Source organism: Flavobacterium aquidurense, assembly GCF_031458035.1.
GTDB lineage: Bacteria > Bacteroidota > Bacteroidia > Flavobacteriales > Flavobacteriaceae > Flavobacterium > Flavobacterium aquidurense_C.
Genome location: NZ_JAVDXR010000012.1, coordinates 1 through 57,671, shown reverse-complemented (window position 1 = coordinate 57,671; position 57,671 = coordinate 1). Strand labels below are relative to the sequence as shown.

The window sequence follows — 57,671 nt, the reverse complement described above, 5'->3', positions numbered from 1 at the left end:
TAAATCGTCTTTTGGCAATCCGCTTAAATCTTGCGCGACACCAAAATGACGAATCATTGGATAATTTGAATCGGCTATTTCTTTCTCGGCGTTCATGGTTTTAAAAACCTGAAATTCCATGTTGGATTGTCCACTGCAAATCCATATTTCGCCCACCAAAACATCTTTAATAATGATTTTATTTTTTCCTGTGATAATTAACTCAAATGGACCGCCGGCTTTTTCGGCTGCCAGTCGAACCGTCCATTTTCCGGTTTTATCAGCCTGAACGGTTTTGGTTTGTTTATTAAAATGAATTTCGACCTTTTCATTGGCGTCTGCCCAGCCCCAAACCGGAATTTCCTTATTGCGCTGCAATACCATCCCGTCCGAGAACAGCAACGGCATTTTGACATTTGCGTTGGCGATTATACCGCACAGCAATAAAAAAAAGGCTATATTTTTTTTCATTTTATTGAATTGTTACCGTGATTTCTTTTTTGATATCTCTTGAAGAATTTCCAAGTTTCAAAGTATATTTTCCTGGTTCTACCGTCCATTTTTTGGTTGCAACATCATAATAAGCCAATTCTTTTACCGGAACTTCAATCGTTACTGTATTTAGATCTCCTGCTTTTACCAATACTTTTTTGAATCCTTTTAATTCTTTTGAAGCACGTGAAATTTTTGAATCCGATTTAGATGCGTACAATTGAACAACCTCTTTTCCGTCTGTTTTTCCAGTATTTTTAACGTCTACAGAAACTGAAATTGTTTCAGAAGGTCCGTAAGATGTTTTATCGCTTTTTGCATTATCGAAAGCAAAAGTCGTGTATGACAATCCGAATCCGAATGGATATAATGGATCGATATTTTTGGTGTCAAACCAGCGGTATCCTACCAAAATTCCTTCTGCGTATTTCACTTCTTTTCCGCCTGGGAAACTGTTTGTGGCATGTGCTGGAGAATCCATTAGTTTTTTAGGCATTGTCCAAGGTAATTTTCCTGACGGATTTACTTTTCCTAACAAGACATCAGCCAAAGCATTTCCACCTTCAGAACCATTGAACCAGCTCCAAACCAAAGCAGAAGTTTTTTTACTTACCGCATCGATATCAAGAGGCGCTCCGGCAATCATAACTACAATTGTTCTTGGGTTAACCGCCAATACTTTCTGAATTAATTCTTCTTGACCGAAAGGTAATTTTAAACTCTGACGATCTGAAGCTTCTGTTTCATAATCGCGGTTCGAACCTGCAAAAATGATCGCAACATCAGACTTTTTAGCTGCTTCAACGGCTTCTAATACTTTTGCAGGATCTAATTTGTCAATAGTTATTGGACCTGTTGCTACAACATTTCCTAAGTTCCCTTTGTTTTTCTCTTCATAACGCTCCAAATATCCTTCGGCATAATTTATTTTGATTGATGAAGGCAGCCTGTTTTGTAAACCTTCTAAAGGCGTAATTTCTCTTTTCGTTTTTACTCCGGCTCCAAATCCGCGCAAAGCATTTTTCTTTGTTGCATTGTTTCCAATTACAGCAATCGATTTAACTCCGTCCAATTTTAAAGGCAATGCATTGTTGTCGTTTTTCAATAAAACTATGGCTTCAGAAGCTATTTTGTAAGCGTCCTGATAATGTGCTTCGGTTGCAATACTTCCTTTTGCACGATCTTTACCGCCCATTGCTTTTACCTGAAATAAAACGTGCAATATTCTTTTAACGTGGATGTCGATTTCTGCTTCTGAAATCTCTTTATTCTTAACTGCGGCAGTTAATTTGTCGGCAAGGAAAAATTCATTGAATGGTTTTGGCGTTCCCATTTCAATATCCAATCCGCTTTTTAACGATTTTACCGTTGAATGTACCGCAGCCCAATCTGAAACTACAACGCCTTTAAATCCCCATTCGTCACGAAGAATTTTATTCAGCATATAATCGTTTTCACATAAATATTCTCCTCTAAATTTATTGTACGCTCCCATTACACTGTAAGCGTGACCTTCTTTTACAGCCGCTTCGAATGCTGGAAGGTAGATTTCACGAAGTGTACGTTCGTCAATTTGAACATCAACAAAATCACGGTTTGTTTCCTGATTATTAGCCGCGAAATGCTTCACACACGCCATCACATCATTATCCTGCAAACCTACAATTAACGGAACTGCAATTTTTTTGTTCAAAAACGGATCTTCACTCATGTACTCATACGTTCTTCCGCCAAGTGGTGATCGAACGATATTGATTGCCGGCGAAAGCAGCATATCTTTATCTCTGGCACGCATTTCCTGTCCTAAACTATTCCCGAATGTATACGCCATATCTCCATTCCACGTTGCAGCAAGTCCACCACCAGCAGGGTAATAAGTTGCAAAATCGTCTGTACGACCCGCCGGAGCCCAGTTGTCACGCGAAATTTCTTCACGAACACCCAAAGGTCCATCAGCCATTTTTAGTTCTGGAATTCCTAAACGTTTTACAGCGCCTGTACTAAACATACTTGTACCGTGTAACATTCCGATTTTTTCCTCAAGTGTCATCTGAGCAACAAGTTTATTAATTTCAGAGTCGAATTCTGAACCTAATGCTTTGCTCTGATGCTCTGTCTGAGCTAAATCTGAACCTTCGCTTTTTGTTTCGTTTTTACAAGAAGTAAATACTACAAAAGCAAATGCTGCCGAGAGAGATATGATTTTGTTTTTCATGGTTTGATAGTTATTAGTTTTTTGTGGTTTTTTAATAGCTTATTGTTTTACGAAATTAAACAGGACAACATCGTTTTCATTTATCTTAAAGTCCCTACTGTAAGTTCCTTTTGAATCAATCGTTACTTTTTCGGTGGCTATGACAGCACCATTATTTTTTTGTTTGATTGCATTTACTTGTTCTCGCGTGAGCTGACTTGGTTTACCCAAAGCCAAATAATCGGCGTAAGCATCATTCACTTTATAGCCAACTTTGTAAATTTCTAAATTGTATTTTCCTTTTTGAAGACCTTCTACTTCAATTTTCACACTTCCTTTAGGTTTAGACGGTAAGTCCTGAATATAATATGCCTGATTATTAACTGAATCTCCGGGATGTGTATTGGTAAAATCCCAAAACAAAACCTGAACATCTCCTTTTGAGTTTTTAGTCGCCCACGACAAAGCATCTTTATTTTGAAGTTCGGTTTCTCCCAATTTATTCATGAAATAATAAGAGAAATAGGCTGGTTTTTTAATTCCCTGCGTATTTAATAATCCGAAACCACCGTGAAAAGGTGTGAATCTTGGACCTGGTTCTTCAAAAATATCCGTAAAAACCCAATACGACATTGAGTTCGCAGCATTGCCAACCTGTTTTATTTTTTGAAGAATATAAGCAGCCGAATGATAACTGTCATGGATTGGATCTGCAGGAGTATATGAGCTGCTCCATTCTGTATAATGCAATTCGAGTTTTGGCTTAGCCGAATTTGAAATCTGTTTGCGGGTATTTATGATCTCACCACTTACACTCCATTCGTCTTTATTCAAAATAGTTCCCGTAGTTCCAAATTCGTCCAAAAAACCTTGTTTTACTCCGTAAGTATGTGTGGAAACAAAATCTAACGGAACATTATTTTTAGCACAAAAATCAATTGTTTCAGGAACCCAACCCGAGCCGGCGGTTGCCGGGCCACCAACTTTATAAGCTGGATTTACGCTTTTTATTCCGCGCGCTGCATATTCATATAATTTGAAATATTCTGCCTGAGTTCCCGTCCAGAAACCTGGGGTTAAATTAGGCTCGTTCCAAACCTCAAAATACCATGTTTTTACTTCTTCAGCACCATAACGCTCTGTAAAATGCTGCGTTAAATTCTGAATTAAATCTTCCCATTTTTTATAATCTTTTGGAGGAGTAACATTTCCTTTCCACCAGAAAATCGTTTCTTTTCCACTGGCTAAAGCCGATGGCATAAATCCTAATTCAACGAATGGTTTCATTTTAATGCTCAATATAAAATCGTACAAAACATCAATATATTGGTAATTGTATTGCGGATTTCCTTTTGAATCTTCTCTGTAAACGCCCATATCATCAGACAATAAACCGTGCATTCTGATGAATTTAAAATCACATTCTTTTTTGGTCATTGCCAGTTGCTGCTGCCAATCGGCGCGTAAACCTTCATTCGCTCTTCCGGCACCTATGCATTCTTTGAACATGTTGTTTAATCCCGAACCTTCGGGACCGGCAGTTTTGTTATAATCGATTTTTATGATTCGTTCTTCAGATTTTACCGCATTTGAATTCTGTCCAAACAAATTAATGTTGATTAGATTGATGAAAATCAGGAATGTTATTAAAATTCTTTTCATATAAAATTTAATTTGGTTTGAATTAAAGATGTAATGTTTATCCTAACAGGTTTTAGAAACCTGTTAGGTATGATGATCCGATCCAATATTCCAAGTTTTAATATCTAATCAGATACCTAACAGGTTTTGGAAACCTGTTAGGATATTTAACTATATTTTTTTGAATCTAATCGCTGTTCCGCCTGCACCGCCTAAATGCAATTTTAATACATCTGAAGCTTTAACGGTTTTCTTAGAAATCGCTACCGATTCCGGATTATGAGTTTCGTCTGTTCCTTCCGCGTCAGCATAAATCTGAGCTTCGTAAGTTGCATTTTTATCTAAGAATGATAAAGAAACATTTACGTCTCTTGCTTTTTCATTGGTAATAGTTCCTAAATACCAATCATTGCTATTTCTGTCTTTACGGGCTGTTGTAATGTATTCTCCAATTTTTCCTTCCAAAACTTTGGTATCTTCCCAATCTGTCGGAACATCTTTTAAGAATTGCAATGCTGGTTTTCCTTCGTAATTTTCAGGAAGGTCGGCCATCATCTGAATTGGAGCATAAATGGTTACATACAAAGCCAATTGCTGCGCTGTTGTTCCATGAACTCTTTTTCCAGGATACCCTTGTTTTACCTCAACATCAAAAATTCCCGGCGTAAAATCCATTGGACCGGAAAGCAGTCTGGTAAAAGGAATAATTGTCAAGTGGTTTGGCGGATTTCCTTCACTCCAGGCGTTGTATTCCTGTCCTCTTGCTGCTTCTCTCGAAATCATGTTTGGATAGGTACGGCGTTCTCCGGTATCTTTTATCGATTCGTGATACAAAACTGCCAAATCATATTGCGCTGCTTTTTCGAGAATGTATCTGAAATAATTCACACCAAATTGTCCGAAGTGATTTTCTTTCATGTTCAATTTTGAGCCTACATGACCAATTTTAACCGTATGAATTCCGAGTTTTTTGTACAAAGCAAAACCTTCATCAACTTCTTTTAAGTAATTGATCAGGTTTGAACCTGTTTCATGATAACCCATAAGTTCCACATTTTTTGCTTTTCCATAAGCTACCACTTTTTCAAGATCGAAATTATCAGCGCTTTTGGTAAAACTAAACATGTGCATGTGATTTTCATACCAAGCCGGCGTCCAGCCTTTATTCCAGCCTTCAATTAATAAATGATGAAATCCTTCTTTGGCTGTAAAATCAATATATTCTTCGGCATGTTTTGTTGTGGCACCTTGTTTGTCGCTTTCCCAAAAAGTATATTTCCCAATGTGCATTCCCCACCAGATTCCGAAATATTTATAAGGTTTGAAGTAGCTTGTGTTTTTTAATTTATTTGGTTCGTTCAGATTTAAAATCAAATAAGAAGTAATTAAATCCGCCGGTTTTTCTCCAATTTGAAGTGTTCTCCATGAAGAAGTAAAACTATCTTTTACACGAACTTTTACGCCATCGGACCACGGCACCAAATCAGATTTCAGTTGTGTTCCCGTTGTATTGACCAAAGTCATACTTGCAAAATCGACCAAATTTGCTTCATGAAAACTTAATGCTAATCCGTTTTTGCTTTCGATCGTTAAAGGCGTCAAAACAGTATCAAGCTTGCTTACCGGCGCATCTTTAAAAAGATATTCGTCACGATTTTCTCTGTTTGCCGGAATCCACCACGCTTTTCCATCTTCTTTTAAGTTAAAAGTCGTTTTTTCATCCATAATGAAAATACTGTCTTTTACATTTTGCTTTGGATACACATATCGAAACGCAACTCCGTCATCAAACGCGCGAAACTGAATCTCCAATTTGCGTTTGTTTCCGCTTTTTTGCTGTAATTCAACGGACAATTGGTTGTAGTGATTTCTAATTTTTTTCTTTTCTCCCCAAACCTGTTCCCAGGTTTCATCAAAAGAAGATTGTTTTACATTTTTGATTTCAAAATCAGTACTTAAATTCTCATTATTTTTTAGTACAAATCCCATATCTGATGGCGTAATCACTTCGGTTTTTCCGTGTGACACAGCATATTTAGGAGCATTTTTTACCAGCTCGAATTTAATTTTATTCTGCCCGTTTGGCGAAGCCAGTTCGTAGGCATTTTTCTGACTGTATCCAATCGTAACTGAAAGTAATAAAGCGGGAAGAATCAGGTTTTTTTTCATGGTATTTTTTCTTAATTCATTTTTATAAATCGGATGAAATTCAAAATCCCATCCGATTTAAAACTAAACTCAAACAAACTTGTTTTTTATGCTCTGTGTGTAATTTTTTCTAACACATAGAAACATAGATTTTGTAAACTTAAATGGGCGTTTCACTTGCATTAAAACATCCCGTCCCGAAGTTTCGGGATCGGGACAATGTGTGAAAAGCAAGCTTTTTTTGTTTACTTTTTGAAGTTCACAAAATCTATGTTTCTATGTGTTTAATTTTTTCTTTCACGCAATTCAACAAATTTTTAATTTTTAATTCTAAATTTTTAATTGTTCGCGATTTGCAACATCTTATTTAACCCACTCTGTTTTAAAAGTGGTTTTTCCGTTTAATGCATTTGGAGCAACTTCAAAATTGTTTCCTTTTTTAGTAACTGTAATTTCCTGAACAGCATCGCCATCTGGTAAAAATACTTTGGCTTTCGCCGAAGTTGTGGCATCGCTTGCATACACTTTTAACGTTAATTTACTCCAATCCATATCTTTGGTTGATTGTGCCAAAGCGATATGAGGCAACGCAGTTCCGTCTTTTACCAAAACCACAATCGGTACTTCGCCCGCTTTGATTTTATGCCAGCCAGACTGGTATACTTTTTTAGTTTGATAGTCAATCCATGTTCCTTCCGGAAGATAAACATCACGTTCTGTCACTTCTTCAAAAAGCGGGGCTACCAGAATACTTGAACCAAATAAATATTCATTATCCACTAACCATGCTCCCGGATCATTTGGAAATTCAACAAACAAAGCGCGCATCATTGGCAATCCTTTTTGCGAACTTTCTTTCGCCTGAGCGTAGATGTATGGCATTAATTCGTAACGCATATTATCGGCTTTTCTAAATCCTGCCAAGAAATCCTTGCTGTATAACCAAGGTTCGCGCGGAGGCTCGCCGTGGCTTCTTACATGCGAAGTGAACATTCCGAAAGGCGCCCATCTTCTGTATAAATTCTCCGGAGATTTCGTTGCAAATCCACCCACGTCATGGCTCCAAAAACTGAAACCGCTTAATCCTAATGAAAGACCGCCTCTTAATTCGGCCGACATTGCACCGTTTGTCGTTTCGGCATCACCACCCCAATGTAAAGGATAACGCTGAGATCCTGCCCACGTACTTCTGGCCCAGATTAAGGTATATCCTTTTTCTTTCTGTGTAATTTCGGCGACAGCCTTATTGTATCTTAACGGATATAAATTGTGCTCGTAGAAACCTGTTCTTCCCGAATGATAAATTCCGTCAGGCGGAGCAGCTTCTCCAAAATCCACTTTGAAAACCGAAACCCCCTGATCGAATAAACGTTTCAGTTTCGCCTGATACCAGGTAACTGTTTCCGGGTTTGAGAAATCTAAAACAGCATCTTCATACGGAAGATTTCCTTTGCGGTCTCTTACCGCCAAATTTTTATCCATGATTTCGTTGAACAACGTGTTTTTTGGAGAGAAATAAGGCAATTGCCACAAACAAACATGAAAACCATCGTCTTTTAAATCAGACATCATCTTTTGAGCGTCCGGAAAACGGTCTTTTGAAAACTCGTAATTATTTCTCCAATCAACATCAAACCAGCCTGTATCAAAGTGAATTACATCTGTCGGAATTTTATATTTACGTAAATCTTTGGCAACATCACGGCCTTCTCTTTCAGAGAAATAAGTGATTCGGCTCATCCAGAAACCAAACGACCAAAGCGGCGGCATGGCAGCTTTTCCGGTTAAATCTGTGTATTGATCTAAAATATCTTTTGGTTCTCCGATGAAAAAGAATAAATCGGCTTCATCATCGCCAATGTACATTTCGTTGGCACTTCCAAAATACCTTCCAAAATCAACCGTAATTGGAGTCGAATGATGCATAAAAACTCCGTAACCGCGGCTGCTCATATAAAACGGAACCGGTTTGTACATCGTTTCGTTCTGAATTCCGTTAGCATCATCAGCCCATAAAACCACTTTTTGTCCACGTTTATTGAATTGCGTGAAAGATTCTCCACAGCCAAATATTTTCTCATCCGGTTCTAAGCTGAAAGCAGCGCCCATACTTCTTGAATAATCACTATTTCTGCGCACGTATGAGAACGGAAGCGTTGGCGTATAGGTATTTTTGAAATCAGTATCGTGAAGTGTACTGGTTAATAATTTTCCGGTTTCATCATAGATTTTCACATGCCATGGTTTAGATAAAATCTCCACAACTCCATGTTTGCTGGTGTATTTATGACCTCCTTCAATTTTAGAATATTTCCACAATTCAGGATGATTTGGCGCAACGCCGTTAATCAGCATTAAAGATTCTTTTTCCGGATGAAATTGCGGTCCTGAAGTCGTTTTGATTCGGATCGTTCGATCGGAGATAAACTGAATCTGGAAAGGCAATTCCGGCGAAGCTTCGTATTCTGTTGTTGGAAATTCGTTTGCTTTCTCGGCATCAGGTTTCATCATCATATTGTTGAAAGCCTGACGTGTTTTGTAGTTGTATCTCAAATATTTTATAGTCCCTTTTCCGGTTGCAGGATCAAAACCTGTTAATTCATCGGCAAAATAAAACGTGTTCAGGTAATTCTGAAAATCTTTGCTAATGTCGATCGGAGCATTCAAAACATCGGCGTTCTGAATTTGTGCCGAAGCTTTTGGCGTCAATAACAATCCCAGGAATAGAGATAAAGAAGCTATTTGTAATTTTTTCATTGGTTAATTTATTGTTAGTTAACCTGCGAGGTTTTCAAAACCTTGTAGGTTTGATGTTGGCTTTTTGAAATGTTATTTATACCTACAAGGTTTTGAAAACCTTGCAGGAATGTTAATTTATTATTCTGCTGTAATGACGATTGTTGATTTTTTCAATCCTTTTGCATTGGCGGTTAATTCCAATCTTCCGGTTTTATTTTCAGACTGAACAACTACAAGGCATTTTCCGTTTAATGCTGTATGTTTTGAACCTTTGTACGGTTCGTGACTTACCGGATCTCCGCTGCAAACCCCTACAATTTTTCCGTTTCCTTTTAATGAAAAACTGATTTCGTTATTTGCTTTTGGAGCCAAAACTCCTTTTTCGTCTAAAATATCAACCGTTACAAATGACAAATCATTTCCATCGGCTTTAATAGTTTCTCTGTCTGCTGTTAATTTTAAACTCGATGGATTTCCGGCTGTTTTGATTTCGGTTTCCAAAACTGTTTTTCCATTTTTACGGGAAATAGCTTTTAAAGTTCCCGGCTGAAAGGGAACTCTCCACATTACATGCAAATCGCCTTCTTTTTTGCTTCTTATTCCAACTGATTTTCCGTTTAGGAATAATTCCACCTCATCGGCATTATTGTAGTAGGCCCAAACATCAACAGTTTGTCCTGCTTTCCAGTTCCAATGCGGAAAAATGTGCAGCACAGTTTTATCTGTCCATTCGCTTTGGTACATATAATAAACATCTTTTGGGAAGCCGGCCAAATCTACAATTCCGAAATACGAACTAACCGAAGGCCATTCGTAAGGCGTTGGTTCTCCGATATAATCAAAACCGGTCCAGATGTACATTCCCGAAAGGAAATCGTGTTTTTTAATCACTTTCCAAGTCGCTTCATGCGTAGAACCCCAAGGCGCCTGTACCTGATCGTAAGCCGAAACGGTGTTCCCAGGATTTCCTTGTGTAAATTTTAAATCCCAACGTACCGGCCATTTTTTAATCGAATCAGAATTGGCGTCATAATAACCACGCGTTTCTAATGCCGAAGTCGTTTCTGTAGCAATGAAAGGTTTATTTGGGAAATTTTTCTGATGATATTCATACGTTTGATGCGCATAATTGTATCCGATAAGATCTAAAACTCCAGAAGCCGCCATTGGATTATAATCAACTTTTGCTTTATCAAACTGCAAATTGATTCCTTCAAGATTCATATTTACCGGCGGATTCATAGCGGCAGTAATCGGTCTGGTTTTATCGTATTGACGAACGATTGCTGATAATTCTTTGGCGATTGTTACACCGCTTTCGTCCCACTGTTGTGGAATTTCATTTCCGATACTCCAAACAAAAATACTTGGATGATTTCGGTCACGAAGCAATTGATCGATTAAATCTTTTTTATGCCATTTATCCCAATCATTTCCGTAATCATATTTGGTTTTGCTTTGTTTCCACATATCAAAAGCTTCATCCATGACAATGAAACCCATTTTATCGCAAAGTTCTAAAAGCTCCGGAGCAGGCGGATTATGTGAAGTTCTGATTCCGTTCACACCCATTCCTTTCAGAATTTCCAATTGGCGTTCGATGGCGCGGGTATTGATCGCAGAACCTAACGGCCCTAAATCATGGTGCATGCAAACGCCTTTGATTTTAACTTGTTTTCCGTTTAAAAGAAATCCTTTGTTCAAATCGAATTTAAAATCCCTGATTCCAAAATTGGTTTTGTATTGATCTACAACTTGGTCATCAACCGAAATCTCGGTAACTGCAGTGTACAATTCTGGTTTTTCAACTGACCACAAAATTGGTGTTTCAATATCGGCTGCTTGTTTAATCGTTTGATTTGCGTTTACTGCAATTGTAATATTTTGAGTAACCGATGTTACTTTGGTACCTTCCTGAAAAATCGTGGTAGTTATAGTTGCTTTTTTTGAAGCCGAATTTTGATTCTGAATCGTAGTTTCAATTTGTAGTGAAGCTTTTTGAGCCGTAACTTTTGGAGTGGTTATGTACGTTCCCCATTGCGCTACATGAAGTTTATCTGTGGTTTCAATCCAGACATTTCTGAAAATTCCTGAGCCGGAATACCAACGCGAATTGGGTTGTTTTGAGTTGTCAACCTTTACAATTATCTCATTTTCTTTGTCTCCATAATTCAAAAACTTCGAAATTTGATATTGAAAACCAATATATCCGTTTGGACGTTTTCCTAAATAATGACCGTTTACCCACACTTCGCTGTTTCTGTAAACGCCGTCAAAAGTGATTGAAGTTATTTTTGTACTGTCTTCAGCAGCCACTTTAAATATTTTTTTATACCAGCCCAAACCTCCGTTAAGTGATCCTCCGCCATATCCGGCCGGACTTTTTTCGTCAAATTTACCTTCGATACTCCAGTCATGAGGAACGTTTAAAGTTTGCCATTTCGTTGCAGTTCCGATGGTGTCTTTATCTGCTAAACTATCATTTAAGTGAAAACTCCAATCCGAATTAAAAGAAACTTTACGGTTACTAAATTTTTCATCATTTGAATTCTTGCATGCCGTCAACAGAAGAAAGCAAACAAAGAGTAATCCTATTTTTTTTAATGAAGATGGCTGAAACATAGTATTATAAATTTTAAATAATCCGAATTAGTTTGCTTATTTACAGATTCTTATTCCATTAAAACCTGTTTCATTCAAACTCTTAAATGGTTGTTCTGAAACTTATTTTCAACTTATGGTAAGTTTGACTACAAGTGTAAAACTTTTTTTCTATATTAGCAAAATATTAAGGGTATTTTTTACCTATTCTGATTTATCCAGTGGTAATTTTATCAATCTAATAAGTATTTACAGTAAATCAGAATAAAAATTACCTAAAAATAAACAAACTATCATTTTGATAATCAAATATTTAAAGAATTTTCATTTTGAACCTTATTTTTCTATCAATTTCAAATTGCTGATTATTAGCTTTTTGTTCTTTTTAAAAAATAATACAGAATCCTAAACGATAGTTATGCACTTAATTTATTTAATTTGTCAAAATTTATTTCATCCATGAATAGTAAAGCAGATGACGGCCCGGTTGAAAAAAATGAACAAAATGCGATGAATGCCATCACGATTGACTGCGTCATTTTTGGTTTTGATAAAGGAAGTCTGGAAGTGCTTTTAATACAGCACGGAGAAGGAATCAGTAAAGGAAAATGGGGTCTTCCGGGAGGATGGATTTTCAAAAAAGAAAGTACAGACGACGCCGCGCATCGCTTATTGAATGAGCTGACAGGTCTTGACAATATTTATTTGGAGCAGTTAAAAGCTTTCGGAGATCCAAATCGTTTTCCGCTTCGACGCGTGATTACGATTGGGTATTATGCACTGGTAAAAAAGGAAGATTACAATATTAAGGCAGGTTTTACAGCTTCTGATGCCAAATGGTACAAAATAAATGCAATTCCGGATTTAATTTACGACCATAACGAAATTCTGGCGTATAGTCTGAAACAGCTTCGAAACAGAGTTCGGCAGGCACCCATTGGATTTAATCTTTTGCCTGAAAAATTCACTTTACTGCAATTGATGCATTTGTATGAAGAAATTTTAGGAGTTGAAATGGACAAATCGAATTTCAGACGAAAAATTCTGCACATGAAATTACTGGTGGCATTGGATGAAAAACAGCAGGATGTATCGCATCGGGCGGCACAATTGTACAAATTTGATCCTGCCATTTATAAAAAACTAACTGAAAAAGGATTTAATTTCGAATTTTAATGAACCACAGATCTTCAAAAAGCAGCATCAAAATAGAGCACGGGTCGGCAGAAAACAATAAAAATGCTGTCGACGGCATCACTATTGACTGCGTTATTTTTTCTTTCGATAAAAAAAACCTTGAAGTGCTTTTAGTGCAGCATGCCGAAGGAGAAAGTGAAGGAAAATGGGGACTTCTTGGCGGCTATCTAAAAAGGGACGAAAGCACTGATGAAGCTGCTCAGCGAATTTTATACGAACTCACAAGTCTGGACAACATTTATCTGGAGCAGTTAAAAGCATTTACAGATCCGGATCGCGTGAGTGATAAACGAGTAATAACGATTGGTTATTATACTTTGGTAAACCGCGAAGATTACAATATTAAAGCAGGTTTCACCTTGAAAGAAGCGAAATGGTACAAAATTGAGGACATTCCGAATTTGATTTTTGACCATAATGAAATACTGGAATTTAGCTTAATGCAACTTCGTAACAGAGTACGTCAGGCGCCGATCGGTTTTAATCTTTTGCCAGAAAAATTCACTTTATTGCAGCTCATGCATTTGTACGAAGAAATATTGGGAATTGAATTGGACAAATCAAATTTCCGAAGAAAAATTCTCCACATGAAATTGCTGGTTGAATTAGATGAAAAACAAAAAGACGTTTCGCACAGAGCGGCCAAATTGTACAAATTTGATGCTGCTATTTACAAGAAACTGACCGAAAAAGGATTTAATTTTGAATTTTAGAGTAGGTTTTGAATTTGAGAATCCAACAATCAGACAACTACATTCCAGAATCCAAAACTTTGCGCTATCTTTGCGCCTTAATATCATGCTCTAAGGCATCTGCCGAAGGGCAAATTTATACCCGAAAATTACTAAAACTCGCATAAGAGAATTGACATAATAACAATGAAGAAGATACGTAACTTTTGCATTATTGCACACATTGACCACGGTAAAAGTACACTGGCAGACCGATTATTAGGCGCTACACAAACCGTTACAGCTCGTGAAGAAAAAGCACAATTGCTTGACAACATGGACCTGGAGCGCGAGCGTGGAATCACCATTAAAAGTCACGCCATTCAAATGGAATACACTTATAAAGGCGAGGAATATATTTTAAATTTAATTGATACTCCCGGTCACGTTGACTTTTCATACGAAGTTTCACGATCTATTGCGGCCTGTGAAGGTGCGCTTTTGATTGTTGATGCTGCACAAAGTATTCAGGCACAAACGATTTCAAACTTATATTTGGCTTTAGAGAATGACCTGGAAATTATTCCGGTTTTGAATAAAGTTGATTTACCAAGTGCTAACCCTGAAGAAGTTAGTGATGATATTATTGATTTATTAGGATGTAAATTAGAAGATATTATTCATGCTTCGGGAAAAACAGGTTTTGGTGTTGAGAATATCTTAGCGGCCATTATCGAAAAAATTCCTGCTCCTAAAGGAAATGTTGATGAACCGTTACAGGCTCTGATTTTTGATTCACATTATAATCCATTTCGTGGAATCGAAGTAATCTTTAGAGTAATGAACGGAGAAATTCGTAAAGGGCAAAAAATTAAATTCATGGCTACCGGCAATGAATATTTTGCTGATGAAGTAGGAACATTGAAATTAAATCAGGTTCCGAAAAACGTGATTTCTACCGGAGATGTTGGGTATTTGATTTCTGGAATTAAAGAAGCGAAAGAAGTAAAAGTTGGTGATACATTGACAGATGCAAAAACGCCAACTACTAATATGATTACTGGTTTTGAGGATGTAAAACCAATGGTATTCGCTGGAATTTATCCTGTTGATACTGAAGATTATGAAGATTTGCGTTCTTCTATGGAAAAACTGCAATTGAATGATGCTTCGTTAGTTTTTACTCCTGAAAGTTCTGCGGCTTTAGGATTTGGTTTCCGTTGTGGATTCTTAGGAATGCTTCACATGGAAATTATTCAGGAGCGTTTAGAGCGCGAGTTCGATATGACTGTAATTACTACAGTTCCTAACGTTTCGTACTTGGCTTATACCAAAAAAGATCCTGAAACTCCATTCGTAGTTAACAATCCTTCTGACTTACCTGAACCATCTCGTTTAGACAGAGTTGAAGAACCATATATTAAAGCAACCATTATTACAAAATCTGATTTCGTAGGAAACGTAATGAGTTTGTGTATCGAAAAACGTGGTCAAATTACCAATCAAACGTACTTGACAACTGAAAGGGTTGAATTGAATTTTGATATGCCTTTGGCGGAAATTGTATTCGATTTTTACGATCGTTTAAAAACAGTTTCTAAAGGTTATGCTTCTTTTGATTATTCTCCAATCGGAATGAGAACTTCGAAATTAGTAAAACTGGATGTTCTTTTGAATGCACAAACGGTTGATGCACTTTCAGCTTTGATTCACGAAGATAACGCGTACAACATCGGTAAAAAAATGACCGAGAAATTACGCGAATTGATTCCGAGACAACAGTTTGATATTCCGATTCAGGCAGCAATTGGGGCAAAAATTATTGCTCGTGAGACTATTAAAGCGCTTCGTAAAGACGTTACTGCAAAATGTTATGGTGGAGATATTTCGCGTAAGCGTAAATTGCTGGAAAAACAGAAAAAAGGTAAAAAACGTATGAGACAAGTTGGAAACGTTGAGATTCCGCAAGAAGCTTTTATGGCGGTATTGAAATTGAATGACTAGTCTTTTTTAGAGGATAGAAGAAAGAAGAAAGAAGAAAGAAGAAAGATTAAAGATTAAAGAATATAGAGAAAACCTGATGATGAAAATTGTCAGGTTTTTTTGTTTTTATGGAAATACATTGCGGAGACGCACTGCTGTGCGCCTCTACGTAAAACTGTACGGATAAACTGTGCGTCTCAATACTAAAATGGGACACAATTAAATTCAAAACCTTTGTATCTTTGAGCCTCTGAACCTTTGAACCTCAAAAGAAAAAAATGCTCGACGAATCTCCAAAACGTTTTGACCGGATTGTGGCAATCCTGATTCAATTACAATCCAAGAAAATTGTAAAAGCGCAGGAATTGGCGAATCGTTTTGAAGTTAGTTTAAGAACGATTTATCGGGACATTCGAACTTTGGAAGCATCCGGAGTTCCCATTTACAGTGAGGCTGGAGTTGGTTATGCTTTGATGGACGGTTACCGATTGCCTCCCGTTATGTTTACGCGCGAAGAGGTTAGCAGTTTTATTGCCGCCGAAAAACTAATGCAGAAATTTACTGATCCGGCTCTTGGAAATCATTATGCTTCGGCGATGTTCAAATTAAAATCGGTGTTACGAAGCACAGATAAAGACTGGCTTTCGAATATTGAATCGAAAGTTGTCATGCAGACTGCCGAACCAATGTTTAATGACAATTCTCCCAACACTTTGGCGGTTCTTTTTGAAAGTATTGCCGAGAAAAAACAAATTCTCCTAACGTACAAAACCATAGAAGCCGAGGAGGCAAGCAACAGAAATATTGAACCCGTTGGTATTTTTCATGACAACAACAATTGGTATTTTTTAGGCTACTGCCATTTGAGAAAAGATTACCGACAATTTAGAACAGACAGGATTCAGGGAATTCAAAAAACGGATTGTGATTTTACGATCGAACATGATTCTTTAGAAACCTATCTCACTAAAACAGAAACAATTCCGACAATAAAAGTCCGAATTTTAATAGAGAAGAAAATCGCAAGATATCTGGAAACAGAGCGAAAATACCACGGCTATATCTCCGAAAAAGAAATCGACGGAAAAATAGAAATGACTTTTATGGCTCGTGATATTGAAAACGGTTTTCCGCGTTGGTTTTTAATGTTTGGTGATTACGCCACCATCTTGGAACCCGAAAAACTTAAAGTCCGTGCTTTGGAATTGCTGGAAATTAATCGAAAAAGACTTTTATAAAGCGTTAGGTAATTATTAAACACATAGAAAACATAGTTTTGATGTTTAAGAAAGTCCTAACAAAGAAATACATTTCTTTCACATAGCAAGCTTTGTGTTTTTAAAAAAGTGAAACGCCTTTTCTAAAAGAACAAAACCTATGTTTCTATGTGTTTAAATAGATTACTATAAAAAACTCCTAAAGAGAAATTCTAATTTTCATCTTTAGGAGTTTTTTAATTAGAGTTTCGTAAATTTTATCTTTCCCAGAAAAAAGGAGGTTCAATTCCTAAGGCTCTTAAATATACGTATCCTTGTCCGCGATGATGTATTTCATTATCAACAAAATATAAGATATTCTGGATAATCGGGAATTCATATTGACCAAAAAGCTTAAAAGTTTCATTAAAATCTTCAATGCTCAATTTTTGCCAATTTTCATTGATTTCTGCTGTTGCCTCATCCCATTTTTCAAGATATTGTGCTTTAAAAATCAATTTTTCAGTTCCTTCCGTGTAAGGTGCACTATCTCTGTTTACAATTCCTTTTAGTGCCGGAGCTCCAATAGCCAAAAGTTCATCGACTAATTTAGAAAAAGGTCGCATTCCTCCTATTGAAAATTCGAAGAAATCTTTCTCAGGAAAAGCTTCAATTACGCGGCGTGTCAAAGCGCGATGACCTTGCCAGTGTTTCAACAAATCTTCAGGAGTAATTACTTGGGCTTCTAGTGTTTTCATAATTTAAAAGTTTTAATTTGTTTAATACTTCAAAATTAAATTGGGTTGGTGACAACAGTTTGTCAACAGGAAAATAAAAATATTTTATTTTTTATTTTCCTGTTGACAAACGTAGAGGCGCACAGCAGTGCGTCTCCCGCATCGTAATCACAATAGTAATCCGTACATAAAAAACCCGACAGGTTTAACACAGATGTAACCACAATAGTAATCGATAACATAACCTGAGACGCACTGCTGTGCGCCTCTACGGATAAAATGTGTGAAAAGATTTTTGGCAATCTTTATTTACTCTTTAACCATTCAAATAAACGGTTCGTATCTTCATATTTAAACAATTGCGTTCCTTCGTTCATTGTTGCAGCAGAACCACAGGCAACACCCCAGCGAATCACTTCTTTGAGGCTTTTGTTTTGGGACAACGCCCAAACCATTCCTCCCACCATGCTGTCTCCGGCTCCAACGGTACTTTTTTTGGCAACATTAGGCGCGGGTACGTACTCAAAATCATCTTTTGTAACCAAAACGGCACCCTGCGGGCCAAGTGAAACTACTACAATTTCTGCTCCACCATTGGAAATTATTTTTTTGGCGGCTTCGTTTACTTCTTCCATTTCCAAACGCTCCACTCCAACAAGTTTTGCCAACTCGCCAACATTTGGTTTAATTAAATAAGTCCCCGTTTCCAGAACTTTCTTTAAAGCGTCACCAGAGGTATCAACGATTAATTTTGAATTGGCTGTTTTAGCGATTTCGGCAACTTTCTGATAAAAATCGGAAGATAAACCTTCGTTTAAACTTCCGCTTGCGACTAAAAATTTGGGTTTTAAACTGGCCACGGCATCAAGCACCGCTTTTTCTTCCTCTTTTGTTATTTCTCCTCCTGTAAAACCAAAACGATATTGTGAATTAGTGTTCTCATCTACCGCTACAAAGCTTTCACGTGTCCAGGTCTGAATTGGAATTGCCTGAAACCCGATTGATTCTTTGGCTACCAATTCTTCCAGCATTTTCCCTAAAGGTCCACCGGACGTAAAAACGGCCAATGAATTTCCTCCTAGTCTTGATATGGCTTTAGAAACATTGATTCCGCCACCGCCGGCATCAAATCTTGGTTCTGAACAACGAATTTTTTGTTCGGCAACCAAACCTTTAAAGTGAGTGCTTTTGTCCAAAGCCGGATTTACTGTGAGTGTAATAATATCTTGTGAATTCATTTTTTTATTTTAAGAATGTTTTTCTACTAAACTGTACCTGCAATTTACTAAAATTAGAATCGATAATTGTTCGCTCACAATAATTAATTTAAAAGAAATAACTTATAAAATACTGAAATTCATTCTGTTAAAAATAAAATCATTCGTACCTTTAAAGACCCAACTAATAAAATCAGAATTATGAGAACCACTCTACTTCTACTTTTATTATTATATTCGACGATTTCTTTGTCTCAGGGAATTACAGTCGACAACACAACCTTGGGCATACCTGAACTGGTTCGCGAAGAGTTAATGCAGAATGCCTGTTCCAATGAAAGTAACTTCAGGTTTTCGTCGCATGAAGGCATTGGAAAATTCACAAGTACCGATCCTAATTTCCCTATTTCAGAAGGAATCATTATTCGAAATGGAAACGCCAAATTTACTGAAGGAGCCTACAGCGGCGCCAACGAAAGCAGCCAACTAAACACCGCTAACGATAGCGACCTCCAAGCTATCAGCGACAGCAACGGACAGGTTGTTCCTATTACGGATGTTAGTTACATTCAGTTTGATTTCACGCCTTTGTCGAGTAATTTTAGTTTTGATTTTCTTTTTGCTTCCAATGAATACGGAGAATATCAGTGCGGTTTCAGCGATGTTTTTGCTTTTATTTTAACTGATTTAACAACAGGAGTTGCCACAAATCTTGCTGTTCTTCCCGGAACAACAACGCCGGTTTCTGTCAAAAATATTAGGGATCAACAATATAATTCTTCTTGTTTATCTGCCAATGCCAATTTATTTGGTCAATATAATGTGTCTAATCCGGGAGAATCGGCAATTAATATGAGAGGGCAAACCAAAGTCTTAACGGCTTCGTCAACTGTGATTCCGAATCGCACCTACAGCATAAAACTGGCCATTGGCGATTACAATGACAGCAGTTATGATTCGGCAGTTTTTATAAAAGGAGGCAGTTTTATGACGACGATGGATTTAGGTCCGGACAGGTCCATTTGCGAAGGTGAAAGAATTATACTTGAGTCTGGACTTGTTGGTAATTATAACTACGTTTGGACGCTCGACGGTAGCATAATTCCCGGACAAAATAGCAGCACTTTGACACTTGACAAAGCAGGAACTTACGGCGTTACGGCGACACTTTCTGGCTGTGTCATAAAAGACGAAGTCGTGATCAGCAATTTGGCCGTTAAACCTCCAAAAAACCTCATCGCTTGCTATAGCGGATTTGCAACATATCAATATGATTTAACACAGAATAATGTAGCGGCATTAAATCTCAATCCGGCAGAATATTCTCTTTGGTATTTTGGTTCTTTGGCAGCAGCCAATGCAAATGGGCCAATCATCCCTGTCAATCAATTGAATTCTTACACCAGTGCCGGAAACCAAACGATATACATAAAAGCGATACATTTTTCCAATTCGAATTCCTTATGCAGTAATTTATTTTCCTTTGATTTGTTGGTAACCCCACCTATCAATGTCGTAAAACCGCCAGATTTAACTTTTTGTGATACTACTTTCGGCAGCGTTTCTGTTGATTTGACAGTTCAGGAAACACCTATACTAAACGGGTTAAATTCTGCAGATTATAAAATCACGTACTATACAAGCCAAATTGACGCAGGCGCCGGAACCAATAGAATCCCGGATCCGACGGCTTATATAATTAGCCTGAATCAATCACCAAAAATGATCTGGGTGCGAATTGAAAACATCCAGGCTTCGGCTTGTTATGCTACTGTGAATTTCAATGTTATTGTGAATTCGCTTCCAACGGTAGACGATATTCCGGATGTTATTGAATGCAACAGTTATACTTTGCCGCCAATAACTTTCGGAAATTATTATACTGGTCCGAATGGAACAGGAACGAGATTGAATGCAGGCGATGTTTTAACCAAAACGGGAGTGTATTATATTTTTAGCGGGCCTACACCGACTAATAATTGTACCAATGAAAATTACTTTAACCTCACCCTTATTTATGAAATTGATTTTCCAAAAGAAGCCTGTGAAAAATGGAGAGTTCCTAAAGTACCCGTGGGCGGTTTTTATACCGCACCTGGTGGAGGCGGAAATTCTATACCCGAAGGAACTATTTTTACCACAGACCAAACGATTTATTATTATGCGGTAGTTAATGGGGTGGTTTGCCGTGACGAAGCCGTATCTTTTGTTATTTATCCTTTGCCTTTGGCAGATGCTCCAGCGAACGTTGTTACTTGCGATTCGTATACGCTGCCACCATTGGCAAATGGAAATTATTATACTATATCCGGAGGTTTAGGAATCGCTTTACATGCTGGAGATAACATCACATCGAGTCAAACACTGTATGTTTTTGCCAATGATGGCAAATGTACCAGTGAACATGCCTTTAAAATTGACATTGTTAATTCGACAAAATATATTCCGATTACCGAATGCGGAAGCTATACTTTACCAGCCATTGAAATTGGCGGTTATTATAGCAGTCCGGGTGGTCAGGGCGCGAATATTCCGGCCGGAGCGGTTATTACCACTTCGCAAACCGTTTATTATTACGCTTCTACCACGACCGCGACGAATTGCACTGATAATTTAAAATACGATATTACCATTAAACCGCGACCGATTGTTGATACTCCCGGCAATAAACTCGAATGCGGAAGCTATACATTGCCGCCTTTGGTGAATGGCAATTATTTTACCGAAACCAATGGTGGAGGAATTCCATTAAAAGCTGGTGACATCATTACAGAAACACAAACAATTTATGTTTTTACTGTTGGAACAGATTGTACTAACGAACATAGTTTTGTGGTCGAAATCAGGCCACTTCCTACGGTTGATAGTTTTACAGATGTTGTCACCTGCGCCAATTTTGTACTGCCGAAATTGAAAACCGGAAAATATTATACTGCGACTGGAGGTCCGCATGGATTGGGAATTCAGCTTGCAGAAGGAACGGTCATCAACACTACTCAAACAATTTACATTTATAACGAATGGCCTGATTTTACAAATTGCAGCAATGAAACTTTCTTTAAAGTGAATATCAACGGACTCGATGTTGGAACTTTTAGCGACATCAACATTTGCGATAGTTATACGCTGCCACCATTAAAAATCGGTAATTATTATACACAGCCAAAAGGAAAAGGCGCAGTAATTCCAGCCGGAACGGTATTGACCACTTCGCAGACTATTTATGTGTATGTCATTACCGGAACCCGATTAACCTGCTCTAGCGAAAAAAGTTTTGTAGTCAACATTTCGACAACGCCCGTGTTAGTCAGCATGCCCGACGTTGCGATTTGTCAAAGCTACACTTTACCCGTTTTACCTACAGGAAATTATTATAGTGGTCCAAATGCTACCGGCACCCAATATTTGGCCGGACAACAAATAAACACCAGCCAAAAAATGTACATCTACGCGCCCGCGGCAACCAATGCCATTTGTGCTTCGCAGGATGATTTTGATATTACGATATATCCTTTAAAAGATTTAGTCATCAATAATGGTGTGATTTGCGTTGATTTCCAGACAGGAACATTGCTCAATCCGGCGCAATTGAATTCAGGATTAAATCCGAATATTTATACGGTCGATTGGTTTTTGGATGGCGCTAAAGTCAGTACAGGCTCAAATTATTCAGCTACGAAAGAAGGAACTTACACTGTTGTTGCCACCAAAAACACGCCAAATATTGGTAACGATTGTGGTTATAATTCGGCTACGGTTATTGTCGGGAAGTCGAGTCCGGCGATTGCGACCGTTACTGTGAGTGATTCTTTTGAAGAAAGTATCGACATTATCGTGACCCTGAATAATGGTTTCGGAATCTATGAATATCAATTGGACGACGGCAATTTTCAAACCAACAATGTTTTTTCTGATGTCGATTCCGGAGAACATGCTATTACGGTAAAAGACCTGAAAGGAAATTGCGACGATCAGATTTTGATTGCCAATGTCCTCAAATACCCAAAATACTTCACACCAAACAACGACGGCTACCACGACACCTGGAACATCACTGATCTTGCTTTTCAGCCTGCCGCAATCATCAATATTTTTGATCGTTATGGGAAATTTCTAAAACGACTAAGTCCTGCCGGTCCCGGCTGGGATGGCAATTACAACGGAAATCCGCTTCCGTCTTCTGATTATTGGTTTCAGGTTTTTTATACTCAAAATGGCGTTGATCAGGTTTTTAAAGCGCATTTTAGCATGAAGCGATGATGGTTTCTTTTTATTAGTTCATCATAATAAAACTATCGAAATTCATTGTGTGTTAGTACGAAAAGTACTTCATAAACAGAAGCCTTTTTAAAGAATTATCTATATATTTGATTTAAATAAAGTACGGCGTTTGTCACACATAATTACCCAAAATTTGGCTGCTTTGTATGATTTTGTCATACATATAGACAAGTTAGTGGCTATCCATTGGAAAATCGTGAACAACAAAACCAATTTATGACACAAAATCCAAAAATTTATAGGATTGACAAAGGAAATCGTCTTTTAAAAAAGTTGAAGACTACGGAATCTATTATCGAAAAAATAATAAACACTTCGGCTATAACAAATTTCAATCCTGAAAGTCTAAAAAAGACAGTAATTGGGAATATAAATTACTTTTTATACATATTTAATATAAATGATTTTGTTTCCGATTGGCAAGAATTTTTACCAACAGAGCTAACCGAAGCCAACGATTTTACACAACAAAAGCTGTCTTTAATTTTATTCATTGAAACTGAATTTGACATATTTTGCATAATTGGTGGAAATGCTTATCAAATCATTCTTCCATATATTGACCAATCTTTTGGTCTTAATGTTTATGCTCGAATAATGAAACCTGAAAACGATGAATTAGCTTCCATTAAATCAAGAGGAATTACAGGATCTATTGTTGGCGAAAATCAACAATTTAGAGGTAAATATAAAATTATAGATTATATTAAGTTTGGTAAAATTCCACAAGAAATACATTTAAAACTGAGTACAGAAATTTCAGATTTACATTTTAATTTCCTAAAAAACAAACCAAATGAGAGAATACAAGTTTTTGTTGGTAAAGCTTTCAAAATAAAAAAAGGAGTTGATTTCGAAAGTCTTCATAAAATAATAAATGAACTTACAATAATAAATGAATTAGTTCCATCAGATTATCTTAGTTCATATCAAGAAATAACCGATCGTGATTTTATAGACAACTTCTGTAAGCCTGAATTAATGAATAGGATTTATAATGACATTGGAAATATTGACAATAAAAATTTAAGTCCTCATAATAAATTTGAACACGAGTTTACAAATCCAAACAACATCGAAAAATTTTACGAAGCTGACTATTATAAATTAAAGGAAAAGGATGAAGAAAAAGGTTATAGTGTTTTCAAAACTGTAAGCGACAGAACAGAAATATATAATCAAGTATTAAAAAGAGCTGTAGAAAGGTTTGGTGATAATGATCCATTTAATTTTAAAGTTTTTTTACAAGGTGTTAGAGTTACTTGTTATCAAAATAACATAAAAAAAAGCACTGTTTCTTCAGGATTTATATTTCATATTTCTACAGAGTTTCCAATACAAGGAAAGCCTATATTTCTTATTGATACTAAATGGTATTTATTAAGAGATTCGTTCATTAATGACTTAAAAATTAATACCGAACATATTTTAAAAACCTATTCGACACCAAGTAATGTTTTAAGTTTAAATTGGAATAAAAATGTAATCAAAACTGAAAAAAAATACAACTTACAATATAATGGAATACCTAATTATATTGTAATTGATACCATAATTGCAGATGGTTTGGAACTTTGCGATATTTTAAAATACGATGATGAAAATCTATATTTAATTCACGTAAAATATGGTTTTAGCTCAAATATGCGTGAATTAACAAATCAAGTAGTTATTTCAGCTAAAAGACTGAAAGAATCTTTAGGAACAGAAGAAAAGACCATTTTAGACAAAGTCTATTCAAGTTTAGTTGCTAAGCAACATAACATTGATAATTTATCTCTTCAAGAATTCAAAAATTTGTTCAATAGAAAAATAAGTTACGTTTTAGCTTTTACATCACATTTAAAAGAAGATGTAAAAGTTGAATCCAATTTAGACAAATTCACTTCAAATATTGCTCGATTTTCATTAATTCAATGTTCTAGTGATATGAGAACAAATTATTATAATTTACTAACATATCAAATTGAACGCGAATGACAGCAATAAAAACCTACTACAACGAATGTGGGCATTTGGCTTCATGGAAAATTTGGTCTTTTATTTGGGATGATTTGTCAAAATCCAAATACTATAGTTAATTTAAGTCAAGACTGAAATTTCCAATCTCGTCTTAAATAGATTTTTTTGCCTAAATTTGTAATATATGGGAATAGTTGATAAAAATATTGAAAGCTTAAGAAACCTTTGTACCATGTACAATGTGGAAAAGATGTATCTATTTGGTTCGGCTTTAAATGCTAATTTTAATAAAGAAAGTGACATTGACTTTCTCGTAAAATTTAAGCGAATTGAGTTATCAGAGTATTTTGACAACTATATTGATTTCAAAGAAAAATTAGAGAACTTATTTGGGCGTGAAGTTGACTTAGTGGAAGAACAGACATTAAGAAACCCAATTTTAATCAACTCCATCAATAAATCAAAAGAGCTTATTTATGGATGAACGAATTCTTAAATGGCTTTTCGATATTAAATTTTGTATTGACGAAATTGATATTTTTTTCAAAAACGAAGAAAAAGACTTTTTCAAATACAAAAACAACGTAATGCTTAAAAGAGCCGTAGAAAGAAATCTAGAGATTGTTGGTGAAGCAGTAAACCGAATAATAACTCGCGACAATTCATTTACTGAAAAAATCACCAATGCAAAAGCAATTAATTGGATTGAGAAATCAGGTTATTCATGCTTATGACAATATTTCTGATGAGAATATTTGGTCAATCCTAACAAACCATCTTCCAAAATTAAAACTTGAAGTAGAGAAATTAATCAAAGAGAACGAAAGTGATTATCTTTAAATATCACATCTTCCCGCTTCAAATTAATAATCCAACTCTCTTTATAGTTATTAAATCATCAACTTCGTATCTTTGCAACCTTGGTAAAAACCAAAAAAAGCAATAAACAGAAAAAATGATCGAAGATAAAAATCCGCAACGTACCAGTATAGCGCAATTAGGCGAGTTTGGTTTAATTGAACACTTAACCAAAAATTTTGATGTTACTCAGGAATCAACTTTAAAAAGTATAGGCGATGACGCTGCTGTTCTTGATTTTAAGGATAAGAAAGTAGTGGTTTCAACCGATTTATTGATCGAAGGCGTGCATTTCGATTTGTCTTATATGCCGCTAAAACATTTAGGATATAAAGCTGTCGTAGTAAATGTATCGGACATTTGCGCGATGAATGCGAAACCAACTCAAATTACGGTTTCGGTGGCGGTTTCTAACCGTTTTCCTTTAGAGGCTTTAGAAGAGCTTTTTGAAGGCATTACACATGCGGCAAAAGAATACAAAGTTGATGTTATTGGCGGAGACACCACCTCATCGCAAAAAGGATTAATCATTAGCATTACTGCAATTGGGGAAGCTAATGAAGACGAAATTGTCTACAGAAACGGCGCAAAACAAACCGATTTACTTGTTGTTACAGGCGATATCGGTGCAGCATATATGGGATTACAGGTTTTAGAACGCGAAAAACAGGTTTTTCAGGTGAATCCAAACAGCCAGCCGGATTTGGATCCGTACACGTATTTGATCGAGCGTCAGTTGAAACCTGAGGCACGAAAAGATGTCCGCACTTTATTGCACGCCCTAGAAATAAAACCAACTTCGATGATTGATATTTCGGACGGATTATCATCTGAAATTATTCATTTGTGCAAACAATCTAAAGTGGGTTGTAATTTGTATGAAGATAAATTGCCGTTAGATCCGCAGTTTATTTCGGCTTGCGAAGAATTTAATATTGACAGCACAACAGTTGCTATCAACGGTGGAGAAGATTATGAATTGTTATTTACGATTGACATCAACGACTTCGACAAAATAAAAGGAAATCCGAACTTTTCGATTATTGGTCACATGGCCGATGAAAGCGAAGGTATTAATTTGGTGACGCGTGCTAATACTCAAATCCCTTTGAAAGCCCGTGGTTGGGATGCTCTAACGTAATAAATTTTAATAAAAAATCAATAAAAAAATTCCAAATTTCAAGTAATGCTAGTCATTTGAATTTGGAATTTTTTATTTTGGAATTTTATTTTAAAAAAGTCCTTTGCTTTTGGCTTCTTTTATCAATTCGTCGTCAGAACCGGATTTTATTTTGAGTAATTCTTTTAAATTGACTTTTCGTTTTTCAATCGCATTCAACGAAATCGGAATGTATTGCGGCATTTCTACAACCGGAGTTTGTTTTGAGATGTGAAAGAGAATCTGCTTATCAAATTCATCAATTTCTATTGAATTATGCGTAGACTGATTCAGCATTTTTACCACAGACTGGCTGTAATACTTATCGTTTTTCATTACTCTGTCAAAAGCAAATAGCAATTCATCAAAAGTAAGATCGTTTTTTATGATCAGACCATTTGGGTTTATGGTTCGGATAATAGTTTTGATTTTTAGCAATTCGGTGTACATCGTAAGTAAAATAATCTTACAATGCGGCATTTTCTTCATGATTAGCTTTGCCAGATCCTCTCCAGAAAAAAGATCTTTTTCTTCATAAGCCGGCATGCTAATATCTAAAAATGCTATTTCAAAAGTTGGGGTCGCCTCACCTTCCAGTAAGTCATACGCCGATCTGCAATCGTATGCCTGCGAAATAGCAAAGTCGTATTCCTTAGGATTATAGCGGGTTATTGCATTTTTATATCCCTCAATTATAAAAGGATGGTCATCTACAATTAAAATATTCCGACTAATTAAAGGCGAAATTGAAGTGGTTAAGTTAAATGTCATTCTTGTGTAGGTTTATTTTTTGATCTATTGGGACTTTAATAATGAGAACGGTTCCTTCTCCTTTGGCAGATTTTATAGTAACTGTACCCTTACATTCTTTTGCTCTGTATTGAATATTATGTAATCCTATTCCGTTTTTGGTTCTTTTGGTATTAAAACCATTTCCGTCATCTGCAATCGACAAAATCAAATAATCAATTTCACTTTTAAATTCCACCGTAATGGTGTCAGCATCTGCATATTTATTACAATTTTGAAGTGCTTCCTGAATAATTCTGTATAAATTAATTTTAACAATATTACTGACTAATTCCCATTTTATATGAGGATCAAAAGATGTAATTAATTTAGAATTATATGTGTTCTTCTGATTATCAAACAATTTCTTTAAAATTGCGATAAAATTATTAATTAATTCTGATTTTTCTCTATTTAAATCATGTGAAATTTCACGGATGTCTTCTTCGATATTTTTAAGCTCGTTTAAATACTTTTTTCGCTTTGGTGCCGCCTGTGCTTCGTCGATTTTATCTAAGCTGTCTAAACTTATTCTCACACCAAACATTCGACCTAAAACACCGTCATGGAGATCCTGTGCAACTTTTTTCTTTTCTTTAATTCGTGTCATCTCAATATCATTTTGCTGAGAAATCATCAAATTATAAATATCTTCATTAGCAATTTGCTGCTGTTGTTTAAAAAGCAATTCCCTGTTTTTTGCCTGCTGTGTTTTGTAAACGTAGAAAAACAAACCAATTAATGTACAAATACTAAAAACATACACTAACGCTCTGTTTTTTTCTTCCAGGTTCGAATTTTGGTCTTTTATTTCATTAGTTTCATATTCAATGCGAGAGAATTTTTCACCCATTTTCCGTTCGGCTTTCAGCATTTTATCATTTAACCGAATATATTCTTCTGAATAAGTCGAGGCGTTTTTAGAATCTACTATCGCTAATTGTTTTAGTGCTTCTAATGTACTTTGCAGTTTTGTTGTAGTCCGGGATAAATTTAAGGCCTGTTTCACAAACTGAACAGCTCTTAAAGTGTCTTTTTTTGAAGCATAATATTCAGACAAATGAATTTTACTGGATACCACTGCAACTTTTAAACCTAAACTATCCCTAATTTTTAATGCTTTAAAAAACAATTCGGGCAGTTGATCTGTTTCGTGCAGTTTAAATTTTGAATATGCCAGATTATCTAACAATATAGCATACAAAAATGTTTTGTCAACAAACAAATTTTTTTGTTCCAAACCTTCTTTAAAAAATTTTTCAGCTTTTCTAAAATCAAGTTTATTCGAATAAATGTATCCAATATTATTTAATGAAGTTGCTCTGCATTGAAATTCAGACGGAATTGATTTATCCTCTAAGACTTTTAGTGCCTTTTCCTGAAATTCCTGAGCCTTAGAATATTCTTCCCTTTCGTTATATAATATTCCTAAAAGATTATAACTATCATAAAATAAGTCATTTACATTTTTTTGTTTTTTTAAACTGCTTAAAGCTTTAAAGACGTTAATTTCACTCTCAAAAAAATCGCCTTCGTTATACTGAAGACTTGCCTTGTTTAAAAATGTTTTGGCGATATTATATTCGTCTTTCAATCGTAAATATAATTTTTCGGCCTTAAAATAACTCATAAAGGCACTATCAGAAATAGATTGTGCTATATAATAATCTCCCAGATAAGAATATGCTTTTGCCATATTCGCGGAGTCATTAGACTTTTTTGACCTTTCTAAAATTAATTTTGTGGTTTCATTGAACGCTTTCCAGTCGCTCATATTATAATAACGATTGGCTATTTTAAAAAGATTTACCCGACTTATTGAATCGTCTTTCTGGTTTAAAATTATTTCTAACGCTTTTTGATTGTAGTTTTGTTTGAAATTTAAAGGGAGATTGTTCTCGTTTGCTAACGAAAGATAGGTAGGTAGACTGTCCTCAGGATGCATAACATCTTGAACAGATTTAGTTTTGTTGGTACAACTCCATAAAACAAGCAATAACAGTGCTATTATACTATATTTTTTTTTCAAAGGCAGTTCGAGTTTTACCAAAAATACTAAAACTATAGACACAAAAAAAAAGCTGTCAAAAAAATTGACAGCTTAACTCTTATTTAGAAATATAAATTTAGTCTATTTTTTTGTTACCACCTACAGATTGGTTAACACTAGATAATTTTAATTGATTATTTTGTAAATCAATATTGCCTCCGTGATAATCTCTCTTTTTCTGAGTACCTCCTGTTGCTCCGTCAATTTCAAGATCAATTTTACTTGCATATGATGGAGAAACTGTTTGTGGTGTAGTAAATGAAGTTGCTATCATTAATGAAGCGAATAATCCGAATGTTAAAGCTGCTTTTTTCATAACTTGAGGTATTTTATTTTGATTGTTTGTTTTTGGATGACTGACTGCTTATTGCGAATCAGTGATGTAAAACTAAGTAGGGAATCAAAAAAAATTTATACGAAAAATAGAGTTTATGGTAAAACATGCCCAATTGATAGTCAATGAACGTTAATTCGGTGTAAATATCTAATTTTTAGATCTCTATGTAATTTCCTCTCGCAAAATCAGCGATAATTAAATCGACATTTGATTTATAAGTTTTAGAAAAAGGTATTTTTTTAGGAGAGTTTTTAATGTAACAAACTGAGTTTCCGTTATGAATTCTTGCAATATAGTTTTGGTTGATTATATAACTATTATGAATTCGCACAAACGGATAGGACAAAATACTCTCAAAATGCTTTAAAGTTTTAAAAGCAGTTATCATTTCGCCAGAATTAAGATAAATGTCCGTCGAGTTATTGTCGGCCTGGAAATAAGCAATATCAGCCGCATTGATGTAACGATAATCACCATACGATTTAATACAGATAACAAGCGGTTTTTCGATAGCCAGAGACGTTTGAACTGTCGGAATTGCCTGAGAGGCTACTTCGCTAACCGTTTCTGCAGTTTTTGTCTCTAAAAGTGTCTTATCGAATTTCAAAACTGTTTTGAGCAAATCGATATGAGTGAGAGGCTTCAGTAAATAATCAAAAACGCCATAGTCAATGGCATCAAATGCCAATGCCTTTTTTGTGGTGGTAATTACTATTTTAGGAATAACAGCTAAAAACCGATGCAGTTCGTTGATGAAGGCCAGCGATAAATTACTGGACAAATCTTCCGGATCGATTTCTAAAAAAATAAAAAAAGGCCTATGTTCCAAAACCAAATTTAAACCAGCCTGATAATTCGTCGCTGACGCTACAAAAGTTAATTCAGAAAAACCTTCAGCAATAGTTCTGGTTTTCAAAATACTTTCATCATCATCATCAATAATAATATACGAATACCTTTTCAAGATTAATTTGTGTGTTTTAGGCCAAATAAAATTAAGCATTTCTGTTTTTCTAAACATTTCATTGTTAACACATTACATTAAAATGTTAATACATAAGGATGAAATGCAAAAAAAACCGATGAAATACACTTTTCAAAATTAAAAAAATCCCAAATTCCTGCTGGGAATTTGGGATTTATATAGTATTAATTAAGAAAATTACATTTTCATTAACCAGTTTTTCATTGAAACTTCGTTTTCAATAATAGCTCTTAATTCGCTAATTTTCACACGGTCTTGTTTCATTGTATCTCTATGACGAATAGTTACTGTTTCATCTTCGATCGTTTGGTGATCTACTGTGATACAAAACGGAGTTCCAAGAGCATCTTGTCTTCTGTAACGACGACCTACAGCATCTTTTTCATCATAAGCCACATTGAAATCCCATTTTAAATCGTCGATGATTTTTTTTGCGATATCCGGCAATCCGTCTTTTTTAACCAATGGTAAAACCGCTGCTTTTGTTGGCGCTAAAACTGCTGGTAATTTTAAAACTGTTCTTGTTGAACCGTCTTCCAAAGCTTCTTCTTGTAATGAAGTTGCAAAAACTGCCAAAAACATACGATCCAAACCAACTGAAGTTTCTACTACATACGGAACGTAGTTTTCATTCAATTCAGGATCAAAATATTGTAATTTTCTACCAGAATATTGTTCGTGTGCTTTTAAATCGAAATCTGTACGAGAGTGAATTCCTTCTAATTCTTTAAATCCGAATGGGAAGTTGAATTCGATATCAGCAGCAGCATTTGCATAGTGCGCTAATTTCTCGTGATCGTGAAAACGGTAGTTTTGTTTTCCTAATCCTAATGATAAATGCCATTTTAAACGGGCTTCTTTCCAGTGGTGGTACCATTTCATTTCTTCACCCGGACGAACGAAAAATTGCATTTCCATTTGTTCGAATTCACGCATACGGAAAATGAATTGTCTTGCAACAATTTCATTTCTGAAAGCTTTACCAGTCTGAGCAATTCCAAACGGAACTTTCATACGACCTGACTTTTGAACATTCAGGAAATTCACAAAAATACCCTGAGCTGTTTCCGGACGCAGGTATAAGTCCATCGCAGAATCTGCAGAAGCACCTAATTTAGTTCCGAACATCAGGTTGAATTGCTTCACATCTGTCCAGTTTCTTGAACCTGTTTCAGGATCAGCAATTTCCAGTTCTTCGATTAAAGCCTTTACATCCTGAAGATCTTCGCTCATTCCTTTTGCCAGTCTTTCCAGAATTTCTTTTTTCTTAGAAAGATATTCAACAACGCGGGCATTAGTCGTAATAAATTCCTGCTCATTGAAAGCATCACCAAAACGGGCTCTTGCTTTTTCAATTTCTTTTTCAGCTTTCTGATTTAGCTTTTCAGCGTAATCTTCCACTAAAGTATCAGCTCTATATCTTTTTTTCGAATCTTTATTATCAATTAACGGATCATTAAAAGCATCAACGTGGCCTGAAGCTTTCCAGGTTGTTGGATGCATCAATATTGCAGCATCTAAACCTACAATATTGTCATTCATCTGAACCATTGATTTCCACCAATATTCACGGATATTCTTTTTTAACTCGACACCATTTTGTGCATAATCATACACTGCACTCAATCCATCGTATACTTCGCTCGACGGAAAAATAAATCCGTACTCTTTTGCGTGCGAAACCACATTCTTAAATAAATCTTCTTGTTTTGCCATAGTGATGCAAAAATATAAAAAGTACTTTTAAAAAAAAGAAAAATAATTAAGATTGAAACAATGATTTGGTTAGTTTTGTAACTAAATTCTTTCTATTTGTGTTTAATTATTTACTTAATCTCTTTTTTCCTAAAGTTTGTGCCGGATGTCATGCACTTTTAATGTCTAATGAAACTGTAATCTGCACGCGTTGTCGTCATGAAATACCTCTCACTCAATACTATTTGGACACTAATAATGAAGCTGTAAAGAAATTCTACGGTAAAATCGAAATTCAACACGCCTCCGCTTTTTTATATTTCAACAAAAAAGGAATTGTTCAGGAACTCATTCATAATCTGAAATATAAAGGACATCAGGAAATTGGGACTGTTTTAGGATATTGGTGTGTAGAAGATTTAAAAGAGTTGAATTTAGAAACTCCTTTTGATGTGATCATTCCGGTTCCGCTTCATAAAAGAAAATTCAGGGAACGTGGCTATAATCAGGTTACTTCTTTCGGAAAAGCTTTGGCTGAAGGATTAAATATCACTTTTGATGATTCGGTTTTGTATCGCAAGAAATATTCTAAAACGCAGTCGAAAAAAAATCTTTTAGGAAGATCTGAAAACATCGAAAATATATTTGACGTCCATTTTTCTGATAAAAATCTAAACAAACACTTCCTAATTGTTGATGATGTACTTACAACAGGAGCGACACTTGAAGCCTGTTCACGGGCTTTACTAAAAATTCCAGGAGCTAAAATTAGTATTGTTTGTATGGCAATGGCGAACTCGTAAAAAAAGAAATTCCAATATTGAAAATTCCAAATTCCAAAAAAAAAATAAATTTTATTTAAACACATAGAAACATAGCTGCCACTTTTAAAAGAAGGCGTTTCACTTTTCAACAAAACACATATTGATGTGAATTTTAAAAAAGTGAAACGCCTTTACATTTTAAAAAAACTATGTATCTATAATATTGATTTCCAATTGGAATTTGGAATTTTCAATATTGGAATTTCTTCCACTAATAAACAATCATTTTCTTAACGGTTCGTTGGTTTCCGTCAATAACGGTTACCAGATAAACTCCGGCTGAAACATTTTGCAATTGAATATTCTGATTGAAGTGCGGCGTGCTGTCAAAAGTTTTTTCATACACTTTCTGACCCAAAATATCATGTACAGAAACCTTAATTGCGGCATAAGATTTACTTTCAAATTGAACTGTAAAACTTCCCTTATTTGGATTTGGATAAATTGCAAAATCACCATTTTCAAAATCAGGCACTCCCAAAGTGAAAGTCTGATCACAAATAGTAATAGTAGCAGAATTTAAAGTTCCAAAAGCTCCTGTCACAGCGTCCCGAATTCCTAATGTCCATGTTCCCTGCGAATTCTGACCATTAAAAGCACCTAAAAAATCAACTGGAACAACAATCTGATCTGTGATTTTTGCACAATCTAAACTAGAACCAGAATCATCAAACTGAAGTCCTAATGTAGAATTCGTCGTAGTACATGCTTTATTAAACAAGCGCACGATAGTTCCTTGCGGATTTACGATTTGAATTTCAAGATCAGAAAAACGGCCGTGGGTTATATTCAACGAAACATTTACATCTGAAATAGTGGTATTTGATGCCGGAACTGTGATCGTTTGTGTAACAAAAGTTGTCGTTTGTGTAATTGGAATAGAGTTTCCAAAACTATATGAATTACAAGTGATTGAAGAAGTATACCCTACTGCAAATGGCTTGCTGTTTACGGCATAATATATATTTCCTGTCGGTTCAATCAAAATTCGGCAGTTTTTAGACGAAGGAACACTTGTTGGAAGTAAAATCGACTCGGAACCATCATTTGGAGTATTCGCTGCCAAAATTATTGGAAAAGTCAAACCGCCATCAGTAGATAATTTAATATTAACGTTTGTCGATCCCTGTAAAGTATTGGTATTATTCACGCTCCATGTTACTGTCTGATTATAACCCTGCCACCAGCTTACATTATCAGCATTATGAGAAGTCACAATCAATGGTCCGGCAGAAGAAACAACATTCACAATCATATCGTCAGTATACGTCTGAGCAGCTCTATCACCTGCGTTATCTCTTCCTGTTAAAGTAAAATGCAGAGTTCTCGGAATAGACGAAACAGATTCCCATTTTGTGGTCAGTCTATTTTGAACAACAAAATTAAGAGCCGGCATATAACGAACTGCGCTGCTGCCTGGAACTACAGATCTAAACAAAGGTCCGTTTGGCTTAGTAGGGTATGCGGTGCTATTATCTCCAAATGTTGTGATCGCATTGTCATTTTCTTCCCAATTATAAGTAATAACATTATTTTCCGGATCAGAACCCGTGCCTGTTAAAACAAAAGCTGTATTAATTGGGATCGTAAAATCCGCACCGGCACTAATAGCTGGCGGATTATTGGCAATAGTTGTGCTAACAGGACATTCTTTTCCAGCCAGATTATTTTGAATTTGCAAAATACTAACATAAGCAAAATAATCATCCGAGTAATCCTGAATATCATACCCTTCAGAAATACCGGCATATCCCATAATTGTTGAACCGCTTCCGGGCTCAACTTGTACAGTACTACCTTCTGTTTTGAATGAAAAAGTGTGGCCTGCACCTAATTGATGTCCCATTTCATGCACTACAAAGTCAATATCAAAACTATCTCCCTGAGGTCTACCATCAGCTGGCGACGTATAAGCGCTTCCTTTTCCGTAAGGATCTCCACTAGTAGGACTTGTACAGACACAACCTATACAACCAGCATCTCCACCACCCCCTGAAGCACCAAATAAATGACCAATATCATAATTAGCCTCTCCAATTACAGCTGTTAAATTATTCTGTAATTCTAAATTCCAAGCACCTTTAGCACCTGTGTTTGCTGGAGAATAAGGGTCTGTATTAGCATTTATATAGATGATGTCTACATTATCGACCATAATTAATTTTACTGCCAAATCTTTATTCAAAACACCGTTCACTCTTGCCATTGTAGCATTCATCCCAGCTAATGCACCACTTACTGTACCACCAAAGTATGTCGTATATTCACCTGTACATGACAAAGCAAGTCGTAAGGTTTTAAAAACTTTATTATTTGAAGTTGTTTTCGCCGTTTTTGCAGAAATACCTTTATCAGCAATTACATCCTCTGTTTCACAATTTAAGCTCATTTTAGATCGTCCTTCAGATGTAAACAAAACATAATCAGTATTATTCTCTTGATTTTTTTCGATGAATTCTGTTGGTTTATCTGCTCGAAGTACCATAGTCTGCATTCCGATTGGTGAAAAACTAAAATGTATTTTTGCTGATTTATCATCTAAACCTTTTCCTTCATAAGCCCTGATTTCAGGAAATTTTGCCTGTAATTCTGGCTCAAAATTAGAAGATTCCCAAACGGTAAATCGCTCTAAAACACCATTTGAGTTTGGAATTGTAATTTGTGAAGTAATACCTTTAGAATCTTTACCAGTTGTAGAAGCCAGTTTACTTTTTAAGAAATCTGTATTTAATTTGTAATGTAACCTTCCTGATTCAGATGAATTTACATTTTTACTTAAAGTCGAAACAGCACTTATCCGTTGCCATAAATCATCATTTTGAGCGTGAATTTCGGCACAACAAAAAATAAAAAATAATAAAAGTAATAGTCGTTTCATTCTAATCAGCATTTGAAAGATCAAAATTAAATGAATTAAATCAAATTCTTACAAATAAATAAGATTTAATCTTTTTTATTTAATGACTGACTCACTTTAAAAAAAAAGATTAAAAATCTCTTCAAAAATCGACTGTTCGTAGTGTAAAATTTCAAATAGATAGTATAAATTTGCACCATCTTAAATTATTTGTTTTGAAGCTCTTTCATTCTATAAACGATTTCCATTCGACCAAGAAAACTATTTTAACTCTTGGCACCTTTGATGGTGTACACATTGGTCATAAAAAAATTCTGGAACGAATTACTCAAAACACTGAAAACGGAAAATATGAGAGTTTAGTTCTTACATTTTTTCCGCATCCGAGAATGGTTTTGCAAGAGAAATCGGAAATTAAACTTTTAAATACGATTTCTGAAAAAACAAAACTTTTAGAAGAAACCGGAATCGAAAACCTTGTGATTCATCCGTTTAACGAAAGCTTCTCGAGATTAACTGCCGAAGAATTTGTGCATTCTATTTTAGTAGATCAATTTCATATTCAGAAAATTATTATTGGTCACGATCATCGTTTTGGAAGAAACAGAACCGCTAACATTGACGATTTAATTGCTTTCGGAGCCGAATATGGTTTTGAAGTGGAGCAAATTTCAGCACAGGAAATTCAGGATGTTTCAGTAAGTTCTACCAAAATCAGAAAAGCCTTAAACGAAGGAAATATGGATTTGGCCAATGACTATTTGGGATACAATTATTTTTTAAGCGGCGAAGTCGTAAAAGGAAAACAATTAGGGAGAACTATTGGTTTTCCAACAGCAAATATTCAAATTGAAGAAGATTACAAACTAATTCCGAAAAATGGCGTTTATGTGGTTAAAGCAAAAATCGATCAGAAAGAAGTTTTTGGTATGATGAATATTGGTTTTAATCCTACCGTAAACGGCGAAAAGCAAACTATTGAGGTGCATCTTTTTGATTTTGATGCCGATATTTATGGTCTAAAAATAGAAATTTCGTTATTAGACTACATTCGTGAAGAACAAAAATTTGGCTCCGTCGATTTGTTGAAAGCGCAATTAAATCAAGATAAAAAAACAGCTCTTGATTTCGTAAGCCAGCTTTAAAAAATTCCCGAAAATTACTTTTTGTTATTTTTAAATCATCGTACTTATTTTTTTAGTAAATTTGATATACAACTCTGTTTGTCAATAACATACTATTAACTTCTTTAAAAATAACCACTATGAAATTACCTAAAGAAATAACCAACGGATTTTTGATTTTCCTCGGAATTGGCATTTATTTTTTATTGATGAATGTATTAGGACTAGCTGATTTGTTTTACCTGCGTACACTCAATGTATTTTTTATATTTTATGGTGTAAACCGAACCATGCAAATGAACCTTCGCGAAGGCGAAACTAACTTTGTATCCAATGCAGTCTCAGCCATGACAACCTCTGTAGTGGGGGTATGCATGAGTGTTTTCGGATTATTGGTATATAGTTATGCACGTGGTGGAGACGCTTACGTACAAACATTATCAGAAACATTTATGTTTGGAGGAAATCCTTCAGTACCAACTTATTGCATTTGTTTGCTTTTTGAAGGTGTTGCCTCATCGGTCATTGTTACGTTAATGATGATGTTATACTGGAATAACAAATATATCGCCGATTAATATTTTTTAAATAAATCAACATTTAAACACTCTAAAATCATAGAATTATACTTTTTCATGATTTTAGAGTGTTTCTTTTTTGAAAATACCTGTCAAATATTCATTTACAGAAATACACATTGGTTGATTAGAACAATTTAACTACTTTTGAAGCATCAAAAAATTGCATCGATGAGCATTACAAAACACAATTGGACAAAAGACGAAATAATCGCCATATATAACAAACCTATGATGGACCTGCTTTATGAGGCAGCAACAATTCATAGAACAAAACACGATCCGAACGTTGTTCAGGTATCGACTTTATTATCTATCAAAACCGGAGGATGCCCTGAGGACTGTGGTTATTGCCCGCAAGCTGCACGTTACAATACAGGTGTTGAGGGAAATGATTTAATGAGTGTTAGCCAGGTAAAAGCTCAGGCTTTGCGTGCAAAATCAAGCGGATCATCTCGTGTTTGCATGGGAGCTGCGTGGAGAAACGTAAAAGATGGTGAAGAATTCGATCAGGTCTTGGAAATGGTTCGTACCATTAATAAATTGGACATGGAAGTTTGTTGTACACTGGGTATGATTACTGAAAACCAGGCACAGCGTTTGGCAGAAGCTGGTTTATATGCTTACAACCATAATTTAGATACTTCTGAAGACTATTATAAAGATGTTATTTCTACACGTGCTTTTGAAGACCGTTTAGAAACTATAGAAAACGTGCGTAAAACAAATGTTACGGTTTGCAGTGGTGGTATTATTGGAATGGGAGAAAGTATTGAAGACAGAGCCGGAATGCTTGTTGCGCTTTCAACTTTAAACCCTCAGCCAGAATCAGTGCCAATTAATGCATTAGTTGCTGTTGAAGGAACTCCAATGGAAGATGAAAAACCGGTAGAAATCTGGGAAATGATTCGTATGGTAGCAACGACAAGAATAGTTATGCCAGACACTCAGGTACGTTTATCGGCTGGAAGAACCAATATGAGCCGTGAAGGACAGGCGATGTGCTTTTTTGCAGGTGCAAACTCAATTTTTGCCGGAGATAAATTGCTGACAACTCCAAACCCGGATGTACACGAAGACATGAAAATGTTCGAAATGTTAGGCTTGATTCCGCAAAAACCATTTGTTAAAGTTTCGCAGCCTCAAACCGTAGAAGCAGCTGATTCTCAATTCGCTCCACTAGGAGAAAAACCAAAGTGGTCACGTCCCGGACATACTATTGAAAGAAACCTTGAGGCTTCGATCAAATCAAAAAATTAAGTAAAAGAATTCATATATCTCGATAAATATTTTTAAATTGCTTTTGACTTAGTGTCAGAAGCAATTTTTTATTTATCAAAGATGAAGTTAAAACAAATCGAAAGGGTAAAAAAAATCTCAAAATCTGATTTTATTTCCCAATACGTTAAAAAACAAATTCCAGTTGTTGTTGAAGAGCTGACCGAAGACTGGCCAGCTTATCATAAATGGAAATTGTCATATATAAAAGATATCGCAGGGGATACTGTCGTTCCATTATACGATGACAGACCCGTAAATCATGAAGATGGTTTTAATGAGGCGCATACTAAAATGCAAATGAGCGATTACATAGATCTTTTACAATCAAAACCTACCAACTATCGCATTTTTCTTTATAATTTAATGAAGGAAGTTCCAACATTAAAAAATGACTTTCTGTGGCCGGATATTGGCTTAAGGTTAGTCAAGCAAATGCCAATGTTGTTTTTTGGCGGAGAAAACTCGCGAGTATTTATGCATTATGACATAGATTATTCGAACATATTGCATTTTCATTTCCATGGCGAAAAACAATGTATGATCTTTCCTCCTGACCAATCAAAATATATGTATAAAGTTCCGCATGCATTGATTTCCAGAGAAGACATTGATTTTGATGATCCGGATTATGAAAAATTTCCTGCTCTAAAAAATGCGGAAGGTTATATTACCAATCTCAAGCATGGCGAAATGCTCTATATGCCGGAAGGTTATTGGCACTATATGAAATATCTGACTCCTGGATTTTCCATGAGTTTGCGTGCTTTTCCTAAAAACATTACTCATTTATCAAAAGCGGTCTATAATGTTTTTATCATGCGACATTTTGATATTATGATGCGAAAAATCAAAGGTCAGAAATGGATTGATTATAAAAACGAAAAAGCAATTCAGAATACAAATGAGAATCTGGCAAAATCAGCCTGACGGAAATAATAAAGCAGCTGTAAAAATAACAGCTGCTTTATTACTGATTTTAATATCAAAATACGATTTTATCACTTGTTGTATGTTTGTTTTCTAAAGTCGTTTTGACAACTAAAACCTGATTTTCTACTTTTAAATTCGGTATCTGCCACTGGTCAGCATTAATTTTATTTTTACTGTAAAGAAGTTTTCCGGTCAAATCAAAAATGGCAACTTCACTTATATTTTCCTTAGTCGATGTCACATTGATAATCTTATCTTTTACAAATACAAAAATAGCTTTGTCAGCATCTTTAAAATCACTTCTTTTTAAAGATTTATCCGTAAAACGAAGTACAAAACGATTGTCAAAAGTTCCTGTGGTTGTTGTAAAATTATAATTACTGGTTTGTAAATTATGAATGGTATTGGTCTTTTTATCTTCCAAAAAAATGGCATGTGTGCTCAGGTCACCATCAGCATGGTCAATCGAAATCGTAAATTCGCCGGCGATTATTGATCTATATCCCAGAGGAATAACATCAGTTTCCAGAAAAGGCACAGCACGCCCCTGAATTACCAACTTATTCAACTCGTTGATACTATAAAAATCCACGTATTTATTTGCATCAAGCGTAAGTGCATCATAAAGATTGTCCCATAAATTGGTTGCTCCCTCTACATATCCAATTAATATTTGTTTAAAAGCACCCTGCGTATTCGTGAAATTGAGCCAAAGTCGGTGTCGATCTAAATTTTCTTTACTTGCATTAGTAGTTTTAAAAAACTGACTATTATTGCCCGGAACGCGCATTGAATTGGTAAAAACGGCATTAAGCGTGGTTTTTGATTTCACAAAAAAAGATTGCCCCGCAGCAATATAACCTAATGGCGGATTCTGATTTCCCGGTGTTGTTGCGCCAGTACCGTCAAGATCTCCAATACTTATATCACCTGTTAAATTATAAATTGCATAATCATCACTGTCATAACGATATTTTCCATCGCCAACCGCACCGCTCGGAAGACTATTATGTGTCCAAAAAAGTAAAGTCCCATATAAATTAGCCGCATTATCAACAATAAACTGATCTGCATATATTGCCGAAGGATATGGATTTCCAATCAGATGAAATTTTTCGGGGGCAGACAATGGGACAGTAATCGGACCATTATTAGGAACTCCGGTAAATTGAGCATGATAAATTGCAGGTATATTAATATCAAAAGTCTGAGGTGCCCTGATCATATAACCATAACCTGGAATCATTGCCTGCGTCCCACCATTATTATACACCCATCCGGTCGATGGATCATAACTAAAATATTTATCAATTAAAGTATCAGGAGACAAATCTTTTAATGTAAAAGGAGGCGTTCGTGTAACTGGCGAAGACCAATAGGTAAAATCATAACGTCTAACTGGGGTTGTATTTCGTTTATAAATAATATTTCCGGTATTAATTGCATCGCTGGTTTGCAGTAAGCCCGCATTATTTTCAAAAGTTAATGTTCCGCCATTATTAGTTACAGAATTTACAATCGTTAAGGTATGATCCGAATTTACCACCACATTTACCCCTGAATTCACGACACAAGAGCAGCCCGTTAAATTTCCAGTTGTTTCATAATTTCCGGCAAATTCAATAATATCTGTCACTATTGGTGCTCTTCCTTTTGACCAGGAAGTCCCATTCCAAATGTTTGTGATTGGAGTATTAATATCAACACTCGCAGTTGCTGATGAAAGGCAGCTGGAATCTTCATGGATTGTAAAAGTATAATTTCCCGGAGCTAAATTAGGCACTGTAAAATTAGTTCCTGACCCTGAATAAGTTTTGGAAAATGTTCCGCTTTGAGTAATTGTCCAATTGGCAGTAGCAATCAGACCATTCAAAACTACACTTCCTGTTGGGTTAACGCAGGTTGGCTGAACGATTTGCCCCAATTGGGGTGCGGATGGTTTTGAAATAACTGTTACTGTTGCAGAATTCCCTGTAAAACCATTGTTTCTTGTACATATGTTTGCATCGGCAACAGAAACCAAGGTATAAATTGTTGAAGTGTTTACTGATGATGTAAAAGGAATAAAAGCTACCCCACTCGTTACGTTTGTTGCCGTACGATCGGCTCCACCATTTTCTTTATAAACGACAACATAAGGCCCAGTACCCGCCGTACCGGTAAAGGTTAATTGCGGAGAACCAGTCGCGCAAAATGGTCCGTTGGCACTTAAACTTCCCTGCGGTAATGGATTTACTGTTACGGTTGTTGGTGTAGAAAAATCTAAACCACAAACTCCGCTTTGAACTACTGCCCTAAATTGAGTAGTTTGCGTTAATGCGCCTGAAGTATAATTTACCGTTGTATTCGGAATATCAACCCAACTGGTAAAAGGACTCACAGCATATTGCCACTTTAAAACTGAACCCGTATGACCTGTCAATAGCAATGCCGCACTTGTTAAACCACTACAAATTGTTGTACCACCACTAACCTCTCCTCCAACGGTAGCTGCTGAAATAGTAATGTTTGCCGTATTATTTGAAGATATATTGCTGACACATACTCCGGATGTTAAATTGGTAATTGTAATTGTTCGCGTTGCTGCAGCGGTAAGTGCATCTGCGAAAAAACTTCCTGTACCTGCAGTGTTAACAGTCATTTGTTTCGTTAATCCTACTACGGCAGGATTACTAAGATTGTAGGTTACCGTATAAACTCCAACTGGTAAAGAAGCCGCACTTGATGTTAAAGTTACTGTTGAACTTCCGGTCGTGGTACAGACATTTGTTGCTGTGATACCTGAAATATTGTATGTTGGACAAGTATAATTAATACTCACCTGACCAGCGGCTCCGGCTCCTCCAAGTTGACCAGCACCTCCAGGTGATTGTACAGCACCACTTCCTCCTCCTCCTGGCGGAGCTCCTGCATTTCCGGGTGCATTTCCTATTAATGCGATGGCGACACCAGAACCTCCAGATCCTCCACTTGGAAGAGCTCCGGACCCCCCGGACCCTGATACAAGTATTGATAATATTGCTGTAACTCCGGGGCCACCATTGCCACCATCAGCCGTTGTAGTACCGGATGAAGCCGAAGCCTTACCACCTGCACCACCTGCAGGAGTTGTTCCACTATTATTTGCATTACCTCCTTCTCCTCCTACAGCTTTTATTACATTTTCAAAACCTGTGATCGTTGAAGTACCCCCAGTAGCACCAACACCTGTAACCACTCCGGCAGCTTGCTTGGCAACAACCACATTTAAAGTTGTTCCCGGCACTACAGTAATTATGGACATAGCATAAGCACCGCCGCCGCCGCCTGCGCCACCACGACCATTTAGAGTAAGAGGTGCAGCTCCTGATGCACCACCACCAGCACCACCACCACCCCATGCCTGAACAGTCATTTGGGTAATTCCGGCAGGGACATATAAAGATCCATCTAAGTTAAACGTATGTGGAGGTTGAGCCCATAGAGAAGTAGAAACCAAAAATAAGAGCAATACTAACTTTATTCTGGAAAAAGAAATTTCTTTTTTATGAAGCGTTATAAGAAAAAAATCGAAAATTGAAAATTGAAATAAAAACAGCAGTGTAGGTAAATAATTTTTCATACGGGAGCATTTTTAATAATTAAAAAATCAGTTTCAAACTCAATGAAAATCATTTCAAAATTTTAAATACCTCATAGTCGAACAGAAATACCAAGAGTACTCTGAGCATGGTAGAAATACAAGAAGAATCGAAAAGTACTTTTTGTTTATTTAATGGGGTATTCAAATTTTACAATCAGTCTTTAGGCAGATAAAACTAAAAGGGTTTACTTTTAGTATTTTTTAAAAAGAAGTTACTTGAGTGTATTACAACGGGCTTTTATGTATGTTTATCGAACGAAAACAACAACAAGGTACGATTTCTTTTACAATACCACCAAAATATTTAACTTAAAAGACTGAACTTTAACATTATAAACGATGAAATGCAACCGTAAAAAAATATTGTAAAAGAGAAATTCTGATAAATTTTATTAAAAGGGCATAAAAAAAATCATTCCGCAAAGCGAAATGGTTTTTCTTTTTCTTAACTGTAAACGCCTAGAAAAGAATTTTTGTGGTTGAAAAACTATTATTATCCAAAGAAACTTTTACTAGCAAAACCTGTTTTTCTGATTGCAAATCTGCTATGTTAAAGCTAGTAGAGCCAACTTGGCTGTTATTATAAAGAAGTTTTCCGGAGAGATCAAAAATTGCAACTTCACTAATGTTTACAATAGTCGACACAACATTGATCACTTTTTCATCGACCGATATCAGGACGGATTGTACAGGTTTTGCAAAATCTACTTTTCTAAGTGCCTTGTTGGTATAACGAAGTATAAAACGATTGGTAAATGTTCCGGCGGTCGTGACAAAAGTGTAATCACCAGCACGCAAATCATGAATAATATTAGTTTTTTTATCTTCCAAATAAATGTCATGTGTGGTCAGATCACCATCAGCGTGATCAATTGAAATTGTCAAATCTCCGTCACTTGCCGATTTATAACCTAAAGGAACAAAGTCAGACTCTGAAAAGGGTAAAGCACGCGCTTGAATAACAAGTTTCTTATCTTCATTTATACTATAAAAATCCAAATATTTATTAGTATCTAAAGTAACTGCATCATAATTAAGATCCCATGAATTAGTTGCTTCTGCTACATAGCCCACTAATATTTGTTTAAAAGCACCTTGCAGATTAGTCAGATTAATCCAAACACGATGACCTTCTTCGTTTTCTATATTACTACTTCCGACAGATGCAGTTTGAGCATAGAAAAAAACAGGCAGGCAAATCGACAAAATGAGTACGTACTTTTTATTCATTTACATAGTATTTAAATTCAACAATCAATAATTTAAATCGCATAGATATCGTACTAAAAATTCTCTTAGTACTTTAATCTGTAGATAAGTTAATTGAAATTTGAAGGCCTCAAATGTAATGCGACAAGGGATTAACAATTTACATAATTTGACACAACTATTTAAAAAACAATCCATTATAATTAAATGAATAAAAACCATTAAGTAATTTCGCATAAATAAATCTTAATAAAGCTGTTCATCATTTAAAATATGTTAATCATCTATCAAAAAAATCAAGATCATTTTAATTTGTTTCAGAATTAAGATGAGTTTTAAAATATTTTACAAACAAACCGAATCAAAAACGTCGTCAAAGCACTTTTTACTAAAAAATTTATTCAAAAAAAATCCATTTATCAATGACAAATGGATTTTAGAATTTCTAAAAAAGACTTTTTTAAAACAGAATTTTTGTAGTGGCTACTTTTCCATTTTCTAATGTTGTTTTTACCAATAAAACCTGATCCTGTAATTTTAAATTTAATATTTGTAATTCGGTATAATCTATTTTCTTTTTATTATAAAGAAGTTTTCCCGAAACATCAAAAACTGAAACTTCATTAATAATTTCTTTTGAGTCAATTTTAATGATTGCATCTTTTACCGAAACTAAAACTTCTTGTTCGGCCTTTTCGAAATCATTAGTTTTCAAAGTATAATCTTTAAATCTAATTACAAAACGATCGTTAAAAATTCCGTTTAGGGCCATAAAAAAATAAGGCCCATTCTTCAAATTATGCATAACTTTAAGATCTTTATCTTCAAGGAAAATATTATTTGAAGTAGCAAACAAACCATCTTTATGGTCGATGCTAATATTAAAATTACCGTTATTATTCGTTGTAAAACCCAGCGGAATAGAATCTTCTTCTTCAAAAGGCATAGCCCTGCTCTGAATTGCAATTTTTTTATCTTCAACAATACTGTAAAAATCCACAAATTGATTTCTGCTAATAGGTTCTGCATCATAATCTTCATCATACAAATTTGTCGCCCCACCAATATATCCAAGCAAAATCTGTTTAAAAACTCCTTCTTCATTTTTTAGATTTAGCCATATACGGTGTTTTTCAATTTCATTTTCCGCCTTGTTATTTGCCTGTTTAAAAAAAATAGTATTTCTTTCAATCATTCGCATACTGTCGTTAAATTCTATGACATCATTTTTTTTACTAACAACAAAAAATGACTGACAGGAGGCAATGGTTTGATCAGGAATAGTTTCATTAACACCGGAAGACAAAGCACCTCTTGTACCTATACCTCCCAATAAATTATAAATTGCATAATCATCACCGTTGTATTTATAATTAGTAACCGGCGTATTATGCGTCCAGAAATAAAGTGTCCCTTTTATTTTAGATCGATTTTTTTCCAGAAAAACATCAGCATTTATAGTTGACGGATAAGGATTTCCGACTAAATTAAATGTTTTTGCATCTCCGCATTCTACTTCGATTTTACCATTATTAGGAATACCTTTAAAAGTTGCTTCGTATTTTGATGGAATTGTTGTCGAAAAATATTGAGGCCCTCTAATCATATAGCCAACTCCCGGAGTCATAGTGTTTAAAAGGTTTTCATACCGCCAGCCTTTTGAAACATAATCATATGAAAAATACTTATCAATCAATGTATCCGGAGAAACATCAACTAATTTCTGATAATCAACAGGTGATGACCAAAAAGTAAAATCGTATTTTAAAATTGGTGAAGAATTTCTTTTTAGATGAATTATTCCGGTATTAATTATCTGGTCATCTGATTGATATAAATTTGCGCCTTCATCCAGAATTAAATTTCCCATGCCAAAATACGAAAATTCAATTTCTAAAGTATTACCACCTAAAAGTGTAACTGTTTTTCCTTCATTAATACTGCAACTGCATACATTTGCCGCTGTCAAAGAAGTATAATCTTCCTTAAAAGATATTTCTTTTCCGCCAGAAGGCAAGCCATTCGACCAGTTTACCCCATCCCAGGTTGTGGCATCTAAACATAGTTTTAACCTTGCTATTCTATGTTTAGATACTCCTGAAACCGAGTTAAAATCTCCCCCAATCATTAATCTTTGATTTGCGGTAAAACTCATCGAATACAGTTTATTGTTAAGATGAGCATCAAAGGAAACATCAAAATCACCAGATTTCAATAGACGAACCAATCGCATTGAAATATTGTTTTTATATGTTCCGGCAAAAGTACCGCCAACTAAAATACGGTCGTCGGGCTGTATTAAAATCGTTCGTACATCGCCCTTGTTAAAACCGGAACCTGATTCAAAAGTGGTGTCCAGACTTCCATCAGAATTTAATCGGGAAATTCGTTTTTGCGAAAATCCGTTGAACATTAAAAAAGATCCTCCCAATATTATTTTTTGATCTGACTGTAAAGCCATAGTGTAAACGTATTTATCAAAACCAGTTCCAATATTAAAATCTGAATCGATGCTTCCATCTGAATTTAACCGAACCAGACGGGGCATTAAATGACCGTCAAAACTGCTAAATCGCCCGGCAATCAAGATTTTTCCATCAGGCTGTATCAAGATTGTTTCAATAATTCCATCAGCTCCAATTCCAACATTAAAACTTGTATCATAGGAACCATTTGGCAATAATCGAACTATTTTTCCCGCCGACGAGCCATTATAATGACTAAAGCTCCCGCCAACAATTATTTTTTTATCTGATTGAATAGCCATTGCATATACCTGATTATCAAATCCTATTCCGATATTGAAAGTTTCATCAATCGCCCCATCAGATAAAATTCGAATAATCCGATTTTGAGTTATTTCATTATATTTTGTAAAACTTCCTCCGCAAATAATCTTGCCGTCAGATTGTACTGCGGCCGCTTTTATGGTATTATTAGCTCCTGATTGCATTAAATTGAAATTCGGATCACTTGCTCCATTTTCTAAAAGACGAGCAATTCGGGAAGCAAAAACCCCATTAAATTTTTTAAAATTCCCAAATACCATTGTCTTCTTATCGTCTAATGATAAAACTTTCAAAACTGAATTATCGAAACCAACTCCCGCCGATAAATACCCGGTATCATATTCTCCTTCAGCATTAATTTTTGCTAATCTTCCCTGATTCAATCCATCAAAAACTGAAAATGAACCACCAATATACCACGCACCTTCCAAATCTTTAGCTAAAGCTAAAACTGATGCTGACCCAGGTCCTGAACCGAAATTAATATCCGTTTTAAGGATTCCGTCAGAATTTAAAATACAAACCCTGTTAACTTCAGCACCATTGTAGTAACCTGTAAAAGATCCGCCAATCATAATGTCTCCTGACGTATCAACTTTAATAATCTGAACAGCATCTGAGCTAAACCCCGAACCGAACATAAAGCTAGTATCAATAGTCCCTTCATTATTAATTCGAATAATCCTGTTGGCAATACTTCCATTATAATTTGTAAACTTTCCTCCTAAAATAATTTTCCCATCAAGCTGAACAGCCATAGCACTTACATCATCATCAAAACCTGATCCACTATTAAAGCTTGTATCCACCTCACCATTACTGTGGATACGAACAATTCTATTGGCCGGAATGGCATTAAAAGAAGTAAAATTTCCGGTAAGTACAATTTTCCCGTCAGGCAAAATACAGGCATTTGTAATATTTGATGAAGAGCCGGAACCCGTTATAAAAGAAGTATCTAAAGCTCCGTTTGGTAAAAGTCGGGCAATTCTGTTTACAGTCAAGTTATTGTATTTCGTAAAACTTCCTACGATTATAATTTTCCCGTCAGACTGTAGAGAAATCCCATATATAATTCCTGTCGTTGCAGCAATTGAAGTATCAAAAGAGGCATCATAAGATCCGTCAGTATTTAAACGAATTAATCTACCGCAACTTATTCCATTATAGGCAGTAAAACTTCCTCCAACAATTATCTTTCCGTCAGATTGAACACAAAAAGTATAAATTTTACCATTGAAGCCAGTTCCGGTATTAAAGTTCTCGTCTGTAACTCCATCAGGTTTTAAACGGGTTAGGTAAATGGAAGATTTTCCATTAAGATTTAAATAATCACCTCCTACAAGCAAGTTTTGATCCGGTTGCACAAACAATGCTCTGACTGTATTATCAAAACCATCTCCTGTTAATCCGTCATCGAGAGTGTTAAAAGTTACATCTACTTTTCCTTGTTGTGCATAAATTTGTGTTTTACAGAGGAAATTTAGTAAAAGTAGTGATAAAAGCAAGTTTCTAATCAAAATGAGAATATTTAGGTTAATAATGTATTGTAAGAATTAACCGTAATTTAAACCCCTTTTTAAAATTAAGCAATACCTACATTTAGTGATATTTAGTTGCTTTTAAATTCATAAAAAAAGACGCACCAAATTTATAGTGCGTCTCCTTTTTCAATATTTTTTTTTCTTAAAACAGTATTTTCTTAGTTGTTATATTGCCATTTACCAAAGTTACTTTAATTAATAGCACCTGATTTTCGGCTTGTAGATTTGAAATCTGTAGTTCAGTTGTTCCGATTTTCTTTTTGTCGTAAAGTACTCTTCCTGATATATCGAAAATTGCAACATCTTTAATTTCTTCTTTAGCAGATGTTACTTTGATGATTTTATCTTTTACCGAAATTAAAAGTCCGTTTTCGACATTTTCAAAATCCCCGGTTCCAAGAGTTTTATTGGTGTAACGCAATACAAAACGATCTGTAAATGTTCCAATGGCGGTCGTAAAAGTATAGTCTCCAGCACGTAAATCTGTTATTGTTCCTGTTTTTTTGTCTTCTAAATAAACAGCCTGGGTATTAAAGAATCCGTCTGCATGATCAATAGCAATTGTAAAGTTTCCTTCGATTTTTGTCACGTACCCAAGAGGAACCAAATCGGATTTTTCAAAAGGTAATGCACGCCCCTGAACGGTCAATTTTTTTGTATCATTAATACTGTAAAAATCAACAAATGAATTTCCGCTGATTGTTGGTCCATCATAGTTAAAGTCCCAGTCATTTGTTGCGCCATCAAGATATCCAATTAAAACCTGCTTAAAACTTCCTTGCGAATTCGTCATATTCAGCCATAAACGATTTTTATCTGTATCTTCTGAATCAGTAGTTTTAAAAAACTGATTATTATTAGCACCTACTCGCATATCATTTGTAAAAACAGCTTTAATAGTTGTTGCACTTGGCTTCATAAAGAATGCCTGTCCTGTAGCAATTTTTCCTGTTGGCGCAATTTTATAACCCTGGGCCGAGGTAGCTCCATTTGAAGTTGCTGTAGAACCGGTTAAGCTGTATACTGCATAATCTGCGCTGGAATAAGCGTATGTACCAGTTCCTGTACTTGCAGGACTAGTATTGTGTGTCCAGAAATACAAAGCACCTACATCAGATCCTAAATTATGATTTATTTTTATAAATTGAGTTGCATCCAATGCTGAGGGATATGGATTTCCAACTAAATTATATTTATTACCTACAATTGTAATTGGAATATCACCATTATTTGGTTTTCCAGTAAATATAGCTTTATAAATTGCTGGCGTGTTAATATCAAAAGTTTGAGGCGCTCTAACATTATAACCACTACCGGGTACCATTACCTCAGTCCCATAATTGTTATACACCCATCCTGTTGAAGGATTATAACTAAAAAATTTATCAACTAAAGTATCCGGCGACAAATCATGAAGTGTAAAACCTGGCGAACTTGTGACAGGGGTTGACCAGTAGGTAAAATCGTAACGACGTACCGGAGCTGTATTTCTCTCAACTACAAATGATTTAAAATCACCAGTATAAGCATCTGTATTGGTATTAGTCTGCATTAATGATGCGTTGCTTTGCAACAAAAGCTTACCGCCTGTACCTACAATTATATTTTCATTTACCGTTAAAGTTTTGTCAGCCGGTATTGTAAAAATAACTCCGGGATTTATTGTACAAGAACAAACTTTAAGATCTCCCTTTAACGTGGCATTACCTGATATTATAAGAGCTGGTGTGTTTGTTGGAAGAGGATCTGTTTCCTTATATTCAACTGCGAGATTAATAAAATCAATAGCAATGTTTGCATCTGCCCCATCTTCTCTAAGACGAACATCAACTCTTGAATTTTTGTTCAATACATAAGTGCCATTGATCGGTGTTCTTGCAGTTGTATAACCTGCTTGTGTATGAATTAAAACATCATCAATATAAATTTCGGCATAATCATCAGAGTTAACCAATTCTAATTTATAGTTCCCACAAGGAAATCCCTGACGTTTATAAACAATTGCAAACTGATCGACTCCCATCGGGGCACCTTGCCAATTAGCAGCATATGATGGTGATTTTGTTTTGTTCCAATAGGCTTGCGTATCGATACTTGTATTTGTGTCAACATAAGTTCCAGCGTAGCTTGCTGCAGGATATGTTGTATCTGGTAGCGTAAAACCATAAACATTCCATTTGTTAATTCCGTATGGATATGTGGCAGTCGTTTGTACCTGACCGTACATAAACGAAACCCTGGATGCTTCCAAATTTTCGTAATATTCTAAAACAAAATGATGAATTCCTGCTGTTAATGTAACTTGTACAGCATAAGCTGTGTAAGCATGGGTGCCCCAAGAATTTGTTGGGCTAGTTGTAATCGGATTTCCATCAATGGATAATCGTACTCCGTCATCCCCTCCTATAGTAAAATTATAAGTTCCGGCTGGAATATCTGCATCCATCAAATACTTCACAAAAAACTTATCCGAGGGTGCCGCTCCGCAAAATACGTTTGCTGCTCGAGAAATGTCTCCGGTAATTGCCCCATCCCCAACATTACGGTCGAAAACAGGACTCTCTACAACAGATCCAACATAGGTATCGGCAGCAGGGGTGCCTGTATAGGTATAAACATATCCTTTCCAGAAATTAACTCCCGGAGTTGGTGTTGCTGTACATATTGGTGTAGTTCCATTTATAAAAACTGTTGCCGATGAATAACTTGAATTAGCATTTCGAATCGTGTAAGTAAAAGAATCTGTTCCGGTAAAATTGCTTGCCGGAGTAAAAGTTACACTGTTTAAACCGTTTACCGTTACTGTACCCTTTGAAGGCTGTGTTACTGTTATTGCTTGCAGAGCAGAATCGCCAAGAACATCATTTCCTAAAATCAACACTGTAGCAGGCTGATTTGTTGGTGAATCTACATAGTCGTCATTTGCCAATAAACTATTGGTATCTTTTACACTTCCCTTGATATTGGTTCTGGTTCTAAATTGAAAATTATCATTTGTATTGTAAACATACAGACGAAAATAGATTGTTTCACCCGGCGATAAAGAATTCAAATCTGAAGCAAAATCAGGGTTTATAGTAGTCCAGCTTCCTGAACTTACAGTTACAGGAACTAATGTTTTTACACCATTTGCGAACGTACTGCTTTTTGAATAGTCAATTTTGAATTTTTGCTGTTTACCATTACCGCTATTAGTATCCTGATTTCTAAAAGTAAAGCCAAAAGTAGTCAGATCTACCTTGTGTTTTAAATCAGCTGAAATTTTAAATTCTATATATTTTGATGTATCATTAGAATTATTTGCAGATGGCCAGTTACCCGTAATATAAAATGGATTGCTAGAATCTTCATCATTTTTGTAACTCAAAGAAACTCCTCCTAAATTATTAATCCTATCAGAGGAAACATAAGGCGAGAAAACAGAAGGATTATATCTGTTTGCACTATCTTTTCCGTCCCAAATCACTAAGGCTTCAGGCAGATCATCTGTTACATTTACTTCAATGGTTGCTTCAGAATAGGGGTCTGTACTATTGCTAATTCTATATTTAAAAGTTGCTTTTCCTGTAAAATCTTTCGCCGGATTAAATGTCATAGTCTTATCCGGATTTATAATAACTGTTCCCTGAGATGCTAACAGAGGGCTTGAAATTATAATTGAATTTACGTTTTCTTTTTTCACATCGTTACTCAAAGGCGCAATGTTTATACCAACGTTTTTGATGGTTTTAACATAATCATTGATGGCTAATATCTTATTCGCATCAAAGCTTGAAATTTTTCCTTTTACAGTAGCTGGCAATGGATTTGTACCATTGGCCGCTCTAATGTGGAAATTATCCGTAGAGCCATAAACATAAACTCTTACATAAACCGTTTCACCGGCCAATACTGGATTAATTTCTGCTGAAAAAGTCGGATTTACTGTAGCCCAGGTAGTTGTGGCAATCGTTTCCGAAACTAAAGTTTTTACATTAGTTTTAAACGCATTGTCTTTCGAATATTGAATTTGAAATTTTTCGGTGTTTCCCTGAGTGCGATAAGTAAAGCTAAAAGTTGTTAAATCAGCTTTATAATTTGCAGTAGGTGCAATTTTAAACTCGATATATTTAGCAGAATCATATCCTCCTTCATTTTGTTGCGGATTTGGCCATCCACCGGTCATGAAAAATGGAGTGGTGTCCCATCCATCAATATAACTTGGTGCTTGCCCTGAAGTTACATTCAGATCCTGTATCGTAATTCCAGTGTTCGCTACCGGTTTAAATGGAGTAGCAATTACTGCCGCATTCCATTTTAAGAGTTCGACTTCCTGAGCAAATCCAAAAAAAGGTAACAATAAAAATAAAAGTAAAGTTTTCTTCATACTAAATGTTTTCTATCAGCTTGTTATGCGGGCATAGTATTTTTTTGCCGGCACAAAGATAGATACATGTACGAGTTAGATAAAACAGCGGTTTTTAGAATGGGCAATTAATCGATAAAAAGCATATAAATTCGATGAAATACATTTAGAAAGTCTGCATTTTACGTTATTTCTTATAAATAGAAACTGAAAAACACAACAAATAACTCAAAATTTGACCCGTAAAAGTCTATTTTTTAAATTTATAATGACAAAAACGCGAGTTTAGGAAAAAATTCGCAAGAAAATGAAAATTCCGAATGAATGACTTTTCTGATTAATCAAGCCATTATTAAACACTGATTTAAAAAGATTTTTTTTGATTCATTCTGGTGAGAAAATAAAACTATTCCATTTCTAATTCTTTTACCTTATCGTAAACTAAATTGCTTTCATATCCTCTTCGCAACATATAATCGCAGAATTTTTTTCTCTTTTTCAGAGTGTTTTTTTCCTGAATACTATTCCAACATCTATCTGAAAGATTTTCGAAAGTAGTTTCGTATTCTTCCGGTGAAATTTCTTTAAGTGCCAGCGTAATGTTTGTCGAAGAAATCTGTTTGGCTTTGAGTTCATTTACAATCCTAATTTTACCCCAACTTTTCATTCGATGTTTACCTCTTGCAAAGCTGCAGGCAAATCGTGTTTCATTTAGAAAATTTCTTTCAATCAATTGAACTACAATAGAATCTATTTCATCCGAAGTCATTTTTAGGCTATATAACTTAGTCACAACTTCAGCATGACAGCGCTCCTGATAGGCACAAAAATGCTCTAATTTCAACAAAGCTTCTTTAGCAGTGCAAATTGTATTCATGCGGTTTTTCTTTCTTTTTTAACTATTTCGCCTAAAAATAGTCATTTAGTTGTTAATTTTTAAGTATTATTTTTAGCAATTATCAAAAATATTTTTTCCTAAAAGGTTGTATATGTGTGGAATTATAATATTTTTGTACGCGAATACCACTAGTTTAAATTTGTTTAAAAGACAAGATTCTAGCTTAATTTTCAATTGTTTAAAAAGCCAAATTTACGGTACTGCGTTAAAAATATAGTACTATTTTTTTGATTTCTTTTGACGCCAAAAACAAATTTAAATACCACGCCTTATATGATTCAAAAATTACTTTTTTGTACATTATTCTTTATTATTTCATTTTTTTCTTACGGACAAAGTCCTCAAACATTTAATTCATCTGGAAATTTTGTTGTTCCCCCGGGTGTTACCTCACTTACTGTAGAAGTATGGGGTGCTGGTGGTGCTGGTGGTGGCTCAACAGGAGGAGACTCTTCTGCCGGAGGAGGAGGAGGAGGAGGAGCATACACTAAAAACACATCAGTGCCAGTTCTAGCCAATGCTAGCATTCCATTTATTGTTGGAACTGGTGGAATTGGTGGTACAACCGGAAACGGTGGCAATGGACTTTCTTCTTCTTTTTTAACAGTTTCGGCAGGCGGAGGATTCGGTGGTAGAGGGAGTGTTAATGGAGGTACTGGAGGTGCCAGAGGTACTGGAGGAACTAATGGAGGGAATGGTGCAGACGGAAATACTTACGGACCAGTAGCATTATCTGGAGGTGGAGGTGGAAGCGCAGGATCTGGGGGTGCGGGTGGCAATGCATCCGATGCAACAGGAGGTAATGCAGGTAATATTGATGGCAGTGCCGGTGCTGGAGGAGTTCTGGGAGGTAGGATTTTTGGTACCAGCTTTGGTGACAATGGTTCAAATGGAACTTCACCTGGTTCAGGAGGAAGTGGAGGAGCAGGGAATAATTATGTTGGAGGAAATGGTGGTAATGGACAAATAAGAATTTCATGGAACTGTCCTGTATATACATTAACCTCTCCGACAACTGCATCTTCAAGTTGTGGAAGTGGAAAGTCAACTGTTAGACTTACTTCGACAACTTTACCAAATGGAACTTATAATGTAACATATAGTACTACTAACCCAAATTCGAGTGGTAATACTGCAAGTATGACTTTTAATGCTGGAACTGGAACGTTTCTTTCTAAAACATTATCAGCAACTTCAACAATAACTGTTAATAGTATTGAAATAGGAACCGCGCCTTCAACGTGCTCTTTTAATGTTACTTCTAATAATACTGCTACAGCAACTGTAAATACATTGCCTGGAGCACCAACAATTTCTGCTTCTGGCCCATTAACTTTTTGTGCCGGCGGAAGTGTTACCTTAACATCAAGTGTCGCAACAAATAATTTATGGTCTACCGGTGCAACAACACCAAGCATAACTGTTAGCGCGACTGGGACTTATACCGTTCGAGCTATCAATACAACAACTCTTTGTCAAAGTTTGCCTTCCGCAGGAACAACAGTTACGGTAACTCCAAAACCTGTAATAAACGCCATGGGAACTTCAGCATGCAGCGGAGCATTATTCACGGCAGCTCCTGTGGATGGAACCAATGGTACGGTTCCAGCAACAACAACATATACATGGACTGCCCCAACTGCAGTCACAGGATTATCTGGAGGCATTGCAGGAAGTGGAGCAACCATAACAGGAACATTGACAAACTCAACCAATGCCGCTTTGTCAACAACTTATAGCGTTACACCGGTTACAGCTGGATGTACAGGGACACCATTTAATTTGACAGTTACCGTAAATCCAAAACCAGCAATAAATGCTATGGGAACTTCAGCTTGTAGTGGTGCATTATTTACCGCAACTCCTGCAAATTCAACCAATGGTGTGGTTCCGGCAACAACAACATACACGTGGACTGCCCCAACTGCAGTCACAGGATTATCCGGAGGCGTTGCAGGAAGTGGAGCAACCATAACAGGAACATTGACAAACTCAACCAATGCCGCTTTGTCAACAACTTATAGTGTTACGCCAATTACAGCCGGATGTACCGGGACACCATTTAATTTAACGGTTACAGTAAACCCAACTCCAGCAATAAATGCTATGGGAACTTCAGCTTGTAGTGGTGCATTATTTACCGCAACCCCTGCAAATTCAACTAATGGTGTGGTTCCGGCAACAACAACATACACGTGGACTGCCCCAACTGTAGTCACAGGATTATACGGAGGCGTTGCAGGAAGCGGAGCAACCATAACAGGAACATTGACAAACTCAACTAATGCCGCTTTGTCAACAATTTATAGTGTTACGCCAGTTACAGCCGGATGTACCGGGACACCATTTAATTTAACGGTTACAGTAAATCCAACTCCAGCAATAAATGCTATGGGAACTTCAGCTTGTAGTGGTGCATTATTTACCGCAACCCCTGCAAATTCAACCAATGGTGTGGTTCCGGCAACAACAACATACACGTGGACTGCCCCAACTGTGGTAACAGGATTATCCGGAGGCGTTGCAGGAAGCGGAGCAACCATAACAGGAACATTGACAAACTCAACCAATGCCGCTTTGTCAACAACTTATAGTGTTACGCCAGTTACAGCCGGATGTACGGGAACTGCGTTTAATTTGACAGTTACAGTAAACCCAACTCCAGCAATAAATGCCATGGCAACTTCAGCATGCAGCGGAACATTATTCACGGCTGCTCCTGCAAATACAACTAATGGCGTGGTACCTGCAACAACAAC

At 35.8% G+C, this 57,671-nt stretch carries 35 protein-coding genes (1 of these 35 running past the window's edge); 16 read left to right on the top strand and 19 right to left on the bottom strand.

Going from position 1 to position 57,671, the window contains the following annotated elements; all coding sequences use genetic code 11:
- The 6 genes from J2X17_RS16945 to J2X17_RS16920 form a co-directional block, all read right to left on the bottom strand.
- Positions 1-450: the start of a sialate O-acetylesterase gene (locus J2X17_RS16945; protein WP_310300640.1), read on the bottom strand. Its footprint begins 1,500 nt before the window's first position; only the first 450 of its 1,950 coding nucleotides appear in the window; its start codon is at positions 448-450; its stop codon lies beyond the left edge, outside the window.
- Position 451: 1 nt separating this feature from the next.
- Positions 452-2,686, bottom strand: coding sequence for a glycoside hydrolase family 3 C-terminal domain-containing protein (locus J2X17_RS16940; protein ID WP_310300637.1), 2,235 nt, complete (start codon positions 2,684-2,686; stop codon positions 452-454).
- A gap of 39 nt (positions 2,687-2,725) precedes the next feature.
- Positions 2,726-4,327 carry a GH39 family glycosyl hydrolase gene (locus J2X17_RS16935; protein ID WP_310300634.1) on the bottom strand — a complete coding sequence of 534 codons (1,602 nt, stop codon included), beginning with the start codon at positions 4,325-4,327 and terminating at the stop codon, positions 2,726-2,728.
- 150 nt (positions 4,328-4,477) lie between these two features.
- Positions 4,478-6,475: a glycoside hydrolase family 97 protein gene (locus tag J2X17_RS16930; protein ID WP_310300631.1), complete on the bottom strand. Its 1,998-nt coding sequence runs from the start codon at positions 6,473-6,475 to the stop codon at positions 4,478-4,480.
- Between the two features lie 342 nt (positions 6,476-6,817).
- On the bottom strand, positions 6,818-9,211 hold the full coding sequence (locus J2X17_RS16925) for a glycoside hydrolase family 31 protein (protein WP_310300628.1): 2,394 nt from the start codon (positions 9,209-9,211) through the stop codon (positions 6,818-6,820).
- Between the two features lie 120 nt (positions 9,212-9,331).
- Positions 9,332-11,815, bottom strand: coding sequence for a glycoside hydrolase family 2 TIM barrel-domain containing protein (locus J2X17_RS16920; RefSeq protein ID WP_310300626.1), 2,484 nt, complete (start codon positions 11,813-11,815; stop codon positions 9,332-9,334).
- Positions 11,816-12,253: 438 nt separating this feature from the next.
- Between J2X17_RS16920 and J2X17_RS16915 the strand changes: the two genes are divergently transcribed.
- The 4 genes from J2X17_RS16915 to J2X17_RS16900 all read left to right on the top strand — a co-directional run bounded on the left by J2X17_RS16915 (position 12,254) and on the right by J2X17_RS16900 (position 16,883).
- Positions 12,254-12,970: an NUDIX hydrolase gene (locus J2X17_RS16915; protein WP_310300623.1), complete on the top strand. Its 717-nt coding sequence runs from the start codon at positions 12,254-12,256 to the stop codon at positions 12,968-12,970.
- Complete coding sequence (locus J2X17_RS16910; RefSeq protein WP_310300620.1) at positions 12,970-13,704, top strand: NUDIX hydrolase; 735 nt, start codon at positions 12,970-12,972, stop codon at positions 13,702-13,704. Before J2X17_RS16915 ends, J2X17_RS16910 begins: the two co-directional genes overlap by 1 nt.
- Positions 13,705-13,869: 165 nt before the next feature.
- The gene (gene lepA / locus J2X17_RS16905) at positions 13,870-15,666 is read left to right on the top strand and encodes a translation elongation factor 4 (RefSeq protein ID WP_310300617.1); all 1,797 of its coding nucleotides are present in this window, start codon (positions 13,870-13,872) and stop codon (positions 15,664-15,666) included.
- Positions 15,667-15,923: 257 nt separating this feature from the next.
- Entirely contained in the window at positions 15,924-16,883 is a 960-nt protein-coding gene (locus J2X17_RS16900) for a helix-turn-helix transcriptional regulator (RefSeq protein WP_310300614.1), read from the top strand.
- 236 nt (positions 16,884-17,119) lie between these two features.
- On the opposite strand, the gene J2X17_RS16895 is transcribed toward J2X17_RS16900, so the two are convergent.
- Both J2X17_RS16895 and J2X17_RS16890 read right to left on the bottom strand, forming a co-directional pair.
- A complete protein-coding gene (locus tag J2X17_RS16895) occupies positions 17,120-17,599 on the bottom strand; it encodes a DinB family protein (protein ID WP_310300612.1) in 480 nt (159 codons plus the stop codon).
- A gap of 284 nt (positions 17,600-17,883) precedes the next feature.
- Positions 17,884-18,816: a 1-phosphofructokinase family hexose kinase gene (locus J2X17_RS16890; protein WP_310300609.1), complete on the bottom strand. Its 933-nt coding sequence runs from the start codon at positions 18,814-18,816 to the stop codon at positions 17,884-17,886.
- 180 nt (positions 18,817-18,996) lie between these two features.
- Here J2X17_RS16890 and J2X17_RS16885 point away from each other — a divergent pair, with 180 nt between their 5' ends.
- The 6 genes from J2X17_RS16885 to thiL all read left to right on the top strand — a co-directional run bounded on the left by J2X17_RS16885 (position 18,997) and on the right by thiL (position 27,037).
- Entirely contained in the window at positions 18,997-23,055 is a 4,059-nt protein-coding gene (locus J2X17_RS16885) for a choice-of-anchor L domain-containing protein (protein WP_310300607.1), read from the top strand.
- A gap of 237 nt (positions 23,056-23,292) precedes the next feature.
- A complete protein-coding gene (locus J2X17_RS16880; protein ID WP_310300604.1) occupies positions 23,293-25,056 on the top strand; it encodes a TIGR04141 family sporadically distributed protein in 1,764 nt (587 codons plus the stop codon).
- Positions 25,057-25,222: 166 nt separating this feature from the next.
- A complete protein-coding gene (locus J2X17_RS16875) occupies positions 25,223-25,522 on the top strand; it encodes a nucleotidyltransferase family protein (protein ID WP_310300601.1) in 300 nt (99 codons plus the stop codon).
- Entirely contained in the window at positions 25,515-25,772 is a 258-nt protein-coding gene (locus tag J2X17_RS16870) for a HepT-like ribonuclease domain-containing protein (protein WP_310300598.1), read from the top strand. Before J2X17_RS16875 ends, J2X17_RS16870 begins: the two co-directional genes overlap by 8 nt.
- Complete coding sequence (locus tag J2X17_RS16865) at positions 25,723-25,878, top strand: HepT-like ribonuclease domain-containing protein (protein ID WP_310300840.1); 156 nt, start codon at positions 25,723-25,725, stop codon at positions 25,876-25,878. The genes J2X17_RS16870 and J2X17_RS16865 overlap by 50 nt, the downstream gene beginning before the upstream one ends.
- A gap of 115 nt (positions 25,879-25,993) precedes the next feature.
- Positions 25,994-27,037 carry a thiamine-phosphate kinase gene (thiL, locus tag J2X17_RS16860; RefSeq protein ID WP_310300595.1) on the top strand — a complete coding sequence of 348 codons (1,044 nt, stop codon included), beginning with the start codon at positions 25,994-25,996 and terminating at the stop codon, positions 27,035-27,037.
- A gap of 90 nt (positions 27,038-27,127) precedes the next feature.
- Here the strand turns inward: thiL and J2X17_RS16855 are convergent, their stop codons facing one another.
- The 5 genes from J2X17_RS16855 to J2X17_RS16835 all read right to left on the bottom strand — a co-directional run bounded on the left by J2X17_RS16855 (position 27,128) and on the right by J2X17_RS16835 (position 32,932).
- The gene (locus J2X17_RS16855; protein ID WP_310300593.1) at positions 27,128-27,826 is read right to left on the bottom strand and encodes a response regulator; all 699 of its coding nucleotides are present in this window, start codon (positions 27,824-27,826) and stop codon (positions 27,128-27,130) included.
- Positions 27,816-29,873 (bottom strand): tetratricopeptide repeat-containing sensor histidine kinase, encoded by a 2,058-nt coding sequence (locus tag J2X17_RS16850; RefSeq protein WP_310300591.1) that lies wholly within the window; start codon positions 29,871-29,873, stop codon positions 27,816-27,818. Before J2X17_RS16850 ends, J2X17_RS16855 begins: the two co-directional genes overlap by 11 nt.
- A 97-nt stretch (positions 29,874-29,970) precedes the next feature.
- On the bottom strand, positions 29,971-30,210 hold the full coding sequence (locus J2X17_RS16845; protein WP_310300588.1) for a hypothetical protein: 240 nt from the start codon (positions 30,208-30,210) through the stop codon (positions 29,971-29,973).
- 175 nt (positions 30,211-30,385) lie between these two features.
- Positions 30,386-31,195 (bottom strand): LytR/AlgR family response regulator transcription factor, encoded by an 810-nt coding sequence (locus tag J2X17_RS16840; protein ID WP_310300585.1) that lies wholly within the window; start codon positions 31,193-31,195, stop codon positions 30,386-30,388.
- A gap of 198 nt (positions 31,196-31,393) precedes the next feature.
- Positions 31,394-32,932, bottom strand: coding sequence for a glycine--tRNA ligase (locus J2X17_RS16835; RefSeq protein ID WP_310300583.1), 1,539 nt, complete (start codon positions 32,930-32,932; stop codon positions 31,394-31,396).
- Between the two features lie 98 nt (positions 32,933-33,030).
- Between J2X17_RS16835 and J2X17_RS16830 the strand changes: the two genes are divergently transcribed.
- Positions 33,031-33,714 carry a ComF family protein gene (locus J2X17_RS16830; protein WP_310300579.1) on the top strand — a complete coding sequence of 228 codons (684 nt, stop codon included), beginning with the start codon at positions 33,031-33,033 and terminating at the stop codon, positions 33,712-33,714.
- 232 nt (positions 33,715-33,946) lie between these two features.
- Here J2X17_RS16830 and J2X17_RS16825 read toward each other — a convergent pair whose 3' ends face one another.
- Positions 33,947-36,613, bottom strand: coding sequence for a zinc-dependent metalloprotease (locus J2X17_RS16825; RefSeq protein ID WP_310300576.1), 2,667 nt, complete (start codon positions 36,611-36,613; stop codon positions 33,947-33,949).
- 194 nt (positions 36,614-36,807) lie between these two features.
- On the opposite strand from J2X17_RS16825, the gene J2X17_RS16820 reads away from it, so the two are divergent.
- The 4 genes from J2X17_RS16820 (at position 36,808) to J2X17_RS16805 (ending at position 40,502) form a co-directional block, all read left to right on the top strand.
- Positions 36,808-37,737 (top strand): bifunctional riboflavin kinase/FAD synthetase, encoded by a 930-nt coding sequence (locus J2X17_RS16820; protein ID WP_310300574.1) that lies wholly within the window; start codon positions 36,808-36,810, stop codon positions 37,735-37,737.
- A 119-nt stretch (positions 37,738-37,856) separates the two neighbouring features.
- Entirely contained in the window at positions 37,857-38,294 is a 438-nt protein-coding gene (locus J2X17_RS16815; protein ID WP_310300571.1) for a hypothetical protein, read from the top strand.
- 171 nt (positions 38,295-38,465) lie between these two features.
- A complete protein-coding gene (gene bioB / locus J2X17_RS16810) occupies positions 38,466-39,554 on the top strand; it encodes a biotin synthase BioB (RefSeq protein ID WP_310300568.1) in 1,089 nt (362 codons plus the stop codon).
- A gap of 81 nt (positions 39,555-39,635) precedes the next feature.
- A complete protein-coding gene (locus J2X17_RS16805) occupies positions 39,636-40,502 on the top strand; it encodes a cupin-like domain-containing protein (RefSeq protein WP_310300566.1) in 867 nt (288 codons plus the stop codon).
- 55 nt (positions 40,503-40,557) lie between these two features.
- Here J2X17_RS16805 and J2X17_RS16800 read toward each other — a convergent pair whose 3' ends face one another.
- The 5 genes from J2X17_RS16800 to J2X17_RS16780 form a co-directional block, all read right to left on the bottom strand.
- Entirely contained in the window at positions 40,558-44,106 is a 3,549-nt protein-coding gene (locus J2X17_RS16800) for a T9SS sorting signal type C domain-containing protein (protein ID WP_310300563.1), read from the bottom strand.
- Positions 44,107-44,586: 480 nt separating this feature from the next.
- Complete coding sequence (locus J2X17_RS16795) at positions 44,587-45,357, bottom strand: T9SS sorting signal type C domain-containing protein (RefSeq protein WP_310300560.1); 771 nt, start codon at positions 45,355-45,357, stop codon at positions 44,587-44,589.
- 439 nt (positions 45,358-45,796) lie between these two features.
- Positions 45,797-49,645 carry a T9SS sorting signal type C domain-containing protein gene (locus J2X17_RS16790; protein ID WP_310300559.1) on the bottom strand — a complete coding sequence of 1,283 codons (3,849 nt, stop codon included), beginning with the start codon at positions 49,643-49,645 and terminating at the stop codon, positions 45,797-45,799.
- Positions 49,646-49,811: 166 nt separating this feature from the next.
- Positions 49,812-54,035, bottom strand: coding sequence for an Ig-like domain-containing protein (locus tag J2X17_RS16785; protein WP_310300556.1), 4,224 nt, complete (start codon positions 54,033-54,035; stop codon positions 49,812-49,814).
- 385 nt (positions 54,036-54,420) lie between these two features.
- Positions 54,421-54,891 (bottom strand): regulatory protein RecX, encoded by a 471-nt coding sequence (locus J2X17_RS16780; protein WP_310300554.1) that lies wholly within the window; start codon positions 54,889-54,891, stop codon positions 54,421-54,423.
- 294 nt (positions 54,892-55,185) lie between these two features.
- On the opposite strand from J2X17_RS16780, the gene J2X17_RS16775 reads away from it, so the two are divergent.
- On the top strand, positions 55,186-57,671 hold a 2,486-nt coding region (locus J2X17_RS16775), incomplete at its 3' end, for a beta strand repeat-containing protein (RefSeq protein ID WP_310300551.1).

Bases quoted from the DNA above. Each gene is read 5' to 3' on its own strand.
- J2X17_RS16940 (WP_310300637.1), bottom strand. From the start codon at position 2,686: ATGAAAAACAAAATCATATCTCTCTCGGCAGCATTTGCTTTTGTAGTA.
- J2X17_RS16935 (WP_310300634.1), bottom strand. From the start codon at position 4,327: ATGAAAAGAATTTTAATAACATTCCTGATTTTCATCAATCTAATCAAC.
- J2X17_RS16930 (WP_310300631.1), bottom strand. From the start codon at position 6,475: ATGAAAAAAAACCTGATTCTTCCCGCTTTATTACTTTCAGTTACGATT.
- J2X17_RS16925 (WP_310300628.1), bottom strand. From the start codon at position 9,211: ATGAAAAAATTACAAATAGCTTCTTTATCTCTATTCCTGGGATTGTTA.
- J2X17_RS16920 (WP_310300626.1), bottom strand. From the start codon at position 11,815: ATGTTTCAGCCATCTTCATTAAAAAAAATAGGATTACTCTTTGTTTGC.
- J2X17_RS16915 (WP_310300623.1), top strand. From the start codon at position 12,254: ATGAATAGTAAAGCAGATGACGGCCCGGTTGAAAAAAATGAACAAAAT.
- J2X17_RS16910 (WP_310300620.1), top strand. From the start codon at position 12,970: ATGAACCACAGATCTTCAAAAAGCAGCATCAAAATAGAGCACGGGTCG.
- lepA (WP_310300617.1), top strand. From the start codon at position 13,870: ATGAAGAAGATACGTAACTTTTGCATTATTGCACACATTGACCACGGT.
- J2X17_RS16900 (WP_310300614.1), top strand. From the start codon at position 15,924: ATGCTCGACGAATCTCCAAAACGTTTTGACCGGATTGTGGCAATCCTG.
- J2X17_RS16895 (WP_310300612.1), bottom strand. From the start codon at position 17,599: ATGAAAACACTAGAAGCCCAAGTAATTACTCCTGAAGATTTGTTGAAA.
- J2X17_RS16890 (WP_310300609.1), bottom strand. From the start codon at position 18,816: ATGAATTCACAAGATATTATTACACTCACAGTAAATCCGGCTTTGGAC.
- J2X17_RS16885 (WP_310300607.1), top strand. From the start codon at position 18,997: ATGAGAACCACTCTACTTCTACTTTTATTATTATATTCGACGATTTCT.
- J2X17_RS16880 (WP_310300604.1), top strand. From the start codon at position 23,293: ATGACACAAAATCCAAAAATTTATAGGATTGACAAAGGAAATCGTCTT.
- J2X17_RS16875 (WP_310300601.1), top strand. From the start codon at position 25,223: ATGGGAATAGTTGATAAAAATATTGAAAGCTTAAGAAACCTTTGTACC.
- J2X17_RS16870 (WP_310300598.1), top strand. From the start codon at position 25,515: ATGGATGAACGAATTCTTAAATGGCTTTTCGATATTAAATTTTGTATT.
- J2X17_RS16865 (WP_310300840.1), top strand. From the start codon at position 25,723: ATGCAAAAGCAATTAATTGGATTGAGAAATCAGGTTATTCATGCTTAT.
- thiL (WP_310300595.1), top strand. From the start codon at position 25,994: ATGATCGAAGATAAAAATCCGCAACGTACCAGTATAGCGCAATTAGGC.
- J2X17_RS16855 (WP_310300593.1), bottom strand. From the start codon at position 27,826: ATGACATTTAACTTAACCACTTCAATTTCGCCTTTAATTAGTCGGAAT.
- J2X17_RS16845 (WP_310300588.1), bottom strand. From the start codon at position 30,210: ATGAAAAAAGCAGCTTTAACATTCGGATTATTCGCTTCATTAATGATA.
- J2X17_RS16835 (WP_310300583.1), bottom strand. From the start codon at position 32,932: ATGGCAAAACAAGAAGATTTATTTAAGAATGTGGTTTCGCACGCAAAA.
- J2X17_RS16825 (WP_310300576.1), bottom strand. From the start codon at position 36,613: ATGAAACGACTATTACTTTTATTATTTTTTATTTTTTGTTGTGCCGAA.
- J2X17_RS16815 (WP_310300571.1), top strand. From the start codon at position 37,857: ATGAAATTACCTAAAGAAATAACCAACGGATTTTTGATTTTCCTCGGA.
- bioB (WP_310300568.1), top strand. From the start codon at position 38,466: ATGAGCATTACAAAACACAATTGGACAAAAGACGAAATAATCGCCATA.
- J2X17_RS16805 (WP_310300566.1), top strand. From the start codon at position 39,636: ATGAAGTTAAAACAAATCGAAAGGGTAAAAAAAATCTCAAAATCTGAT.
- J2X17_RS16800 (WP_310300563.1), bottom strand. From the start codon at position 44,106: ATGAAAAATTATTTACCTACACTGCTGTTTTTATTTCAATTTTCAATT.
- J2X17_RS16795 (WP_310300560.1), bottom strand. From the start codon at position 45,357: ATGAATAAAAAGTACGTACTCATTTTGTCGATTTGCCTGCCTGTTTTT.
- J2X17_RS16785 (WP_310300556.1), bottom strand. From the start codon at position 54,035: ATGAAGAAAACTTTACTTTTATTTTTATTGTTACCTTTTTTTGGATTT.
- J2X17_RS16780 (WP_310300554.1), bottom strand. From the start codon at position 54,891: ATGAATACAATTTGCACTGCTAAAGAAGCTTTGTTGAAATTAGAGCAT.